This window comes from Allobosea sp. NPDC055332, from assembly GCF_053645455.1.
Window position 1 is genome coordinate 1,158,423 of record NZ_JBSHMO010000001.1, and the last position, 55,741, is coordinate 1,214,163.

Annotated in this window: 55 protein-coding genes (1 of these 55 running past the window's edge); 21 read left to right on the forward strand and 34 right to left on the reverse strand. The window is 67.8% G+C overall.

Features of this window, described 5'->3' with window-relative positions:
* A protein-coding gene (locus tag ACWIGM_RS05990; protein WP_454024987.1) for a lysine--tRNA ligase crosses the window boundary here: on the forward strand, positions 1-503 show its end. Its footprint begins 1,213 nt before the window's first position; 503 of the gene's 1,716 nt are visible here — the last part of the coding sequence; its start codon lies beyond the left edge, outside the window; the stop codon is at positions 501-503.
* Entirely contained in the window at positions 500-1,183 is a 684-nt protein-coding gene (locus tag ACWIGM_RS05995) for a nitroreductase (RefSeq protein ID WP_454024988.1), read from the forward strand. Before ACWIGM_RS05990 ends, ACWIGM_RS05995 begins: the two co-directional genes overlap by 4 nt.
* 10 nt (positions 1,184-1,193) lie before the next feature.
* Here the strand turns inward: ACWIGM_RS05995 and ACWIGM_RS06000 are convergent, their stop codons facing one another.
* Entirely contained in the window at positions 1,194-1,715 is a 522-nt protein-coding gene (locus ACWIGM_RS06000) for a cysteine dioxygenase (protein ID WP_454024989.1), read from the reverse strand.
* 184 nt (positions 1,716-1,899) lie between these two features.
* Here ACWIGM_RS06000 and ACWIGM_RS06005 point away from each other — a divergent pair, with 184 nt between their 5' ends.
* On the forward strand, positions 1,900-2,376 hold the full coding sequence (locus tag ACWIGM_RS06005) for an Lrp/AsnC family transcriptional regulator (RefSeq protein ID WP_454024990.1): 477 nt from the start codon (positions 1,900-1,902) through the stop codon (positions 2,374-2,376).
* On the opposite strand, the gene ACWIGM_RS06010 is transcribed toward ACWIGM_RS06005, so the two are convergent.
* Both ACWIGM_RS06010 and ACWIGM_RS06015 read right to left on the reverse strand, forming a co-directional pair.
* Entirely contained in the window at positions 2,377-3,561 is a 1,185-nt protein-coding gene (locus ACWIGM_RS06010) for an acetyl-CoA C-acyltransferase (protein ID WP_454024991.1), read from the reverse strand.
* A 74-nt stretch (positions 3,562-3,635) separates the two neighbouring features.
* Entirely contained in the window at positions 3,636-5,714 is a 2,079-nt protein-coding gene (locus ACWIGM_RS06015) for a 3-hydroxyacyl-CoA dehydrogenase NAD-binding domain-containing protein (RefSeq protein WP_454024992.1), read from the reverse strand.
* A 163-nt stretch (positions 5,715-5,877) separates the two neighbouring features.
* Between ACWIGM_RS06015 and ACWIGM_RS06020 the strand changes: the two genes are divergently transcribed.
* On the forward strand, positions 5,878-6,630 hold the full coding sequence (locus ACWIGM_RS06020; protein ID WP_454024993.1) for an enoyl-CoA hydratase-related protein: 753 nt from the start codon (positions 5,878-5,880) through the stop codon (positions 6,628-6,630).
* 118 nt (positions 6,631-6,748) lie between these two features.
* Positions 6,749-7,555, forward strand: coding sequence for a transglutaminase-like domain-containing protein (locus ACWIGM_RS06025; protein ID WP_454024994.1), 807 nt, complete (start codon positions 6,749-6,751; stop codon positions 7,553-7,555).
* A 33-nt stretch (positions 7,556-7,588) separates the two neighbouring features.
* Here the strand turns inward: ACWIGM_RS06025 and ACWIGM_RS06030 are convergent, their stop codons facing one another.
* The 5 genes from ACWIGM_RS06030 to ACWIGM_RS06050 form a co-directional block, all read right to left on the reverse strand.
* On the reverse strand, positions 7,589-7,840 hold the full coding sequence (locus ACWIGM_RS06030) for a hypothetical protein (RefSeq protein WP_454024995.1): 252 nt from the start codon (positions 7,838-7,840) through the stop codon (positions 7,589-7,591).
* A gap of 116 nt (positions 7,841-7,956) precedes the next feature.
* Entirely contained in the window at positions 7,957-8,805 is an 849-nt protein-coding gene (locus ACWIGM_RS06035) for a metal ABC transporter permease (RefSeq protein WP_454024996.1), read from the reverse strand.
* Positions 8,802-9,653, reverse strand: a complete 852-nt coding sequence (locus ACWIGM_RS06040; protein ID WP_454025456.1) for a metal ABC transporter permease — start codon at positions 9,651-9,653, stop codon at positions 8,802-8,804. Before ACWIGM_RS06040 ends, ACWIGM_RS06035 begins: the two co-directional genes overlap by 4 nt.
* Positions 9,653-10,561 (reverse strand): manganese/iron ABC transporter ATP-binding protein, encoded by a 909-nt coding sequence (locus ACWIGM_RS06045; protein WP_454024997.1) that lies wholly within the window; start codon positions 10,559-10,561, stop codon positions 9,653-9,655. The genes ACWIGM_RS06040 and ACWIGM_RS06045 overlap by 1 nt, the downstream gene beginning before the upstream one ends.
* Entirely contained in the window at positions 10,558-11,478 is a 921-nt protein-coding gene (locus tag ACWIGM_RS06050) for a metal ABC transporter substrate-binding protein (RefSeq protein ID WP_454024998.1), read from the reverse strand. Before ACWIGM_RS06050 ends, ACWIGM_RS06045 begins: the two co-directional genes overlap by 4 nt.
* A 130-nt stretch (positions 11,479-11,608) precedes the next feature.
* Here ACWIGM_RS06050 and ACWIGM_RS06055 point away from each other — a divergent pair, with 130 nt between their 5' ends.
* Both ACWIGM_RS06055 and ACWIGM_RS06060 read left to right on the forward strand, forming a co-directional pair.
* Positions 11,609-12,064 (forward strand): Fur family transcriptional regulator, encoded by a 456-nt coding sequence (locus ACWIGM_RS06055; RefSeq protein WP_454024999.1) that lies wholly within the window; start codon positions 11,609-11,611, stop codon positions 12,062-12,064.
* Between the two features lie 97 nt (positions 12,065-12,161).
* Positions 12,162-13,961 (forward strand): GGDEF domain-containing protein, encoded by a 1,800-nt coding sequence (locus ACWIGM_RS06060; RefSeq protein WP_454025000.1) that lies wholly within the window; start codon positions 12,162-12,164, stop codon positions 13,959-13,961.
* 12 nt (positions 13,962-13,973) lie between these two features.
* On the opposite strand, the gene acs is transcribed toward ACWIGM_RS06060, so the two are convergent.
* The 8 genes from acs to tsaD all read right to left on the reverse strand — a co-directional run bounded on the left by acs (position 13,974) and on the right by tsaD (position 21,255).
* Positions 13,974-15,926, reverse strand: coding sequence for an acetate--CoA ligase (gene acs / locus ACWIGM_RS06065; RefSeq protein WP_454025001.1), 1,953 nt, complete (start codon positions 15,924-15,926; stop codon positions 13,974-13,976).
* A 202-nt stretch (positions 15,927-16,128) separates the two neighbouring features.
* Positions 16,129-17,313 carry a DUF418 domain-containing protein gene (locus tag ACWIGM_RS06070; RefSeq protein ID WP_454025002.1) on the reverse strand — a complete coding sequence of 395 codons (1,185 nt, stop codon included), beginning with the start codon at positions 17,311-17,313 and terminating at the stop codon, positions 16,129-16,131.
* On the reverse strand, positions 17,313-17,837 hold the full coding sequence (locus ACWIGM_RS06075; protein ID WP_454025003.1) for a TetR/AcrR family transcriptional regulator: 525 nt from the start codon (positions 17,835-17,837) through the stop codon (positions 17,313-17,315). Before ACWIGM_RS06075 ends, ACWIGM_RS06070 begins: the two co-directional genes overlap by 1 nt.
* Positions 17,838-17,915: 78 nt before the next feature.
* Positions 17,916-18,326, reverse strand: a complete 411-nt coding sequence (locus ACWIGM_RS06080; RefSeq protein ID WP_454025004.1) for an EVE domain-containing protein — start codon at positions 18,324-18,326, stop codon at positions 17,916-17,918.
* On the reverse strand, positions 18,326-18,655 hold the full coding sequence (locus tag ACWIGM_RS06085) for a hypothetical protein (protein ID WP_454025005.1): 330 nt from the start codon (positions 18,653-18,655) through the stop codon (positions 18,326-18,328). Before ACWIGM_RS06085 ends, ACWIGM_RS06080 begins: the two co-directional genes overlap by 1 nt.
* A 22-nt stretch (positions 18,656-18,677) precedes the next feature.
* Positions 18,678-19,208 (reverse strand): L,D-transpeptidase family protein, encoded by a 531-nt coding sequence (locus ACWIGM_RS06090; RefSeq protein ID WP_454025457.1) that lies wholly within the window; start codon positions 19,206-19,208, stop codon positions 18,678-18,680.
* Positions 19,209-19,216: 8 nt separating this feature from the next.
* A complete protein-coding gene (locus ACWIGM_RS06095) occupies positions 19,217-20,215 on the reverse strand; it encodes an NAD(P)H-dependent glycerol-3-phosphate dehydrogenase (protein WP_454025006.1) in 999 nt (332 codons plus the stop codon).
* Positions 20,212-21,255: a tRNA (adenosine(37)-N6)-threonylcarbamoyltransferase complex transferase subunit TsaD gene (gene tsaD, locus ACWIGM_RS06100; RefSeq protein ID WP_454025007.1), complete on the reverse strand. Its 1,044-nt coding sequence runs from the start codon at positions 21,253-21,255 to the stop codon at positions 20,212-20,214. Before tsaD ends, ACWIGM_RS06095 begins: the two co-directional genes overlap by 4 nt.
* A 165-nt stretch (positions 21,256-21,420) precedes the next feature.
* Between tsaD and hemC the strand changes: the two genes are divergently transcribed.
* The 5 genes from hemC (at position 21,421) to rpoH (ending at position 28,276) form a co-directional block, all read left to right on the forward strand.
* Positions 21,421-22,371: a hydroxymethylbilane synthase gene (gene hemC, locus ACWIGM_RS06105; RefSeq protein ID WP_454025458.1), complete on the forward strand. Its 951-nt coding sequence runs from the start codon at positions 21,421-21,423 to the stop codon at positions 22,369-22,371.
* A gap of 31 nt (positions 22,372-22,402) precedes the next feature.
* Complete coding sequence (locus tag ACWIGM_RS06110; protein ID WP_454025008.1) at positions 22,403-24,355, forward strand: uroporphyrinogen-III synthase; 1,953 nt, start codon at positions 22,403-22,405, stop codon at positions 24,353-24,355.
* 14 nt (positions 24,356-24,369) lie between these two features.
* Entirely contained in the window at positions 24,370-26,037 is a 1,668-nt protein-coding gene (locus tag ACWIGM_RS06115) for a heme biosynthesis HemY N-terminal domain-containing protein (protein ID WP_454025009.1), read from the forward strand.
* Between the two features lie 101 nt (positions 26,038-26,138).
* On the forward strand, positions 26,139-27,173 hold the full coding sequence (locus ACWIGM_RS06120; protein WP_454025010.1) for an RluA family pseudouridine synthase: 1,035 nt from the start codon (positions 26,139-26,141) through the stop codon (positions 27,171-27,173).
* A gap of 206 nt (positions 27,174-27,379) precedes the next feature.
* Positions 27,380-28,276, forward strand: a complete 897-nt coding sequence (gene rpoH, locus ACWIGM_RS06125; RefSeq protein WP_454025011.1) for an RNA polymerase sigma factor RpoH — start codon at positions 27,380-27,382, stop codon at positions 28,274-28,276.
* Here rpoH and ACWIGM_RS06130 read toward each other — a convergent pair whose 3' ends face one another.
* Positions 28,277-29,332, reverse strand: a complete 1,056-nt coding sequence (locus tag ACWIGM_RS06130) for a DUF2125 domain-containing protein (RefSeq protein WP_454025012.1) — start codon at positions 29,330-29,332, stop codon at positions 28,277-28,279.
* A gap of 139 nt (positions 29,333-29,471) precedes the next feature.
* Here ACWIGM_RS06130 and ACWIGM_RS06135 point away from each other — a divergent pair, with 139 nt between their 5' ends.
* Positions 29,472-30,029, forward strand: coding sequence for a gamma-glutamylcyclotransferase (locus ACWIGM_RS06135; RefSeq protein WP_454025013.1), 558 nt, complete (start codon positions 29,472-29,474; stop codon positions 30,027-30,029).
* A 4-nt stretch (positions 30,030-30,033) separates the two neighbouring features.
* On the opposite strand, the gene ACWIGM_RS06140 is transcribed toward ACWIGM_RS06135, so the two are convergent.
* The 5 genes from ACWIGM_RS06140 to ftsE all read right to left on the reverse strand — a co-directional run bounded on the left by ACWIGM_RS06140 (position 30,034) and on the right by ftsE (position 33,908).
* Positions 30,034-30,519, reverse strand: a complete 486-nt coding sequence (locus tag ACWIGM_RS06140; RefSeq protein ID WP_454025014.1) for a hypothetical protein — start codon at positions 30,517-30,519, stop codon at positions 30,034-30,036.
* A 59-nt stretch (positions 30,520-30,578) separates the two neighbouring features.
* Positions 30,579-31,361, reverse strand: a complete 783-nt coding sequence (locus tag ACWIGM_RS06145) for a lysophospholipid acyltransferase family protein (protein ID WP_454025015.1) — start codon at positions 31,359-31,361, stop codon at positions 30,579-30,581.
* A gap of 51 nt (positions 31,362-31,412) precedes the next feature.
* A complete protein-coding gene (locus tag ACWIGM_RS06150; protein ID WP_454025016.1) occupies positions 31,413-32,117 on the reverse strand; it encodes a YdcF family protein in 705 nt (234 codons plus the stop codon).
* A gap of 167 nt (positions 32,118-32,284) precedes the next feature.
* Positions 32,285-33,262 carry a cell division protein FtsX gene (locus ACWIGM_RS06155; protein ID WP_454025017.1) on the reverse strand — a complete coding sequence of 326 codons (978 nt, stop codon included), beginning with the start codon at positions 33,260-33,262 and terminating at the stop codon, positions 32,285-32,287.
* A complete protein-coding gene (gene ftsE / locus ACWIGM_RS06160) occupies positions 33,249-33,908 on the reverse strand; it encodes a cell division ATP-binding protein FtsE (RefSeq protein WP_454025018.1) in 660 nt (219 codons plus the stop codon). The genes ACWIGM_RS06155 and ftsE overlap by 14 nt, the downstream gene beginning before the upstream one ends.
* A 271-nt stretch (positions 33,909-34,179) precedes the next feature.
* On the opposite strand from ftsE, the gene ACWIGM_RS06165 reads away from it, so the two are divergent.
* The 3 genes from ACWIGM_RS06165 (at position 34,180) to ACWIGM_RS06175 (ending at position 36,075) form a co-directional block, all read left to right on the forward strand.
* Positions 34,180-35,007 (forward strand): zinc-ribbon domain-containing protein, encoded by an 828-nt coding sequence (locus tag ACWIGM_RS06165; protein WP_454025019.1) that lies wholly within the window; start codon positions 34,180-34,182, stop codon positions 35,005-35,007.
* A 130-nt stretch (positions 35,008-35,137) separates the two neighbouring features.
* A complete protein-coding gene (gene hpt, locus ACWIGM_RS06170; RefSeq protein ID WP_454025020.1) occupies positions 35,138-35,698 on the forward strand; it encodes a hypoxanthine phosphoribosyltransferase in 561 nt (186 codons plus the stop codon).
* 2 nt (positions 35,699-35,700) lie between these two features.
* On the forward strand, positions 35,701-36,075 hold the full coding sequence (locus ACWIGM_RS06175) for a response regulator (protein WP_454025021.1): 375 nt from the start codon (positions 35,701-35,703) through the stop codon (positions 36,073-36,075).
* Between the two features lie 12 nt (positions 36,076-36,087).
* Here ACWIGM_RS06175 and ACWIGM_RS06180 read toward each other — a convergent pair whose 3' ends face one another.
* A complete protein-coding gene (locus ACWIGM_RS06180; protein WP_454025022.1) occupies positions 36,088-36,597 on the reverse strand; it encodes a TspO/MBR family protein in 510 nt (169 codons plus the stop codon).
* 104 nt (positions 36,598-36,701) lie between these two features.
* On the opposite strand from ACWIGM_RS06180, the gene ACWIGM_RS06185 reads away from it, so the two are divergent.
* A complete protein-coding gene (locus ACWIGM_RS06185; RefSeq protein WP_454025023.1) occupies positions 36,702-37,856 on the forward strand; it encodes a trans-sulfuration enzyme family protein in 1,155 nt (384 codons plus the stop codon).
* Between the two features lie 3 nt (positions 37,857-37,859).
* On the opposite strand, the gene ACWIGM_RS06190 is transcribed toward ACWIGM_RS06185, so the two are convergent.
* Positions 37,860-38,462 carry a glycoside hydrolase family 19 protein gene (locus ACWIGM_RS06190; RefSeq protein WP_454025024.1) on the reverse strand — a complete coding sequence of 201 codons (603 nt, stop codon included), beginning with the start codon at positions 38,460-38,462 and terminating at the stop codon, positions 37,860-37,862.
* 133 nt (positions 38,463-38,595) lie between these two features.
* On the opposite strand from ACWIGM_RS06190, the gene ACWIGM_RS06195 reads away from it, so the two are divergent.
* Positions 38,596-39,897 (forward strand): aminotransferase class V-fold PLP-dependent enzyme, encoded by a 1,302-nt coding sequence (locus tag ACWIGM_RS06195; protein WP_454025025.1) that lies wholly within the window; start codon positions 38,596-38,598, stop codon positions 39,895-39,897.
* Between the two features lie 37 nt (positions 39,898-39,934).
* Here the strand turns inward: ACWIGM_RS06195 and ACWIGM_RS06200 are convergent, their stop codons facing one another.
* From ACWIGM_RS06200 to argH, 4 genes are all read right to left on the reverse strand, one after another.
* Positions 39,935-42,643, reverse strand: coding sequence for a TIGR02302 family protein (locus ACWIGM_RS06200; RefSeq protein ID WP_454025026.1), 2,709 nt, complete (start codon positions 42,641-42,643; stop codon positions 39,935-39,937).
* Between the two features lie 134 nt (positions 42,644-42,777).
* Positions 42,778-44,067 (reverse strand): diaminopimelate decarboxylase, encoded by a 1,290-nt coding sequence (gene lysA, locus ACWIGM_RS06205; RefSeq protein ID WP_454025027.1) that lies wholly within the window; start codon positions 44,065-44,067, stop codon positions 42,778-42,780.
* 6 nt (positions 44,068-44,073) lie between these two features.
* Positions 44,074-44,334, reverse strand: a complete 261-nt coding sequence (gene lptM / locus ACWIGM_RS06210; protein WP_454025028.1) for an LPS translocon maturation chaperone LptM — start codon at positions 44,332-44,334, stop codon at positions 44,074-44,076.
* Positions 44,335-44,410: 76 nt separating this feature from the next.
* Entirely contained in the window at positions 44,411-45,811 is a 1,401-nt protein-coding gene (argH, locus tag ACWIGM_RS06215) for an argininosuccinate lyase (RefSeq protein ID WP_454025029.1), read from the reverse strand.
* 31 nt (positions 45,812-45,842) lie between these two features.
* Here argH and tlpA point away from each other — a divergent pair, with 31 nt between their 5' ends.
* From tlpA to ACWIGM_RS06230, 3 genes are all read left to right on the forward strand, one after another.
* Positions 45,843-46,472 (forward strand): thiol:disulfide interchange protein TlpA, encoded by a 630-nt coding sequence (tlpA, locus tag ACWIGM_RS06220; protein WP_454025030.1) that lies wholly within the window; start codon positions 45,843-45,845, stop codon positions 46,470-46,472.
* A gap of 170 nt (positions 46,473-46,642) precedes the next feature.
* A complete protein-coding gene (locus ACWIGM_RS06225; protein ID WP_454025031.1) occupies positions 46,643-47,635 on the forward strand; it encodes a hypothetical protein in 993 nt (330 codons plus the stop codon).
* 78 nt (positions 47,636-47,713) lie between these two features.
* The gene (locus ACWIGM_RS06230; RefSeq protein WP_454025459.1) at positions 47,714-49,444 is read left to right on the forward strand and encodes a carbamoyltransferase family protein; all 1,731 of its coding nucleotides are present in this window, start codon (positions 47,714-47,716) and stop codon (positions 49,442-49,444) included.
* Between the two features lie 84 nt (positions 49,445-49,528).
* Here the strand turns inward: ACWIGM_RS06230 and grxD are convergent, their stop codons facing one another.
* The 6 genes from grxD to ACWIGM_RS06260 form a co-directional block, all read right to left on the reverse strand.
* The gene (gene grxD / locus ACWIGM_RS06235; RefSeq protein ID WP_091836387.1) at positions 49,529-49,864 is read right to left on the reverse strand and encodes a Grx4 family monothiol glutaredoxin; all 336 of its coding nucleotides are present in this window, start codon (positions 49,862-49,864) and stop codon (positions 49,529-49,531) included.
* A 47-nt stretch (positions 49,865-49,911) separates the two neighbouring features.
* Complete coding sequence (locus tag ACWIGM_RS06240) at positions 49,912-50,148, reverse strand: BolA family protein (protein WP_092156864.1); 237 nt, start codon at positions 50,146-50,148, stop codon at positions 49,912-49,914.
* 11 nt (positions 50,149-50,159) lie between these two features.
* Positions 50,160-52,370, reverse strand: coding sequence for a phosphoribosylformylglycinamidine synthase subunit PurL (purL, locus tag ACWIGM_RS06245; RefSeq protein WP_454025032.1), 2,211 nt, complete (start codon positions 52,368-52,370; stop codon positions 50,160-50,162).
* Between the two features lie 95 nt (positions 52,371-52,465).
* Complete coding sequence (locus tag ACWIGM_RS06250; RefSeq protein WP_454025033.1) at positions 52,466-52,906, reverse strand: acyl-CoA thioesterase; 441 nt, start codon at positions 52,904-52,906, stop codon at positions 52,466-52,468.
* On the reverse strand, positions 52,903-53,787 hold the full coding sequence (locus ACWIGM_RS06255) for a methyltransferase domain-containing protein (RefSeq protein WP_454025034.1): 885 nt from the start codon (positions 53,785-53,787) through the stop codon (positions 52,903-52,905). The genes ACWIGM_RS06250 and ACWIGM_RS06255 overlap by 4 nt, the downstream gene beginning before the upstream one ends.
* A 13-nt stretch (positions 53,788-53,800) precedes the next feature.
* Positions 53,801-55,642, reverse strand: a complete 1,842-nt coding sequence (locus ACWIGM_RS06260; protein ID WP_454025035.1) for a M3 family oligoendopeptidase — start codon at positions 55,640-55,642, stop codon at positions 53,801-53,803.
* Positions 55,643-55,741 lie beyond the last annotated feature (99 nt).

Below are 55,741 nucleotides of genomic sequence, written 5' to 3' on the forward strand. Positions count from 1 at the left end.
CCGAGGACAAGGCCGTGCTCTGGGGCTTCCTGCAGCGCTATGCGCCCGGCATCTCGCCGCAGACGCATCCGCGCCTCGATGCGCTCGTCGGCTACGCGCTCGCCTATTTCCGCGACTTCGTGAAGCCGGCCAAGAACTATCGTCCGGCCGACGAGACCGAGCGCGCCGCCTTCACCGCACTCGACGCCGCGCTCGCCGCGCTGCCGGCGGGTGCGAGCGCCGAAGAGATTCAGGATGCAGCGCTCGACGTCGCCCGCGCCATCCCGCGCTACCAGAACCTCACCGCCAAGAATGCGACGCCGGAGCGACCGGGCGTCTCCGGCGACTGGTGGAAGGCGATCTACCAGGTGATGTTCGGCGAGGAGCAGGGTCCGCGCTTCGGCTCCTTCGCCGCGATCTACGGGCTCGACAACACCTGCAAGCTGATCGCCAAGGCGCTCGACGGCGGCCTGATCCGCGAGCACGAGGCTTTCCTCGCGGCGCGCCAGCCGCTCAGCGCATGAGTGCTGCGGCGGCTGAGGCGGTCGAGAAGGCCATCGCCAGCCGCCGCGCCGTGCGCGCCTTCCTGCCTGACCCGGTCGATCCGGCGCTGGTGCGCCGCCTGATCGAACTGGCGGCGCAGGCGCCCAGCGGCACCAATATGCAGCCATGGCGGCTGCGCGTGCTCGGCCCGCAGACCCGCGCCAGGCTGGAGACCGCGCTGGTCGCCGCGCTCGACGATCCCTCCCCGCGCGAGGAGGAGTATCGCTACTATCCCGTGACCTTCCGCGAGCCCTATCTCTCGCGCCGCCGCAAGGTCGGCTGGGATCTCTACGGCCTGCTCGGCGTCGCCAAGGGCGACCATGTCGGCATGCGCCGCCAGACCGAGGCCAATCTGCGCTTCTTCGGCGCGCCGGTCGCGCTGATGCTGACGGTCGATCGCGATCTCGAGATCGGCTCCTGGCTCGATCTCGGCGCCTTCGTCCAGACCCTCCTGATCGCGGCGCAGGGCCACGGGCTCGACTCCTGCCCGCAAGCGATCTTCGCGCGCTTCCACGCGGTCGTCCGGCGCGAGCTCGCCATCCCCGAGAGCGAGGTCGTGGTCTGCGGCATCGCACTCGGCAAGGCCGACCCGGATGCGCCGGCGAACCGGCTCGTGCCGGAGCGCGAGCCGGTCGAGGGCTTCACCAGCTGGCTGGATTAGCTAGCCGGTTTCAGCCCGCCACGGCGGTGTACTCGGTCTCGACCGAGGAATCGTGGAGATGGTGGTCGTAGCCGTAGATGTGGATCGAGATCGCGTCACCCACGCCACGGTTCTGCATGCGATGGATATTCGGCCCGGTCGGCACCATGCAGGCGACGTAAGCAGCCTGGCGCTCCTGCTCCTCGGTCGCCACAGCGCGATTGGCGTCGATGGCGCGATACCAGGTTTCCGTGACCGTGCCCGAAACGACGCCGAAGCAGCACGAGCAATGGTGATCGTGGATGCAGGTCGTGGCGCCCTCACCCCAGACGATCGCCCAGACGCTGACAGCCTCGTTGCCGGCGAGCAGGTTGCGGGTATAGCCGCCAGGCTTGCGCAGCAGAGGCAGGGGCTGGATCAGATCGGGGATCGCAACGAGCTCGGTGAGAACGGCGCGGGCCGCGGCGAGATAATCGCGCGAGCAGGTCCCTTCGTGGGTGCGCAGGGCGTTCAGTACCGCACCGCGCCGTTCCTCGCCGAGAAAGCCCTGCATGTCCTCATCCCCGTCGCATCCGATGACAGGGGAATGATAGGCCGGACGCGATGGCAATGGTTTGCGATCCGTCGCCTAAAACGGAGTAGTCTTAGAAACAGATACCAATTTTAACTGCAGTATGAGAAAGAAATTTCCGCACTCGCATAGCGAGTGATATTCTGTTCCGAGGAGATCCCTAATCGTGGTCAAGCTCGACGCCTTCGACCTGCGTATCCTGGCGCTGCTGCAGGAGGATGCGAGCAAGCCGCTGGCCGAGATCGCCGATGCGGTCGGGCTATCGCCGACGCCGTGCTGGCGGCGCATCCAGAAGCTCGAGGCGGAAGGCCATATCCGGCGGCGGGTCGCGCTGCTCGACCGCGACAAGCTCAAGGCCGGCGTCACCGTCTTCATCGCGGTGAAGACGGCGCGCCATTCGATGGAGTGGCTCGAGCGCTTCCACGCCGCCGTGCACGACCTGCCCGAGATCGTCGACTTCTACCGGATGAGCGGCGACATCGACTATCTGCTCAAGGCCTATGTCTGCGACATCGCCGCCTATGACGCGCTCTACAAGAAGCTGATCGCCCGCATCGAGCTCAGCGACGTCACCTCCATGTTCGCCATGGAGGAGCTGAAGTCGACCACCGCGATCCCGCTCGGCTTCGCCGCCGAGGGCTGATCAGCGGTTGATCTCGAACAGGCCGGCGCAGCCCATGCCGCCGGCGACGCACATGGTGACGACGGCATAGCGCGCCTTGCGCCGGCGACCTTCCAGCAGCGCATGGCCGACGAGCCGCGCCCCGCTCATGCCGAAGGGGTGGCCGATCGCGATCGCCCCGCCATTAACGTTGACCTTGTCGGGATCGATGCCCAGCGTGTCGCGGCAATAGAGCGACTGCGAGGCAAAGGCCTCGTTCAGCTCCCAGAGGTCGATGTCGGAGACCTTGAGGCCGTTGCGCTCGAGCAGGCGCGGCACGGCGAAGACCGGGCCGATGCCCATCTCGTCAGGCTCGCAGCCGGCCGCGGCGAAGCCGCGGAAGATGCCGAGCGGCTCGAGGCCGCGGCGCTTGGCCTCATCAGCCGACATCACCACGCTGGCCGAGGCGCCATCCGAGAGCTGGCTAGCATTGCCGGCGGTGATGAACTTGTCCTCGCCGCGCACCGGCTTGAGCTTGAGCAGCCCCTCCAGCGTCGTCTCGGGGCGATTGCCCTCGTCCTTGGAGAGCGTGACCTGCTCCTGCCGGACCTCGCCGGTCGCCTTGTCGGTGACGGCCATCACCGCGCTCATCGGCACGATCTCGTCGTCGAACAACTGGCGCTGCTGGGCGGCCGCGGTGCGACGCTGGCTCTCGACCGAGAACTCGTCCTGCGCCTGACGCGAGATACCATAGCGCTCGGCGACGATGTCGGCGGTCTCGATCATCGTCGTGTAGATTGTCGGCTTGTTCGCCGTGAGCCAGTCGTTCATGGCGAGATCGCGCCGCGTCACCGGCTGCACCAGCGAGATCGATTCGACGCCGCCGCCCACCGCCACCGGCACCCCGTCCATCACCACGCGCCGTGCCGCATGCGCAATCGCCTCAAGTCCCGAGGCGCAGAAGCGACTGACGGTGACGCCCGCCGACTGCACCGGGATACCGGCGACGAGAGCCGCATGGCGGGCGACATTGAGGCCGGTCGCGGCTTCCGGATAGCCGCAGCCCAGCACCACCTCCTCGACTGCCTCGGGTTCGAGCCTGGCGCGCGACAAGGCGTGCTTGATCGCATGCGCGGCCATGTCAGCGCCGCGGACCTGGTTGAAGGCGCCGCGATGGGCCTTGCCGATCGGCGTGCGGGCAGTCGAGACGATGACGGCTTCGGTCATGGCGTTTCACATCCTGTCAGGCATTGCGGCCGCAGCCGCCATTCGAACTTGGGTAGTTGGTGGGAGTGGTCGCTCTAGGCAGCGGTCTTCACGGCGGAGAAACCCTTGCCCTCGGCAGCGAGCCGGCGGAGCAGTGGGGCGGGTTCGAGCGAGGCATCGCCGCTCTCCGCGGCCTGCTGTTCCAGCCGCTTGACGATGACATCGAGCCCGACGCTCTCGGCCCAATGCATCGGCCCACCGCGCCAGGCCGGCCAGTTGTAGCCGTTGAGCCAGACGGTATCGATGTCGCCGGCGCGCGTCGCGATGGCCTCGTCGAGGATGCGCGCCCCCTCGTTGACCATGGGGTCGAGCAGCCGCGCGAGGATCTCCTCAGCTGTGAAGCTGCGCCGCGTCACGCCCTTGCTGGCCGAGACCTCGGCGATCAGCGCCTCGACCTCGGGATCGCGCTCGCCGGCACGGGCGCCTTCCGGATAGCGGTAATAGCCGCGGCCGGTCTTCTGGCCGAACCAGCCGCGCTCGCAGATCGCATCCGCCACCGCCGCGCTCTTGCCGCGGGCCTTGCGGCTGCGCCAGCTGATGTCGTTGCCGGCGAGGTCCGACATGGCGAACGGCCCCATCTTGAAGCCGAAGCCGGTCAGCGCCGCATCGACCTCGTGCGGCAGGGCGCCGGCGACGAGCAGGCGCTCGGCGGCGCGGGTGCGCGCCTCCAGCATGCGGTTGCCGACGAAGCCGAAGCAATTGCCGACCACGACCGGCACCTTGCCGAGCTTGCGCCCGAGGCCGATCGCGGTCGCGACCACATCGGCCGCGACGCCGGTGGGCCGGACGATCTCGAGCAGCTTCATCACATTGGCGGGGCTGAAGAAATGCATGCCGAGCACATCGCCCGGCCGGGTCGTGATCGCGGCGATCTCGGCGAGATCGAGATAGGAGGTGTTGCTGGCGAGGATCGCGCCCGGCTTGGCGATTTTGTCGAGCGCGCCAAAGATCTCGCGCTTGACGCCCATCTCCTCGAAAGCGGCCTCGATCACGATGTCGGCCTCGGCAGCGGCAGCGAGTCCGACCGCCGGCGTGATCAGCGCCATGCGCTGCTCGCGCACCGCCTCGGTCATCGACCCGCGCTTGACCGAGAAGCCGTAGGTGTCGCGCACCCGGGCATGGCCCTTGTCGATCTGCTCCTGCGTGGTCTCGATCAATGTCACCGGGATGCCGGCATTGGCGAAGCACATCGCGATGCCGCCGCCCATCGTGCCGGCGCCGATCACGGCGGCGCGCGCGATCGGGCGCGGCTTGACGCTCTCGTCGATGCCGGGAACCTTCGCCGCCTCGCGCTCGGCGAAGAAGACATAGCGCAGCGCCTTGGAGCGCTCGTCGGCGAGGAGTTTCACGAACAGTGCGCGCTCATTCGCATGGGCCTCCGCCGGCGCCAGGCTGAAAGCGCCGCGCACCGCCTCGACCAATGCCGCAACGTTCGGCATCTCGCCGGCTTTCGCCAGCGCATCCTTGGCCAGCGCGTCGAAAGCGTCGCGATCAGCTGCAGTCAGCTTGTCCGCGCGCTCGCCAGTCTTCACTGGCGCCCCCCAGCCAGCCAGTTCCTGCGCCAGCGCAACCGCCGCGCCCACGGCATCGCTCTCGACGAGCTGGTCGACCAGTCCGAGCGCCAGCGCCTTCTGCGCCGCGATCGGCTCGCCCGAGAGCATCATCGGGAAGGCAGCGGCTGCGCCGATCAGGCGCGGCAGGCGCTGCGTCCCGCCAGCGCCCGGGATCAAACCAAGTTTGATCTCCGGCAGGCCGAGCCTGGCGGCTGGGCTTGCCACGCGGCCATGGCAGGCGAGCGCGACCTCGAGCCCGCCGCCGAGAGCGACGCCTTCGATCGCCGCGACGACCGGCTTCGGCGCGTTCTCGATCGCCGCCAGCAGATCGGGCAGGATCGGCGGCGCCGGCGGTTTGCCGAACTCGCTGATGTCGGCGCCGGCGATGAAAGCCTTGCCCTGCGCGGCGATGACCAGCGCGGCCACTTCGCTGTCGGCCATCGCCTGCGTCAGCGCCTGCAGCAGGTCGGCCCGCAGCGCGGCGCTCAGCGCGTTGACCGGCGGATTGTGCAGCGTCGCGATCGCCACCTTGCCTTGGCGGGTGAGGGTGACGGTCTGCATGCCTGCCTCCATTCTGCGCTGCGAGCGCAAGGAGCCGAGCAGGAGGGCTGCTGTCAAGCAAGGAGCGTTCGCCCGGCGCGCTGCGGCATTCCTTGACCGGCCTCATCACCTCCCCCATCGTCTGCCGCCCGCTCTCGGCGGGAGAGATGATGAGAAGGCTTGCATGACCGAAACCGTTCTGAGCGAGACCCCGGCCGAGGGCGTCAGGCAGATCACCATGAACCGCCCCGACCGGCGCAACGCACTCGACCGCGCCACCTATCAGGGCCTGATCGACGCGCTCGCCGCAGCCGATGCGGACGCCTCGGTGCGCGCCGTCGTGCTCACCGGCGCCGGCGGCTGCTTCACCAGCGGCAACGACATCAAGGATTTCGCCGCGGCGGCTGCAACCGGCGTCGGCGCCGAGATCGCCATCGACTTCCTGACCGCGATCTCGACGGCGAAGAAGCCGATCGTCGCCGCCGCGGAAGGCTTCGCCGTCGGCATCGGCACCACCATGCTGCTGCATTGCGACCTCGCCTTCGCCGGGCGCGGCGCCAGCTTCCGCATGCCCTTCGTCAGCCTCGGCCTCTGCCCTGAAGGCGGATCGAGCTATCTCCTGCCGCTGATCGCCGGCAGCAAGCGCGCCGCCGAATTGCTGATGCTGGGCGAGCCCTTCGGACCCGAGGTCGCGCAGGAAGCCGGCCTGATCAACGGCGTCACCCACGAGGGCGGCGCGCTCGCGGCGGCGCTGGAGAAGGCCAAGGCGCTGGCGGCCCTGCCGCCGCAATCGGTCGCGCTGACCAAAGCGCTGCTCAAGCGCGGCAGCGCCGTCGCGGTGGCCGAGACGATTGCGACCGAGGCACGGCATTTCGGCGAGCGGCTGAAATCGGCAGAGGCGCAGGCCGCCTTCATGGCCTTCCTGACCAAGCGCTGACGCCAGGCGCGCAGCCGCTGTACCTGCCGTCGCTTCGCTGTCGCGGAAATCGCGGAACATCCTGCTCCCGGTCACGTTGACGCCCGCGCCTCCCGGTGCGGTCGTGCAGGAGCAGGATGTGAAGCTGAAGGTCGTCGCCACCCTCGTCTACCGCTTCGACCATGAAACGCCGGTGATCGTCGCGATCGAGCCGGCGCGGTCCCCGGACCAGACCATCCTCTCCGACCGCCTGCTGGTCGATCAGGGAGCCGAGCTGATCCGCGACCTCGACGCGGAGACCGGCATGCGCCGCTTCCGCGCGGTGCTGTCGGGCCAGGTCTCGATCCAGTATCAGGGCATGATCGACAACGGCGCGCGCCGCCTGCTGCATGCCAATGCACGCCAGCATGCCTGGGCCGAATTGCCGGCCGAGGTGCTGCAGTACCTGCTACCCAGCCGCTTCTGCCCCTCCGACAATCTGATGCGCTTCGCCCAGCGCGAATTCAGCGACATCGAAGCCGGCGGCGCCAAGGTGCTCGCGGTGGTCGACTGGCTGCAGGAGCATGTCGACTACGTCCGCGGCGTCAGCAATGCCCAGACCACGGCCGAGCAGACCTTCATCGACCGTGCCGGCGTCTGCCGCGATTTCAGCCATCTCGGCATCGCACTCTGCCGCGCGCTGAATCTGCCCGCCCGTGCGGTCAGCGTCTATGCCGCCGAGCTCGACCCGCCGGATTTCCACGCCGTGTTCGAGGTCTTCCTCGACGGGCGCTGGTGGCTGGTCGATCCGACCCGGCTGGCGCCGGTCGAAGGCATGGTCCGCATCGCCGCCGGGCGCGACGCTGCCGACATCGCCTTCCTGACCAGCGGCAGCCTGTGCCAATGCCTCAATCAGTGGGTCGAGGTCAGCCGCATCGAGGACAGCGAGCCGGCGCGGGCCGCCTGATCCGGCAATGAGGGGGCCGCTCAGCCCCGGCGATCAATCGTCGTCGTCATCATAGTCGCGCCGGCGCCGCCGCCGGCGATAATAGTCGTCATCGCGCCAGCGCCGCCGGTAGCCATCATCGTAATAGCGGCGGCGATACCAGCGGCGGCGCCGGCGATCGTCATCGTCGTCATCATCGTCGGCTCGTACGGTCGTCGCGGTCAGCGCTGAGCCGGCGATCGCCATGGGCAACGCAAAAAGCGCCAGCCGCAGCAGCTTCCGCCGTCCTTCGTCGGTCTCGCTCATCATCGTCTCCTCCATACCGACCATGCCCCATGGCAGCGGGACAACTTGGCGGATTTGGGAAGACCGAGTGGCGACCAGCCTTATTCCCGAGGAGGCCTGATTTTTCGCAGTACGGTTCAGGCCGGCCGCATCGCGGCCAACCTCCGCATCCTGAGGAGGCTGCGTATCAGCGCCGCCAGGAAAAGCGCCGCCTGCACCACGACGATGCAGGGTCCGGTCGCGACGTCGAGATGGAAGCTCAGGATCGTGCCGAGGCCGCTCGACGTCACCGCGGCCGCTACCGCAACCAGCAGCATCAGGTCGAAGCGGCGCGTCGTCAGGAAGCCGATCGCCCCCGGCGCGATCAGCATGGCGACGACAAGGATGATGCCGACCGCCTTCAGCGCCGCAACGATGGTCAGCGCCAGCATGGCGAGCAGGCCGAAATGCAGCGCCCTCACCGGCAGGCCGATGGCGCGGGCATGCGCCGGGTCGAAGGCGTGCAGCAGGAAATCGCGTCGTTTGACCAGCATGAAGCCGGCGACCGGCAAGGCGATCAGCGCCGTTTCGGCGATGTCGCCCCAGGTCACGCCGAGCATATTGCCGAACAGGATGTGCAGCAGGTGCTGGTCGCTGTCGACCTTGACGAAGAGCACGAGGCCGAGCGCGAACATGCCGGAGAAGACGATGCCCATCACCGTGTCCTCCTTCACCCGGCTGTTCTCCTTGAGGTAGCCGATGCCGAAGGCACAGGTCAGGCCGGCAGCGAAAGCCCCGATGGCGAGCGGCAGGCTCGCGATATGGGCCAGCACGATGCCCGGCAGCACGGCATGCGAGACCGCATCGCCCATCAGCGACCAGCCCTTGAGCACCAGGAAGCAGGACAGCACGGCGCAGACGAGACCGACCATCACCGCGACGGCAAGGCCGCGCAGCATGAACTCATGGGCGAAGGGGGCTAGCAGCCAGGTCTGGATGAGGCTCATGCCCGGCCTCCGACGCTGGCGGCGCGGCGCGCGCCGAGGCGGCCATGCTTGGGTGCGAACAGGAAGGCGGCGAGGAAGAGCAGCGTCTGGAACACGACGATCAGCCCGCCGGTCGAGCCGTCGAGGAAATAGCTGGCATAGGCGCCGACGGCTGAGGTCGTTACACCCATGGTCACCGCGATCGCGATCAGCCGGCCGAAACGGTCGGTCAGCAGGTAGGCGGTCGCGCCGGGAGTCACCACCATGGCGATGACGAGGCAGGCGCCGACCGTCTGCAGCGCCGCGACCGTGCAGGCGCTGAGCAGCACGAAGAACAGGATCTTGAGCCGCGTCGGCGAGAGCCCGACGGCGCGCGCCTGGTTCTCGTCGAAGAAGACCAGCATCAGATCCTTCCAGCGCAGCAGCAGGATGGCTAGCGAGACAAAGGCGATGATCGCGACCTGGACCACGTCCTCGTCGGAGATGCCGAGGATGTTGCCGAGCACGATCGACTGGACGTTGACCGAGGTCGGGTTGATCGAGACGATCATCAGGCCGACGGCGAAGAAGCTGGTGAAGACGATGCCGATCACGGCATCCTCGCGCAGTTGCGTACGCACCCGAACCAGCGCCATGGCGAGCGCCGCGAGCAGGCCGGAGAAGAAGGCGCCGGCGGCATAGGGCACCTTCAGGAGATAGGCGAGCGCGACGCCGGGCACGATCGCATGCGCCAGCGCGTCGCCCATCAGCGACCAGCCCTTCAGCATCAGGTAGCAGGACAGGAAGGCGCAGACGCCGCCGACCAGGGCCGAGACCCAGATCGCCTTGACCATGTACTGGTAGCCGAAGGGTTCGAGCAGGAGCTCCATCACGGCTGCCCGTCCTTCCTGCCGGCGGCGGGCTTCTCATGGTCGCGATCGCCATAGAAGACGAGCGGGCGCTCGTCGTCGGTGATCACGGTGACGCGGCGGTCGTCGGCATCGGCGTGCAGGCTCGCCCCTTCGAGGCGGAAATGCCGGAGCGCGCCACCGAAGGCCCGTTGCAGATTGTCCTGGGTGAAGGTCGTCTCGGTCGGCCCGGCCGCAAGCACGGTCTTGTTGACGATCACGACCTGGTCGCAGAAATCCGGGATCGAGCCGAGGTTGTGGGTCGAGACCAGCATCAGCCGGCCTTCTGCCCTGAGTTCACGCATCAGCTGGACGATCTGGTCCTCGGTCTTGACGTCGACGCCGGTGAAGGGCTCGTCGAGCAGGATGACCTGCCCGCCTTGCGCCAGCGCGCGCGCCAGGAAGACGCGCTTGCGCTGGCCGCCGGAAAGCTCGCCGATCTGGCGGCGACGAAATTCCAGCATGTTGACGCGTTCGAGCGCCTGCTCGGCCGCCTCGCGGTCGGCTTTTCGCGGCAGGCGCATGAAGCCCATATGGCCGTAACGCCCCATCATCACGACATCGTCGACCAGTACCGGGAAGGTCCAGTCGACCTCCTCCGCCTGCGGCACATAGGCGACGAGGCCGCGCTTCAGCGCCTGGCGCACCTCCATGCCGGCGATGCTGACCAGCCCCTGCGCCGGCTTGAGGAAGCCCATCAGCGTCTTGAAGATCGTCGACTTGCCGGAGCCGTTGACACCGACCAGCGCGCAGATCGTACCCGGGCCGAGCGCGAAGGAGGCATCGTTCACCGCGGTGACGCCATTGGCGTAGCGGACGGTGACGCCGCTGACCACGATCGAGGGCGTCGGCCCCTGCCCCGGGCGGATCTCGGCGGTCTGCAGATTCACTGGCCGAACCCCTTCGCGATCGTGTCGACGGTGACCTCGAGCAGCTTGAGATAGGTCGGCACCGCGCCGCGCGCATCCGACAGCGAGTCGACATAGAGCACGCCGCCATATTTGGCCCCGGTCTCACGCGCGACCTGCTTGGCGGCGCGGTCCGAGATGGTGCTCTCGCTGAACACGGCCGGGAGCTTGTTCTTGCGGACGAGGTCGATCAGGCGGCGTACTTGCTGCGGCGTACCCTGCTCGTCGGCGTTGATCGGCCAGAGATAGGCTTCACGCCAGCCATAGTCGCGGGTCAGATAGCTGAATGCGCCCTCGCTGGAGACGAGCCAGCGCTTCTCGGCCGGCACCTTGTCGAGACGGGCGCGCAGAGGCACGTCCATCGCCTTGATCTCGGCCGAATAGGCAGCGGCGTTCTTCGCATAGGTCGCAGCATTGGCCGGGTCGGCCTCGGCGAGCGCCTTGCGGATGTTCTCGACATAGATCAGCGCGCTCTTGATCGACATCCAGGCATGCGGGTTGGGCTTGCCCTCATAGGGCCCCTCCTTGATACCCATCGGCTCGATGCCGTCGGTCACCACCGCGCTCCTGACGTTCTTCACATTGTCGAAGAACTTCTCGAACCAGCGCTCCAGATTCATGCCGTTCCAGAGCACGAGATCGGCCGACTGCGCCTTCACCACGTCGAGCGGCGTCGGCTGGTAGTCATGGATCTCGGCGCCGGGCTTGGTGATGGATTCGACGATCGCCGCCGTGCCGGCGACGTTCTGGGCGATGTCCTGGATCACCGTGAAGGTGGTGACGACGCGCAGCGGCTTGCCCGGCGCGGCCTGTGCCAGGGCGCTCCCGACAGAACTCACGATGCCAAGAGCCAGCGTCGTGGCGGCGGCAAGGCCAAGGAAACAGCGGCGCGAAGGCATGGTCTCTCCGATAGCGAAACAGGGGATAATGTAACGCTATTGCAACCCACTTGCATTTGTCAACGCAGTTGCGAATGAATTGCGACAAGGCATTTTTGCAAATGCCTCTCAGGGTTGCTACCTCTCGCGCATGAAAGGAATCGACCAGCGCGTGACGGAGTTCGAGCTTCAGCTCCGCAAGGCCGGCCTGCGCATGACCCAGCAGCGCCGACTGATCCTGCGGGTCCTGGCCGAAGCCGACGATCACCCCGATGCGAAGGGCATCTTCACCCGTGCCTTCGTGCACGATCCGACGCTCTCGCTCTCGACCGTCTACCGCACGATGAAGCTGCTGGAGACGCAAGGCGCGATCGAACGCCACGCTTTCGAGGACGGCGTCTCGCGCTACGAGCACGCCGACCAGGCCCATCACGACCATCTGATCGACATCGAAAGCGGCGCGGTGATCGAATTCTCCTCCCCGGAGATCGAGGAGCTGCAGGCCAAGATCGCCGCCAAGCTCGGCTATGAGATCGTCCGGCACAGGCTGGAGCTTTACGGCAGGAAGCTCGGCAAGCCGGCCAGGCGCAAGCGGACCGGGAGCTGAAAACCCGGCCTTGGCGGCAATCGGTTTACCGAATCTCAATCGCCGGCTTCGATAGCTCACGCAACGGCAACTTGCCGTCGCAAGATGCGTGTCGGTTTTGAGCAATCGCTTCGAAAAGCCAGTCGCCGCCCCCCAGCGGCCCGGTGCCAGCCTCGATACCAAGCTCATCCTGGGCTGCATGACCCTGCTCGTGCTGGCGCTGGCGCTCGCGCTCGGCCTGATCGCCATTCTCGGCAGCGACTATGCCCGCGCCAGCCGGAACCTCGAGGCGCTGACACTCTACGAGAAGGTGCTGACGGCAGCGAACCGGCTCTCGGCCGAACGTGGCCCGATGAACAGCGTGCTCGGCGAGGAACCGGCGTCCGACACGCCGGCCCGGCGCAAGCTCGCCGAGTTCCGTGCGCTGAGCGACCGGGCGCTGGCCGAGATCGCAACGGATGCCGACAATGAGGTGATCCGGCATCTCGTCGCGCGCGACAGGCTAACGACCGTCCACCTCCGCCTCGCCGAAGCGCGCCGCGCCGCTGATGGGTTGAGCGCCCTCCCCTTGGCCGAGCGCAGCAGCGCCGAGATCCGGGGCGCGATCATCGGCATGTTCGATGTGGTCGATACGATGCGGCCGGTGGTGACCGCCGCGATGGCCGAGCTGACGGAGCACGACAGCTCACTGGCCGGCCACGCCCTGGCCGGGTTGATGCTCGGCGATCTGCGCGAATATGCTGGGCGAATGGGCTCCTTCCTCGCCCCTTCAATCGCCGCGCGCGAACCTCTCTCCGCGACCGCTTACGACGAGCTCGTGCTCACCTACGGCCGTATCCTGCAGATCTGGCAGTCGCTGGAGCGCCAGCTCGCCCTTCACGCCGATGCGCCGGATCTTATCGCCGCCGTAGGCGAGGCCAACCGCCTCTATTTCGGCGAGGGCCTAAACCTGATCGCGCGCTTGACCGCCGAGGGAAAATCCGGGCGTTACTCGGTCACCACCGAAGCGATGACCCAGCAATACGTGCCCTCGATGGCGCCGCTCGAGCGGCTGCGCCAAAGCTTCCTCGACGACACGCTGGCGCACGCGCAGACCGCCCGGGCGACCAGCGCCTGGTGGCTCCAGGCCGTCGCGGCCTTCACCGTTCTGATCGTCCTGACCAATCTAATCCTGCTGCTGGCGGTGCGCCGCCGGATCTTCAGGCCGCTGCTGCGGGCGCGCGACCACATCGTCGCGCTCGCCGAGGAGCGCGATCTCGACCGGGCTGCGCGGGCCGGCAGTCACGACGGAGAGATTCGCGAGCTGTTCGCAGCGCTCGAGACCCTGCGCCTCAAGCTGCGCGAGCGCCTGCGCCTGACCGAGCGCCTGAGGGTGCAGGCCGAGACCGACGCACTGACGGGCCTGCTGAACCGCCGCACTTTCGACCGCCTCGGCCAAGGCGATCCCGATTTCGACTATCTGCCCATCGAGACCGGCCTGATCCTGATGGACATCGACCGGTTCAAGCTGATCAACGACACCTACGGCCATGTCGCCGGCGATCAGGTCCTGCGGAGCATTGCCGGATTGATGGCGGAGACGGTGCGCAAGAACGATCTCGTCATGCGCTATGGCGGTGAGGAGATCGCCATCGTCCTGCCCAACACCGGCATCCGCACACTCGCGCGGATCGCCGAGACGCTGCGCGCGGCGATCGTCGAGCAGGCGATCATGCTGAGCGACGGCACGGAATTGCGGGTCACCGCGAGCTTCGGCGTGGCTATCGGCCGCCGCGACGGCCCTGGCTGGGAGATCCTGCTCGAGGCCGCGGACCAGGCGCTCTACGCAGCCAAGGCCGAAGGCCGGAACCGGGTCGGCATCGCCGGCGAGCAAATGCTCGCCGATCCCATCGCGATCAAGTCGGTCAGGATAGCCTGACGCCGCGGGCGCTCAGCCCGCCTTGCGCTTGTTCTGCCGGTTGGCGATCAGGTCGTCGACGACAGCCGGATCGGCCAATGTCGAGGTGTCGCCGAGCGCACCGAACTCGTCCTCGGCGATCTTGCGCAGGATGCGGCGCATGATCTTGCCGGAGCGGGTCTTGGGCAGGCCCGGCGCGAACTGGATCAGGTCGGGCGAGGCGATCGGACCGATCTCCTTGCGCACATGCGCCACCAGCTCCTTGCGCAGGTCCTCGTTCGACTTCTCGCCCGCCATCAGCGTGACATAGGCGTAGATGCCCTGCCCCTTGATGTCGTGCGGATAGCCAACCACCGCCGCCTCGGAGACCTTGGGATGGGCGACCAGCGCCGATTCGACCTCGGCCGTGCCCATGCGGTGGCCGGAGACGTTGATCACGTCGTCGACGCGGCCGGTGATCCAGTAATAGCCGTCGGCATCGCGCCGGCAGCCGTCGCCGGTGAAGTACTTGTTCGGGTAGGTCGCGAAATAGGTCTCCTCGAAGCGCTTATGGTCGCCATAGACCGTGCGCATCTGGCCCGGCCAGCTCTCGGCGATGACGAGGTTGCCCTCGGCCGCGCCCTGCAGCACCTTGCCCTCGGCATCGACCAGCTCGGGCTTGACCCCGAAGAAGGGCCGCGTCGCCGAGCCCGGCTTGAGCTTGGTCGCGCCCGGCAGCGGCGTGATCAGGATGCCGCCGGTCTCGGTCTGCCACCAGGTGTCGACGATCGGGCAGCGATCGTCGCCGACGACACGGTGATACCACTCCCAGGCCTCGGGATTGATCGGCTCGCCGACCGAGCCGAGCAGGCGCAGCGACTTGCGCTTGGTCTTCTTCACCGGCTCCTCGCCGGCGCCCATCAGCGAGCGGATCGCGGTCGGGGCGGTGTAGAATGTGTTGACCTTGTGCTTGTCGACCACATCCCAGAAGCGCGAGATCGTCGGATAGGTCGGGATGCCCTCGAACATCAGCGTCGTCGCGCCATTGGCGAGCGGCCCGTAGAGGATGTAGCTGTGGCCGGTGACCCAGCCGACATCGGCGGTGCACCAGTAGATCTCGCCGTCATGGTAGTCGAAGACGTATTGATGCGTCATCGAGGCGTAGACGAGATAGCCGGCCGTCGTATGCAGCACGCCCTTGGGCTTGCCGGTCGAGCCTGAGGTGTAGAGCACGAAGAGCGGGTCCTCGGCCTTCATCTCGGCCGGTGGGCAATGGCCGGACGCCTTCGCCGCCTCGTCATGATACCAGACGTCGCGGCCCTCCTTCATGGTGACATGGCCGCCGGTGCGCTTGACGACGATCACCGTGCCGATGCCGCCCTTCACCTTGTCGTCGGCCGCGTCGACATTCTTCTTCAGCGGCACCGGGCGCCCGCCGCGCAGGCCCTCGTCCGCCGTGATCACGATCTTCGAATCGGCGTCCTCGATGCGGTTGGCGAGCGAATCCGGCGAGAAGCCGCCGAACACCACCGAGTGCACCGCGCCGATCCGGGCGCAGGCCAGCATGGCGTAAGCCGCTTCGGGAATCATCGGCAGGTAGATCGTGACCCGATCGCCCTTCTTGACCCCGTTCGCCTTCAGGACGTTGGCGAATTTGCAGACTTCGGTGTGGAGCTGGCCGTAGGTGATCTTCTTCGATTCGCTGGGGTCATCGCCTTCCCAGATGATCGCCGTCTGCTTGGCGCGGGTGGCAAGGTGCCGATCGACGCAATTGTAGGCGACGTTGGTGGTGCCGTCCTCATACCATTTGATCGAGACCTTGCCCGGCTTGTAGCTGGCATTACGCACCTTGCTGTAGGGCTTGAACCAGTCGATGCGCTTGCCGTGCTCGGCCCAGAACTTGTCCGGATCCTTGATCGAGGCCGCGTACATCTTCTTGTACTTGGCGTCGTTCAGCCATGCCTTCTTGGCCCAGGCGGCCGGCACGTCATAGATCTTCTCGGACATCTCAAGCGTCTCCCCAGACTTGGGCGGTCATCAGGGCCGGTTTTGTCGGCTCGCAGCGACGCGCCACGACGATCCGACCGGCCTTATTCGAGTTCGTCGCATCATAGGCAGCGAACCCGCGCCGACAAGCGCCGCGGGCTCGCACTTTGGTGTCACAGACTTTTGGCGAGGTTGTGCGATGCAAAATGGGCCGAAAACCGGCCTATCTCACCGCTTCCGGAGCCATGTCCGGCGGCCGGCGCGGCCCCGCCATGCGCTCGACGAACCACTCGAATGGCCCCTTGGCGAAGACCTTGCCCCACAGCGACGCGACAATCAGCAGGCCGAAATAGACCAGCACCGCCAGCCCGATACCGGCCGCCGGTCCCAGCCGGCCGTAAAGGCCGAGGCCGTAGCCGAGGAAGATCAGCGCGCAGGTGATCGACTCGCAAATGTAGAGCGACAGTGACAGCCGGCCATCTGCCTGGAAGATGCGCCCGATCCTGGCGCCGAAGCGGCTGTTGAAGAAGCTCAGGCCGGCGCCGATCAGAACGAGGCTGAGCAGTGGCGGAAACACGCCGCGCAGGATCAATTCGGCCGCAGCGAAGGCGGGCTTCATCGCGCCGGGCGGCGCCACCGCCATGGCCGCATAGGCGATATTGCCGATCAGGGCCGGCAGCCAGAGCAGGCGGGCGATCGCGCCGCCTTGGGCGGCAAGACTGCTCAGCGGCGCGGGGCCGAGATGCCGATAGGCCGCCATGCCCAGGAAGAACATCATCGCGACATGCGGCAGCGTGATGAAGGGCGAAAGCCCGTAGAACACTGCCCATTCGACCAGTCGATAGCGCACGATCCCGAGAAAGTCGCCGGAGCGATGCAGCGCGACGGCGGCATCGTCGCCGCCCTTCCAGCTCTCCGGCTCGATGATGCCGACGATCCCGAGAAGAGTATGCGTGAGGATCGCGAGCAGCCACATCAGCGCTGCCGCCTTGACGAGGCGCAGAGCCGACCAGCGCGCCGCCAGCGGCAGGATCAGGCCCAGCAGCGCATAGGCCAGGAGGATGTCGCCGGCGAAGAGCAGCAGCGCATGGGCGACGCCGAGCAGGCCGAGCGCCAGCAGCCGTCGCCGATAGCGCCCCGGGCCGTTGGTTTCGATCTGGCGCGCCGCGCCATAGCCGAAGAGGAAGGAGAAGATCAGGATGAACTTCGCCTCGAACAGCGCCTGGATCAGGAAAACCGCGAACCAGTCGAGGGGGCCGGGAAAGGCCGAGCGCCACCAGTCGCCCCCAAAGCCGAAGGGCATGGCGAAGAACGGCAGGTTGACGACGAGGATGCCGAGCAGCGCGACGCCGCGGATCATGTCGATGGCCGGATCGCGCCCGGCAGCTGGGCTAGGAGCGGACGTCATCACAGCTGCTCCGTCAGCTTGAGCAGGGTTTCGCGCGTCGCAGAGGCATCGCCCTCGTCCAGCCTGGTGAAGAAGGCGCCATCAACGGCGAGCCGGATCGCGATCGCAAGACCGCGCGGCAGCCCGTCCTCACAGGCCGCCTCGAGCCAGCGCCGGTCGGCGGCGAGGAGCGGCGCGAGCGCGGACGACTCCGGCGGCAAGGCCGCGATCAGCACGCCGAGCAGCCGGTCGATCTCGTCGCCGTTGGTGAAGGCGATCCGGATATAGGCCCGCAGCCAGCGGCCGGGCCGGGCCGGCTCAGGTTCGCTTTGCACCGCCTCGGCGATGGCGAGCTCGGTCAGCGCGACGATGCCCTCGACCAGCGCGATGAGCAGCCGTTCCTTGTCGGGGAAATGATAGAGGATGCCGCCCTTGCTGACGCCGGTCTCGGCCGCGAGCCGGTCGAAGGTCAGCGCCTCGACGCCGCTGCGGACGATGATCGCGCCCGCAGCTTCGAGCAGTTCGGATTTCTTGCTTCGGCGCACGGCCGCACCTCCATAACTAAACCGTCCAGACGGTACAGTTATGGAGTTTGTCGTCGACCTGCAAGAGGCTGCTGGACCTTACAGGCCGCCCATCTTGCAGACGAGAGCCCATTCCTCGTCGGCCACCGGCTGCACCGAGAGGCGGAAGGAGGTGACGAGCGACATCTTGGCGAGCTTCGGCTCGGCCTTGACCGCGACGAGCGAAACCGGCGTTGGCAGCGGCTTCAGCGCCTTGAAGTCGACCAGCACCCAGGGTGGACCGGCCTCGACCCAGGGATAGTGCTCCTTGATGACCTCGGCGATGCCGACAACCTCGAGCCCCTCATTGGAGTGGTAGAAGAAGACCTGGTCGCCGGTCTTCATCGCCATCAGGTTGAGCTTGGCGGTGTGGTTCTTCACCCCGTCCCAATGCGTGCCCTTGGCCCCGGCCTTGATCAGGTCGTCCCAGGAGTAGACCGACGGTTCCGATTTGATCAGCCAGTGCGCCATCAGCCTTCGTCCTCTTCCTTCAAGGGCACCGGCAGCCGCGACGCCGCCTCGCCCTGTTCGTTCCAGAATCGCACCATCTCGCGGGTCAGTGCGGCATAATCCTGCGGGCTGAGTTCGATCCTGGTCTCGCCTTCGCCGAAAGGCAGGATCAGCACGAAGCGATGCGTGTCCTCGCGGCGCCGGCGGCGCAGTTCGATCACACGCCCGGCGATGCGCCCGGCCAGCGGCACCGGCTGGCTCTCGGCGATCAGCTCGGCGCCGGTCGTCTTGCGCACCTCGGCGATGCCGCGTGCCACGCGCTTCGTCAGATCGGACCAGTCATTCGCCATTGCCGTCTCCGCTACCCCCGTCTCATGGCCGGATCTCGACCGCGGTCCCCTCGGGAACACGCGACCAGATCTCGCGAATCTCGGCATTGGTGACGGCAATGCAACCATCCGTCCAGTCGCGTTCGCGATGCAGCCTGCCCAGCCAGCCGAGACCATTGCGGATGCCGTGGATCATGATGTCACTGCCGGGCGAGACTCCGGCCTGCCTGGCCGCATCGTTCGCGCGCGCATCCGGATAGGAGATGCGCAAGGCCAGATGATAGCGGCTGCGCGGATGCTTGAAGTCGACGGCGTAGACGCCCTCCGGCGTGCGTCCATCGCCTTCCCGCGCCTTTTGCCCGACAGGGCTCGAACCGAGCGCAACCGCATAGTCTGCGAGCACCTTGCCGTTGCGCTCGAGCGTCAACCGGCGGGCAGCCTTTTCGATCACGACCCGTGTCGCCTGCGCATCGGTCGACGCGAGGGCCGGCAGTGTTCGAAACGCTTGCGTAAACTCCAGCCCGAGCGCCAAGACCGCTCCGGCCATGGCGAGAATGGCGATGCGCTTCAGCATCGGCAGCATCAATTCTCCGCCCGTACCGGGCGCGCCAGCAAGTCCGCGACCGCCTCGCGCACGCCGACGGTGCCGGCGATGATGCTTGCGACCGCTTCCGCGATCGGCATGTCGATCTCCCGCGCCCGCGCCATCTCGACCAGTACGGACGCAGTGAAAGCGCCTTCGGCGAGCTTGCCGCCGGCAGCTTCGGCCGGCGTTTTGCCCTGCCCCAGAGCCTGGCCATAGGCAAAGTTGCGCGACTGCGCCGTGGCGCAGGAGAGCATGACGTCGCCCAGCCCCGAAAGCCCCATCAATGTCTCGGCCTGGGCATTATGCGCCTCGCCGAAACGGCGCAGCTCGGCAAAGCCGCGCGCCACGAGGGCGGCACGAGCGCTCTCGCCGAGGCCGAGGCCGATCGCGATGCCTGCGGCGATGGCGAGCACGTTCTTGGCCGCACCGCCGATCTCGACGCCGCGCGGATCATTGCTGTGATAGATTCGCAGCGTCGACGAATTCAACGCCTCGGCCAGCGCCCGTGCCAATGCGGCATCGGCGCAGGCGAGCGTCAGCGCCGTCGGCAGGCCGCGGGCGATGTCGGCGGCGAAGCTCGGCCCTGACAGCACCGCTGGAATCGCCTGCGGCAGGGCCTCGGCGATGATCTGCGTGGTGAAGCGCCCGCTGCCCTGCTCGATGCCCTTGGCGGCAGAGATCACCGGCAACCCACGTGGCAACGCCGGAGCCAGCAACGTCGAAGCCGCGCGCAGCGCCTGCGTCGGCACCGCCAGGATCAGCGCATCGACCGAGCCCAACGCCGTGATGTCGGACACCGGTTCAATCGCCTCCGGCAGCTTCGCGCCTGGCAGCCGCGGCGCCTCCCGCTTCTCGCGCAGGCCCGCCACGGTCTCGGCGTCGCGGGCCCAGAGCAGCACGTGCCGCCCAGCCCGCGCGGCGGCGAGCGCCAGCGCCGTGCCGAAGGCGCCGGCGCCGGCGACGCCGATCGTCCTGTAGCGGTTATTTGCGCTCACGCCTGCGCCCTGAGTTCGTCGAGCGGCCAACGCGGGCGCGCCACCGCGCCCATATCGTCGACGAGCCCGAGGCGCAGGCGCTCCAGCCCGGCCCAAGCGATCATCGCGCCATTGTCGCCGCAGAGCGCGACCGGCGGCGCGACCATCGGCAAGCCGGCCTCGGTGGCGAGGCGCATCAGCCCGTTGCGGATCTGCTGGTTGGCGGCGACGCCGCCGGCAACGACGAGCGAGCTCGGCTTGATCCCGGCCTCGCGGCAGGCCCGCAGGCCGGCCCGCGTGCGGTCGACCAGCACGTCGACGACCGCGGCCTGGAAGGAGGCGCAGAGATCGGCGACGTCGCGATCCGACAAGGGCGCAATCCGCTCGGCAACCAGCCGCACCGCCGTCTTCAGGCCCGACAGCGAGAAATCCGGATTGGGCCGCCCGCTCATCGGCCGCGGGAACTCGAAGCGCTCGGGATCACCGGCCTTCGCCTCGCGCTCGACCGAGGGACCGCCCGGATAGGGCAGGCCCAGCATCTTGGCGATCTTGTCGAAGGCTTCGCCGACCGCATCGTCGATCGTGGTGCCGAGACGTAGATAGTCGCCGACGCCGCGCACTGCGAGCAATTGCGTATGCCCACCTGAGACCAGCAGCAGCAGATAGGGGAAAGCGAGATCGTCGGTCAGCCGCGCTGTCAGCGCGTGGCCTTCGAGGTGGTTGATCGCGATGAAGGGCCGCCCGGTCACCAAAGCGATCGCCTTGGCGGTGGTGAGGCCGACCATGACGCCACCGACCAGCCCGGGCCCCGCCGCCGCCGCGACGCCGTCGATCTCGGAGGGCTTCATGCCTGCGGTCTCAAAGGCGCGAGCCACGATCCGGTCGATCGCCTCGACATGGGCGCGCGCCGCGATCTCGGGCACGACGCCGCCATAGGCGGCATGCGCCGCGATCTGGCTGAGAACCTCGTTCGAGAGGATCTTCGCTTCGCCGGAACGTCCGACGCAGACGATCGCGGCGGCCGTCTCGTCGCAGGTCGTCTCTATGCCCAGAACTCGCATGCTCGTCATGGTGTTGGGCGGGCATCGGCGCTGGTCGCCGGGCTGCCGCCAGGGTGCGCGGTTTCGCGCGGGGATTTCCTCCGTATAGTGCTGCATGAAGGAGAAGGCCAATGGCCAGCGCCGGCTGATGGCGCGAAAGCGGAGACCTCATAGAGAATGACCGACATGCCGACCCCGCCACGCGAAAGCCGGCTCCCGGGCCGCTTCATCCTCGGCACGCGTGGCAGCCCGCTTGCTCTGGCGCAGGCGCATGAACTTGCGCGCCGGCTCGGCGCCGCCCATGGCTGGGAGAGCGGAGAACTGCCGCTCGACGTGATCCGCACCACCGGTGACGCGATCCAGAACCGGGCGCTCTCGGAAGCCGGCGGCAAGGGGCTCTTCACCAAGGAGATCGACGCCGCGCAGCTCGCGGGCACCATCGATTTCGCCGTCCATTCGGCCAAGGACCTGCCGACCGCCCTCCCCGACGGCCTCGTCATCGGTGGCTACCTGCCGCGCGAGGATGTCCGCGACGCGCTGATCGCGCGCGGCATCTCCAACCTCGCCGACCTGCCGCAGGGCGCCATCGTCGGCTCGGCCTCGCTGCGCCGCCAGGCCATCCTCAAGCGGGCCCGCCCCGATATCGAGGTCACCTTGCTGCGCGGCAATGTCGGCCGGCGGCTTGAGAAAGTCGCGAATGGCGAGCTCGACGCCACCCTGCTCGCCCTCGCAGGCCTGCGCCGTCTCGGCCTCGCCGACAAGGCGAGTGGCATCCTCTCGCTCGATGAGTGCCTGCCGGCTGTCGGCCAGGGCGCCATCGCCATCGTGATTCGCACCGGAGACGCCGCCGCCGCCGCGGCGATAGCGCGGATCATCTGCGGTGACACCGGCCACGCGCTTGCCGCCGAGCGCGCCTTCCTGACCGAGCTCGACGGTTCCTGCCGCACGCCGATCGCCGGGCACGCCACCATCGATGGCGAGCGCCTGCATCTGCGCGGCCTGCTGCTCTCACCCGACGGCACGGCGAGCGCCGAGGGCGAACGCCATGGTTCCGTCACGGAGGCCGCGCAACTGGGAGCCGATCTCGGGCGCGAATTGCGTGCCCGCGCTCCTGCCGGCATCTACGATCCGGCCTGAGCCCGCACGAGGAGGCGATATGCGCGTTTTGGTGTTCAGACCGCTTGAGGATGCCGAGCGCAGCGCGCAGACCTTGCGCGAGCGCGGCAAGGACCCGGTGGTCGCGCCGCTGTTTTCGATCCTGCCGAGCGGCGAGAAGCCGCCCAAGGGGCCGTTCGACGCGCTGGTTTTGACCAGCGGCAATGCCGTACCGGCGCTGGAGAATTTGCCGAAGGCCTGGCGCAACGCGCTTCCCGCCTTCTGCGTCGGGACGCGCACGGCGGAGACCGTCGGCAAGCTCGGTTTCGCCGCGCACAGCGCCCGGGGCGGGCGCGCCGAGCTGCTGGCGCTGGTTCTCGAGCGCCTGCCGCAAGGCCAGAAGCTGCTCTTCGTCGCCGGGCGAGACCGCCACGAGGACCTGCCGCAGCAACTGCGCGACGCCGGCCATGAGGTGACGGTCTGGACGGCCTATGAGGCCAAGGCGGTCGACGCACTGCCCGCTCCTGCCGCCGACGCCTTGCGCGACGGCTCGGCCGACGCCGCCCTGCATTATTCGCCGCGCAGCGCCCTGGTCTTTTTCGACCTCGCCGGCAAGGTAGGGCTGGCCGAGCAGGCACAGGCCCTGCCGCAGCTCGCACTCTCGGCCGAGATCGCCGCGCCGCTGATCTCGGCTGGCTCCGACACGGTGCTCGTCGCCGAGCATCCCGAGGAGGCCGCGCTCTTTGCCGCCCTCGACCAGCTTCCCGCTCGCACTCTGCTGACCGCCGATGCTAAGGAGCCGGCAGCGGCGGAAGACAAGGCGGACAAGGACGGCATGACGGCAGAGCCAAGCAGCGAACAGGGTCAAGCCGGAAAGCGCCGCAGCCGCTCGGGCCGGACGCCGCCGACAATCGAGCTCGCCGCGACTGAAACCGTCGAGACGCCGCCTCCGGAGGCCGCCAGCTCGGCCGCGAACGCCGCCGAGGCCGAACGCGCCGAGACGCAGGCCGAGGCCGTGCTCCCGACCGAGGCGCTCGCCCAGGAATTCACGCCGCCGCCGGTGCCCGAGCAGCAGCGGCGCTACAGCCTGCCGACCGTCGCACTCGCCGGCCTCGCCGGCGGCGTGATCGGCGCCGGCCTGGTCCTTCTGGGCCTGCGCCTGTCCGCTCCCGATGACGGTGCACGCCTCGCCGAGATTGCCAAGCGCGTCGAGACCCTGCACGCGCAGAGCGCCGCTTTGCCTAATCGCGCCGCGCTCGACGCCGTGGACCGCAAGGCCGCCGCCGCGGCCGAGAGCGCCGCCAGGGCGAGCAGCGAGGCTCAGGCCAACGCCACCCGGCTCGCCGAGCTGGCCAAGACCTCACCCGCAGCCGGCGCCGGCATCCCTGCCGGGCTGACCGAAAAGCTCGACCGTGCCGACAGCATGGCCGCCGCCGCCCGCGACGCGGCGGCGACCCTGGGCCAGCGCCTTGCCGGCGTCGAGGCCGCGGCCAAGAGTGCCGCCCAGCCGAGCAAGCAGGCGCTCGCCGCGGCACGCGTCGTCCTCGCCGAGCGCATCCGCAGCGCGATCGGCTCCGGCCGCCCCTTCCAGACCGACCTCACTGCGCTCGGCGACATTCCGGCTGAACAGAAGACCGCGCTTGCTGAAGTTGCCGGCGCCGGGGCCGCCACGCGCGACCAGCTACTGGCGCAGTTCAAGAGCCACCATGCCCTGTTCGTGCGCGAAACCACCCCGGCCGCGAACAGCTGGGAAGACAAGCTGCTCGGACTGGCGAGCCGCATCGTCACCATCCGCCCCGTCGGCGAGTCCGGCTCCAGCGATCCCGCGACCCTGCCGATCAGGCTGGAGGGCGCCCTCGTTCAGAACGACATGGTGAAGGCGGCCGAGCTCTGGACGCAATTGCCCGAGCCGGCGCGGCGCGGCAGCGAAGCGTTCGGCTTGGCGTTGAGGCTGCGCGCAATCGCGGAATCGACGATCAACCGCATCGCACAGGATGCGGTCGCGGCGCTGGGTACGGCAGGCTGAGAGGATAGATCCCGATGGTTCGCGTACTGGTCTATCTCTTCGTCATCGCCCTGCTCGCAGTCGGGGCCGTCTGGCTCGCCGACCGGCCGGGCGAGGTCTCGATCCTCTGGCAGGGCTACCGCATCGAGACCAGCGTCGCGATCGCGGCGATCGGCGTCGTCGTGCTGGCTTTCCTCGCCCTCGTCGCCTGGGCGGTGATGCGCTTCGTCTTCGGCCTGCCCTCGGCCTTCGGCTTCGCCTCGCGGGCCAGGCGCCGGGCGCGCGGCTTCGAGGCGATCTCGCGCGGCATGGTCGCGATCGGCGCCGGAGATCCCGTCGCCGCCGGGCGCTACGCGGTCGATGCCCGCAAATTCGTCGCCAACGAGCCGCTGACGCTGCTGCTCGAAGCGCAATCGGCCCAGCTCTCCGGCGATCGCGGCCAGGCCGAGGCCGCCTTCAAGGCGATGCTCGACAAGCCCGAGACCCGCGTGCTCGGCCTGCGTGGGCTCTTCGTCGAGGCCCGCCGGCGTGGTGACATGGCCGCTGCCCGCGCCTTTGCCGACGATGCAGTGCGCCGCTCGCCTTCCCTCGCCTGGGCCAACGACGCCCTGCTCGACTTCCACACCGCCGCCGGCGACTGGCAGGCGGCCCGTACCGCGGTCGAGCGCCGTGCCGCGCTGCGCCTCGCCGACAAGGGCGAGGCCAAGCGCCAGCGCGCCGTCCTGCTCGCGGCCGAGGCGCTCGAGGCCAAGGATCGCGAGCCGGAAAAGGCGCTCGCCGCCGCGCTCGAAGCGATCAAGCTCGCGCCAGGCCTCACTCCCGCCGCGGCGCTGGCCGGCCGGATGCTGTCGGAACGCGGCGACATCAAGAAGGCGGCGCGATTGCTGGAAGCGGCCTGGAAGCAGGTCTCGCATCCCGATATCGCCGGCGCCTATCTCGATGTCCGCCCCGGCGACAGCGCCCGCGACCGCCTCGCCCGGGCGGAAACGCTGACCAAGCTCAGGCCCGCCGATCCAGAGGGCGTGCTGGCCCTGGCCGGCGCCGCCATCCATGCTCAGGACTTCGCCCGCGCCCGCACCACGCTGAAGCCGCTCCTCGCCGGCGGCGCCTCGGTCCGCGCCTGCCTGCTGATGGCCGAGCTGGAAGAGGCCGAGCACGGCGCAACCGGCCGCGTCCGCGAATGGCTGGCCCGCGCCACCCGCGCCCCGCGTGACGCCGCCTGGGTTGCCGACGGCCTCGTCTCGGACCAGTGGCTGCCGGTCTCGCCGATCTCGGGCCGGCTCGACGCCTTCGTCTGGACGGTGCCGCCGGCGACGCTCGGCAGCCAGGGCGGCCATCTCGACGACGACGTGCTCGCCGATCTCGACGAGCCCTCGGCGCCGCTGCTCGAAGGCAAGGCCGAGATCGCAGAGGCTGTGACGGTTCCGCCGGCGGCCGGGCTTGCTCCGCCGCCTGCCCCCGAATCACCCAAGCCCGAGCCGAAGCCGGAACCCAAGGTCGAGATGAGGCCGGAACCGTCCGTCGCGGCAGCCTCTCCTCCGGCAGAGCCGGTCGTCGAGATCACTCCGGTGACAACCAAGCCGGCGCCGCAGCAGGGCAAGCCGGCCCCGGTGGTCTTCCCGGTCGCGCACGCGCCCGACGATCCCGGTCCGGAGCAACAGGCGCCGGGCGAGGCCAAGGGTCGTTTCCGGATCTTCAGCTGAGGCCGTAGCGCGTGTCATTCCCGGCCGCAGCCCGAGAGTGACACGTGCGATCCCTTGCATCGACAGGTGCAGTTTAAGCGCCGCGCGCCTATAGACGGCGCATGACCACGCCCGAAAACGCCACCCAGCAACCCGCCACCGAGCTTGTCATCGCGCCAGAACAGGCCGGCCTGCGCCTCGACAAGGCTCTCGCTCTGCTCGGCGGCGAGGTCTCGCGCGCCCGCCTGCAGCAAGTGATCAAGGAGGGCGGCGTCAGCATCGACGGGACGGTGGTCGCCGATGCCAGCCGCAAGGTCGCCGCCGGCCAGCGGCTCAGTCTCGTCATGCCCGAGGCCAAGCCGGCCGCGCCGATCGGCCAGGACATCCCGCTCACCGTCGTCTTCGAAGACGAGCACCTGATCGTGATCGACAAGCCGGCCGGGCTCGTCGTCCACCCCGCCGGCGGCCATGAGGACGGCACGCTGGTCAATGCCCTGATCGCCCATTGCGGCGAGAGCCTTTCGGGCATCGGCGGCGTGCGCCGGCCCGGCATCGTCCACCGGCTCGACAAGGACACCAGCGGCCTGCTCGTCGTCGCCAAGAACGACAGGGCCCATCGCGGCCTCGCCAAGCAGTTCGCCGACCACGGTCGCACCGGGCCACTGGAGCGGGCTTATCTCGCTTTGGTCTGGGGTTCCCCGCGCCGGCAGACCGGCACGATCGATGCCCCGATCGAGCGCTCAAACCGCAATCGCGAGAAGATGATGGTGGTCGGCGAGGGCCGCGGCCGCGAGGCGATCACCCATATCGAGCTGATCGAGCGCTACCCGCCTTTGCTGCGCGGCCATGAGGAGCTAGAGGCGCTGGCGAGCCTGGTCGAATGCCAGCTCGAGACCGGCCGCACCCACCAGATCCGCGTCCATATGAGCCATATCGGCCACCCGCTGCTCGGCGACCAGCTCTACGGCTCCGGCTTCATGACCAAAGCCAGCCGCCTGCCCGAAAACGCCCGGGCCGCACTCGCCGATCTCGGGCGCCAGGCATTGCATGCGCGCCTGCTCGGTTTCGAGCATCCGGTCACCGGCGAGGAATTGCGCTTCGAGTCGGAACCACCCGCCGACTTTGCACGTTTGCAAGCAGAGCTCTCGATCCTGTGACGGATTTTTGCTGCGCCGCCCACTTTCCGCCACCCTCGCATCGTCTATACTGCGTTGCGAAAGCGGATGGCTAAAGGGGCGCCGCTGGGCGCGCAGCAGGTGACTGGACGGAAGTCGTCACCGAGGCAGCGCGCCGGACGATCCTGCCCGATGGAACATCGGGTGGTTGGCTCGCCGCAGAGCGGGAGCCGGAAAGGAGTACGAGCATGGCGACTGCGTCGTTGCCCGTCATGTCCGCGGAGGGCGGACTTTCACGTTATCTGGACGAGATCCGTCGGTTTCCGATGCTGGAACCGAACGAGGAATTCATGCTGGCCAAGAGCTGGCGCGAGCATGGCGACCGCGATGCGGCTCACCGGCTCGTGACCTCGCATCTGCGCCTCGTCGCCAAGATCGCCATGGGCTATCGCGGCTACGGCCTACCGATGGGCGAAGTCGTGTCGGAGGGCAATGTCGGCCTGATGCAGGCGGTCAAGCGCTTCGAGCCCGACAAGGGCTTCCGGCTCGCGACCTATGCGATGTGGTGGATCAAGGCCTCGATCCAGGAGTACATCCTGCGCTCCTGGTCGCTGGTGAAGATGGGCACCACCGCCAACCAGAAGAAGCTGTTCTTCAACCTGCGCAAGGCCAAGAGCAAGATTTCGGCGCTCGGCGAGGGTGACCTCAAGCCTGATCAGGTAAAGAGCATCGCGACCAAGCTCGGCGTCAACGAGCAGGACGTGATCGACATGAACCGCCGCCTCGGCGGCGACGCCTCGCTGAACACGCCGCTGCGCGAGGACGGCGAAGGCGAGTGGCAGGACTGGCTGGTCGACGACAGCGAGAGCCAGGAGCGCCGCCTCGCCGATTCCGAAGAGAGCGACAACCGCCATCTGGCGCTGCGCGAGGCGCTCGGCGTTCTCAACGATCGCGAGCGTCGCATCTTCGAGGCGCGCCGCCTCGCCGAGGATCCGATCACCCTGGAGGAACTCTCCGAGGAGTTTGGCGTCTCGCGCGAGCGCGTCCGCCAGATCGAGGTCCGCGCCTTCGAGAAAGTGCAGGACGCGGTCAAGAAGGCGCTGGTGAAGATCGAGGCGCCGCGGGCAGCCCTGCCCGCCGCCTGATCAGTAGAGCGGTTGCAGCGGCTGCAAAGGCAGCCTGAGCGGCCCGAGGAAAACCCTGCCTTCGCGCAGGACCAGCGGCGGCAGCGGCGAAAGCCCTGCCGCCGTATTGCTTTGCCCACCATCACTGCGCCCGCCGAGCAGGGCGCCGAGGCCCGCGGTCAGGCCGCCGACCTTGATGCCGGCGATACGGTCGACACCGGCGACCGCCGCCGCGATCTTGCCGGCTGGCCGGTGCGCCTCGTCGAGAGCCACCAGGCCGGTCGCCTCGAGCCGCGTCGGCCCCTTGGTCAGGACGAGCTTGGTCACCTCCAGCCCGCCGCCTGCGGTTCGCCAGGCTTCGAGCGCATCGGGATTGAAGCCGCGTCGGAAAGACGGCGCCTGGGACAGGCTGGCCTGCAGATCGAGATCGGCGAGCTGGCCATTGCCGAGCAGCGCCTCCAGCGCCGGCAGCATCCCGCCCTTGGCGTTGACGGCGAGATCGACCGTCCCCTCGCTGGCAAAGCGCTGCGGGTTGGGCCGCAGATGCGCTTCTGCGGCATTCGCCCGCCAGGTCTCAGCGGCTTCCTGCCCGGGCTCGGTGACGGTCAGCACCGGCTCGCCCAGCACCAGCGAGAAGCGCTCGAAGGCGAGCCCGCTGAGATGCAGGCTCGCGGCCAACCCCTTCCAGTCGAGCACCGCCTTGCGCCCCTGCGGCAGGTTCGCCAGCATCGGTCCGGTCATCTGCAGGATGATATGGCCGGGGGTCCAGACCTGCGCGACCGCGACCGCCGGGCCGGCATCGACCTTGACCTCATCACCCCAGCGCGTGGACGTCAGCGTCAGGCTGGCGCAGCGCACCTCGATGCGGAAGGGGTAGCCGCCGACGCTGCGCTCGCGGCAGGTCCAGTTGCGCCCGGCCCGCGCCTCGCGGGCGATGCCGGCATCGAGCTCCTGGTCGACTTTGCTGCGCGCGAAGCCCCAGATGCCCGACCAGCCGGCCGCGAGCAGGGCCAGCAGCGCGAAGGGCGCATAGAGCCAGAAGCGGCCATGCCGGCGCACGGGCGTGGTATCGGACATGCGCGGGCGCTCCATTGCGAAAACCTCGGCAGGTTGATAGCGACCGGGGCCGCAGCGCGCCAGCGCTGGCGGAGATTATCCGCCAACGGATCGCGCTTGCCTCTCTGGCGAGGCAAGCGGGCTAAATTGTGAGGATCGGATGACGGCGCCGCTTCCACCGGAAGATCTCTGGGTGTTCGGCTACGGCTCGCTGATCTGGCGTCCCGGCTTTGCCTTCGTCGAGCGCGCCGGCGCGCGCCTGCACGGCTACCACCGCGCGCTCTGCATCTATTCGCACGTCCATCGTGGCACGCCCGAGGTGCCCGGCCTCGTGCTCGGCCTCGATCGCGGTGGCATCTGCCGCGGCGTCGCCTTCCGCGTCGCCGCCGACCAGGCCGAAGAGACGATCGACTACCTGCGCGCCCGCGAGCAGGCGACCGCGGTCTATCTCGAACGACGGCTGGCACTGCGGCTCGACGACGGCAGGCGCCTCAATGCGCTCACCTATATCGCCGACCGCGACCACTATCAGTATGCCGGCCGCCTGCCGGAAGAGGCGGTGCTCGCCTTCGTCCGGCAGGGCAAGGGCGTCTCGGGGGAGAACCCGGACTATGTCCGGCGCACCCATGAGCACCTGCACGAGATGGGCATCCACGATCCGCTGCTTGCGCATCTCGTCGCCGAGCTCGACAGGACAAGCCCGCCGGCGTCGCCCTGAGAGCTCACGCCTCGGGCATCAGGTCGCAGAGCACCGCGCGGCGGCCGGCGCCATCTTCGGCCAGGAGATGAATGTGGATCTCGCTGGCGCCGGCCATGGCGACGGCGTCGCGCCAGCGCGTCAGCGCCGCGTCGATGCCGAACGGCCCGCTGTCTCGCGCCGCCACGATCTTGCGGTCTGGCGACACTGCCAGCAGCACCGCATCGCTGAAGCCGAGCGCGTGCCCGTCCTGAACGGCGAAGACAGAGGCGACATAGCGCCGGCCAGAACGGCCGCGCCAGGCGGTGAAGCGGCGCTCGGCGAGCTGGGCGGTAGCGCGCAGCGGCATCTCGCGCACCTGCCCCGGCACGACGACAGCGTCATCGAACAGCGGAACAGCGCGCTCCGCCTGGGCGGGCTGGAGCGCCTCCAGCAGATTGAGCTGGCGCGGCATCTTCTCGATCGACCGGTTGCGGTCGAATGGGAAACGGGCTCGGGCCAAAGCAGCCATGTCGTTCCTCCTTTGTTCTAGAACAAAATCGGAACACTCGAGCCCCTTGTCAAGGCCGATCAGGCGCTGGGCTGCGCCTCCTGACGTATGCTGACAGGAGGCGGCACGCCGAGCCGGTCGAGCTCGGCGAGACCGTCGGCCAGCAGCCGGTTGCTCGCGGTCTCGATCTGCTCCTGCAGCAGGGCGTGGAACGCCACCTTGTCCATCCCCGGCGGGATCGGCGGCAGGATCTCGACGCGGATCGTGCCCGGCCGCTTGATCAGGCTGCGGCGCGGCCAATACAGCCCGGCATTGAGCGCGACGGGCACGCAGGGCACGCCGAGCTCGGCATAGAGATGGGTGACGCCGTATTTGTAGGCGGGCTCGGCGCCAGCCGGCCGGCGAGTGCCTTCCGGGAAGATCATCAATTGGCGGCCGTTCTGGCCGAGCTCGACCTTGGCCCGCCGGGTCACCTCCTGCAGCGCCCGGCTGCGGGCGCCGCGATCGACCGGGATCATTCTGAGCTTGATCAGGCACCAGCCGAAGAAGGGCAGCCAGGTCAGTTCGCGCTTGAGGATGTAGACGGGATTGCGGAACACCGTCACCAGAGCGAAGGTCTCCCAGGTCGATTGATGCTTGGCCGCCATCATCAGGCCGCCGGGCGGGATGTTCTCCACGCCGGTGATCTCGTAGCGCGTCCCGACGATCACCCGCATCCACCAGAGCGAAGTCTCGGCCCAGCACAGCGCGATCTTCAGCAGGAAGCGCGGCGGCAGCACCATCGTCACCATGGCCGCGAGCAGCCAGAATGCGAGGTTCAGATAGAAGGCGACGTTGAATAGGAGCGAGCGGATCAGCAGCATGGTCCGCAAGAACCCCGACGGCCCGGGCGCGTCAAGAGCCAGCCGCGCGGATCAGGCCCCGCGCAGCGGCGCTGCCGCCCGCGAACGCTTGTCATGCTCCGGACCGATCTGGTCGCCCGGCTTGGGCGAGACAGGCTTACGCCCGCCGATGATCACCGAAAGCCGCGAAGTCTCGGGGTCGGTCTCGAGTTTGCTGCGCACCGCTGCGACGAGATATTTGAGGTATTCGGGCACGAGCAGACGAATCGTGTGCCAGTCGCGCCACCAGCCGGCGACGTCGACCTGATCGGTCACCACAGGGTGCGGCACGATCCGCACTCCCGGCATCGCATGGCCGAACTCGAGCAGCGTACGCGGCATGTGGTAGTTCGACGTCACCAGCAGCAGCGAGCGGAAATCGTGACGCCGGACCCAGCGTCGTGCCTCGATGGCGTTGCCGATGGTGTTGCGGGCGCGATAGTCGAGATCGACGCAGCAGGCGAGCGCCTCGCGCGCGCTCGGATTGAGCTTGGCCAGTTCCTCGCGGCTCGTCCGCTCGTTGACGCCGCTGATCAGCAGGCGGCGCCCGCGATCGGCATTGAGCAGGCTGACGGCGTCACCGATCCGCTGCGCCCCACCGGTGACGACGACGATCGCATCGGTCCGCGGCGGCGAGACGGCTTCGGCCATCGAAAGGCCGGTGGCGAACCGGACATAGCCCGCGGTCACGGCGAAGCAGCCGAGCAGGCACGACCAGAGCAGGAATCGGCGGAACAAGCGGCGCCGCGGGGAGGCGAGCGTCGTCATCGGTCGCAGGGCAGCCAGGCTGTCCTCAACACTGGGAAGATGACCTTGCCGGGTTCCAAGCAGCACCATGAGATCGGGTAACTAACCGCCCAATCGGGCACAATGACGGCACCCTCACAACCCCGCCGCGCAGCGATTCAGCCCATTGCCCGCAGATAATGCCGCACCGTCAGCCGCGAGACGAGTCCCGCGATCGCCGCGACCACTGCAGCGACCAGGATGACGACGGCATAGCCGGACCAGCCGATCTCGAACGCGCCGAACAGCGCCTGCAACTGATCGGCCTCGGGCGTCGCGCTCCAGGCCGAGGACAGGAAGCCGAGCAGCGCGATCGCGATGATCGCCGCGAGCCCGCCGGCGGCACCGCCGCGCAGGCCGAGCGCGACGAAACGCGTCTGGAACTCGCGCGCGATGAACTCGTCGGTCGCACCGACGAAATGCAGCACTTCGACCGAATCGCGACTGCCGGCCATGGCACCGCGCGTGGCGAAGGCGACGGCGAGCCCCGCCGCCACCAGCACGAGCAGCACCACCGCGACGCCGGCCAGGATGATCGTGCTCGCCATGGTCGAGAGGCGGCGCACCCAGAGCCGGTGGTCGTCGAGCGTCGCGCTCGGCACCTCGCGCCGCAATGTCTGGCTGAAAGCGACGAGGTCATTGGCGGAGGTCGAGGACAGCCGCAGCACGATCAATCGCGGCACTGGCAATTCGACGAGGTCGAGCCCCGCGCCGAGCCATGGCTCGAGCAGCTTGTCCGATTCGGCCCGCGGCATCGGCCGCGCTTCGGCCACGCTCGGCACGGCCCGCGCGAGCGCGATTGCGCGGGCGATGTCCTGCTCGATATTGCGGCGTGGATCGGGCCTGACCTGGATCGTCATCTCGTTGGCGACCGCACCGCGCCATTGTTCGGAAGCGCGGGCAGCGAGCAGCGCCGCTCCCGCGCTCAACGCGGCCAGGAAGGTCAGGATGGCGATGACGACGACGAGCGCGCGTCCGGCGACCGAATCGACAGGAACCAGGGGCTGATCGCGCCGCAGGCTCGCTGGCAGGCGCTGCCCGCTCCGCGGACGCTCGTCCTCGGCTTCGTCCATGTCGAGATGGTCAGGCATCGACATGCAGATGCCCATCCGCCAGCACCAGGCGCGGCGCGTCGTAGAGTTCCATCAGGGCGATGTCGTGCGTCGCGATCACCACCGCCGTTCCCAGCGACTGCAATTCCATGAAGAGGCGGAGCAGGCGCCGCCCGAGGCCGGGATCGACATTGCCGGTCGGCTCGTCGGCGAGCAGCAATTGCGGCCGGCTGATCAGGGCTCGCGCGATCGCGGCGCGCTGCTTCTCGCCGCCGGAGAGGACGGCCGGCACAGCATGCATGCGCTCGCCGAGCCCGACCCAGCGCAGGAGCTCGACGACCTCGGCGCGATAGCTCGCCTCCTCCTTGCCGGTCACCCGCAGCGGCAGCGCGACGTTCTCGTAGACCGTCAGATGGTCGAGCAGCCGGAAATCCTGGAAGACCACGCCCATGCGGCGGCGGAAATCGGTGAGCGTCGCGGCTTCGAGGCGGGAGACGTCCTGGCCGAACAGATTGACGAGACCGCGCGTCGGCTTGAGCGCCATCAGGACGAGCCGGATCAGCGTGGTCTTGCCCGCTCCCGACGGCCCGGTCAGGTACTGGAAGGAACGCGGCGCGATGCTGAAGTTGATGTCCTTCAGCACCTCCGGTCCCATCCCGTACCGCAAGCCGACATTCTCGAACCGAACCAACGCAGTTCCTCTCGCTCACTCGCATCCGAATCGCGCCGGACGAACGCCGAGCCGACACGACCTTACACCGAGACCATGTCCCGGCGGGAAGCGCCGGCAGGTTTTCCTCAGCCCTGCACGGCGCAGGGTTTACGCGACATTAACCATAAATCGACCCTATGAGAGGCGGAGCCGCTGGCCGCACCCGCTTGCGCTTGCGCGCAGCGACGGGAGGATCAGGCTCCGGACCGATACCTCTGGGATGCAGCGCGGAGCGAGCGTTTTTAAGGCCATGCTGATCGTCTGCCCCAACTGCGCCAGCCGGTACGAGATCGCCGAGGCCAAGATCGGGACCGGCGGCCGCAAGGTGCGTTGCGCCAGCTGCCAGACGACCTGGCAGATCGAGGCGCCGCCGGCCGTCGCAGCACAGCCGACCGATGAGGTCCTGCAATCCGACCTCGATGCAGCGATCCCAGAGCTTCCCAGCCCCCCCACCCCGGAGCAGACCGCCGCGGAGCTGGAAGAGGAACTGCGCCGTGCCGCCGAGATCGACGCCGACATCTCGGCGATCGCGGCCGAGCGGGCCGAGCCTGCGCAGCCGGATGCCGCACAGCCCGCACCTGCCAGGAGCAAGCGGAGCTGGGCAAGCGCCCGCAATCCGGCACTACGCCTGCCGCCGGCGGCAGCCGGTATCTTCGTGGTCGCCGGCCTCGCTGCGCTCGGTCTCGGCCTCTGGCAACGCGAGCGCGTGGTGCGGGCGGTCCCGCAATTCGCCGATCTCTATGCGAAGATCGGCCTGCCGGTGAACGTCCGCGGCCTTGCCTTCAGCGCCGTCGAGAGCGAACTGGTTCAGGATCCGCAAGGACGCTTCCTCGTCGTCTCCGGCGATGTCACCAACGTCGCCAAGGGCACGACGAAGGTGCCGCCGATCACGGTGATGGTGCGGGGCGACGATGGCAAGCTGCTCTACAGCTGGACGACGGAGCCGCCGCGCCCGTCGCTCGAGCCGGCGGAGCTGATGCATTTCCGCGCACGCCTCGCCTCGCCACCACAGGATGGCCACTCGGTCCAGTTGCGCTTCGGTGCGGGTAGCCCCGACGGCATCGCCAGCCTCTACTGATTTCCCGTACAGCCCGGGTCCAGCCGCTTCAATTGTCAGCACATGGACGCTATGACTGAGGCCTGAAGAGTTTAGCCCGCGATCACGGGGCTGCGCGGGTATAGGCCCGCGCCGAAAGGAACGGTCGTCGATGTCTCAGCCCCAGCGTATCCGTGTTCTCTATGACGAAGCGGCGATCGCCGCCCGCAACGCCGAAATGGCCGCGGAGATTTCTGCCGATGCTGGCGAGAATCTGCTCGTCGTCGCGGTGCTGAAGGGCAGCTTCATGTTCGTCGCGGACCTGATCCGCGCCATGCATCGCGCCGGCATGACCCCACAGGTCGAATTCGTCCATCTGTCGAGCTATCGCGCCGCAACGGTCTCCTCCGGCCAGGTCGAGATTCTGCGCGACGTCCAGAGCGATGTTCGCGGTCGCCACGTTCTGCTTGTCGACGATATCCTCGAATCCGGCCGCACGCTCGCCTTCGCCAAGGACCTGCTCACCGCGCGCGGCGCCGCACGTGTCTCCACCGCCATCCTGCTCGAGAAGCCGGGCAAGCGCGCCGTCAACATTACGGCCGACTATGTCGGCTTCGAATGCCCCGATTATTTCGTCGTCGGGTACGGTATGGACGTCGCCCATTCCTATCGCCAACTGCCCTATGTCGGGGTGATCGAGACCGCCGACCAGGCCGGCCTGCCAGGGATCTAGCGATGTCGCGCATTCTCGTGGTCGATGACGAGGAGAGCCTGCGCGCCCTGGTCGCGCGTGGTCTCGCCATGGACGGACATGACTGCCTGACCGCAGGTGACGGCGCCGAGGCGCTCGACATCCTGATGGCGGAGCAGGGCCGTTTCGATCTGCTGCTCACCGATATCCGCATGCCGCTGATGGACGGCATCGCGCTGGCGCTCGCCGCCAAGCAGCAATTCCCCGATCTCACCATCATGCTGATGACCGGCTATGCCGAGCAGCGCGAGCGGGCCAAGAGCCTGGAGACGATCGTCTCGGAGGTGATGACCAAGCCCTTCACCATCGCCGAATTGCGCGAGACGGTGCTGCGCGTGATCGAGCGCTCGATCGGCTGAGCAATCGCGAGGCTAGCGGTTCAGCCACCAGATCGAGGCGTTGAGCAGGCTCGCGAACGAGACCCAGGCGAGATAGGGCACGAATAGGGCGACCGACAATCTGTCGCCGAGCCCAGCGAAACACCGCATCGTCCAGATCATCGCCGCCAGCAGCAACGCGATGACGAACAGGCCGCCTGCCGGGCTGTTGAGCCCGAAGAACGCGCAGGACCAGAGCATGTTGAGCGCGAGCTGGACGTGATAGGCGAGCAGCGTTTGCGCCCTGCCCGGCCGATCGCTCGGCAGCCGCCAGATGCGGAAGGCCGCCAGTGCCATCAGCGCGAACAGCGTCGTCCAGACCGGCGCGAACAGCCAGTTCGGCGGATTGAAGGGTGGCTTGGCGAGGCCGGCATACCAGCCCGGAATCTGCGGCACCGTCACCGCACTGCCGATCAGCGATGCCGCGATGACCGGCAAGATCGCGAGAACTGCGGCAAACCACAGGTTTGGCTGACGCTCAGTGTTGTCTGTCACTATGCTCATGCGGCGAGCATGGGGTGTCTCTGCGTTCCGGGCAAGGCGCGCCTCTTGCGCTGCAACAATACCGATGGGATGAATTTTCTCACATAGTAGAATTTGGATCAGCCATGACCAAGCGCCCGCTGCACCCCCGTTCACTCGCCGCGCAGGCGCTGGGCAAGATCGACGCGGTTACGAAGGCGGTCGTGCCGCCGATCCATGTCTCGACGACCTATATCCGCGACGAGGACAACGCCTATTCCTCCGGCTTCATCTATGGCCGGCCCGACAACGAGACGGTGCATGAGGCGCAGGCCGTGCTCGCCATGCTCGAGGAGGCGAAGGCCGGCGCCCTGCTGTTCGGCTCCGGCATGGCCGCGGCGACCGCGGTGTTCCAGGCGCTCTCGCCCGGCGACCACGTCGTCGCCTCCAAGGTGATGTACTGGGCCCTGCGCGCCTGGCTTTTGACCGAGGCGACGCGCTGGGGCCTGACGATCGACTTCGTCGAGACCGACGATCTCGCCAGGTTGAAGGAAGCGGTGAAGCCCGGCGTCACCAAGCTCATCTGGGCCGAGACGCCGTCCAACCCGCTCTGGACCATCACCGACATCGCCGCGGTCGCCGAGATCGCCCACGCCGCCGGCGCGAAGCTCGCGGTCGATTCGACCTGCGCCTCGCCGGTGCACACCCGGCCGCTGACGCTCGGCGCCGATATCGTCATGCATGCTGCGACCAAGGTGCTGAACGGCCATTCCGACGTCGTCGCCGGCGCGCTCTGCGCCCGCGAGGACGATGAGTTCTGGGCCCGGATCAAGACCGTGCGCAAGGGCCAGGGCGGCATCCTCGGGCCGTTCGAGGCCTATTTGCTGATGCGCGGCATGCGCACGCTCCATCTCCGGCAGGAGCGCCAGTCGGCCTCGGCCATGGCGCTGGCCACGAGGCTGTCGGCCCATCCGCTGGTCTCGCGCGTGCTCTATCCCGGCCTGCCGCAGCATCCCGGCCACGACATCGCCGCCCGCCAGATGGAAGGCGGCTTCGGCTTCATGCTCTCGGTCCAGGTCATTGGCGGCGAGGCGGCGGCGGTTGCGACAGCAGCTCATGTCGAGCTCTACAAGCGCGCCACCTCGCTCGGCGGCGTCGAGAGTCTGATCGAGCACCGCGCCTCGATCGAGGGCGCCGGCTCGCCCTGCCCGCCCGACCTGCTGCGCCTCTCGACCGGCATCGAGGACGTCGACGACCTCTATGCCGATCTCGACCAGGCCCTCAAGGCCGGCCACCGCTGACGCCTAGAACCAGATCCCCTTCGCCATCGTCAGCAACCGCCGGCGGTCGGCGAGGCCATTGGCGCCGCCATTGATCAACTGGGTGACGCGGGCCGCATCGTCGCGATCGGCGGCGGCGTTGATCTTGCGGTCGCGCCAATAGGCGAAGGCGATCTGGACCGAGATGCGCGGGTCGAGCGCCAGCTCCGGGCGCCCTTCGAGATCGATATTCACCATTCGGCCGATGCGCTTGTAGTTGGCGCGGCCGGTGAGTTGGAAGATGCCGCGCCCATGATAGCGCGCGCCGTCGCCGGGCTCCGTGTTGCCGAGATCGGCGCGGCCCTCGTATTTGGCGAACTGCTTCTTGCCGCCCTTTTCCTCGAGCGTCCGGAACCGGTCGGTCTCGTGCGCGGCCTGAGCCAGGAAATGGCAGACGCGCAGCGGCGTCGTCAGGTCCGCCTCGGCCGCGAACCGGTCGAAGTGCAAGGCGATGTTGTTCATGATCTCGGCCTTGCCGATCGGCGCGAGGCGCGCGAGCCGTGCGATCGTGACGGCAAGGTCCGGCCGCCGCGGAACCTGCGGTTCCTCGATCGGCGCCTCCTCGACTGCTGATCCCTGCATCGACATCACGACCTCCCGGTTGCGCCTTGGGCCATTATGCATCGGTTTCGCGGTGCGGGGATAAGTTCGCCAGCAAGACCGTCATGGCTCTGAAACAGCCCGGGTCTAGCGAGGCCCCCCGCCCCGAGGAAAACCCGCCATGACCGACCATACCGCTCTTAATCGCCGTACATTGCTCGCCGGCCTTGGCACTGCCGCGCTCGCCGCTGCAGCCGCTCCCGCCCTCGCCCGCTCGCTTCCTGCCCTGCCGAACAGCAACCTCGGCACCGACACCGGCTATTGGGATGCGGTCCGCCGCCTCTACAGCGTCACGCCCGACATGGTGAACCTCGAGAACGGCTATTGGGGCATCATGGCCGAGCCGGTGAAGGCCGAGTACAAGCGCCTGACCGATTTCGTGAACTTCGAGAACACCGTCTACGCCCGCACCAAGATCGGCCAGGACCTCGACAATGTCCGCACCCCGCTGGCCGATTTCCTTGGCGTTGCCCGCGAGGAGATCGCACTGACCCGCGGCGCCACCGAGGCGCTGCAGACCCTGATCGCCGGTTACAACAAGCTCAAAGCCGGCGACGGCGTGCTCTATGCCGATCTCGACTATGATTCGATGCAATACGCGATGAACTGGCTGAAGGGCCGGCGCGGCGTCGAGGTCGCGAAGTTCGACATCCCCGAACCGGCAACCAAGGCGAATGTGCTGGCGGCCTATGAGGCCGCGCTCAAGGCCAACCCGAAGACCAAGCTCTTGCTGCTGACCCATATCAGCCACCGCACCGGGCTGATGATGCCGGTCAGGGAGCTCGCCGCCATGGCCAAGGCGCGCGGCATCGACGTCATCCTCGACGCCGCCCATAGCTGGGGCCAGGTCGACTTCAAGGCCAAGGATCTCGGCGTCGACTTCATCGGCTTCAACCTGCACAAATGGATCGGCGCGCCGCTCGGAGTCGGCGTCATGTACATCGCCCGTGAGCGCCTGGCCGATATCGACACCCATTACGGCGACGAGGACTTCAAGCCGGACGATGTCCGCTCGCGCATCCATACTGGCACGCCGAACTTCGCCGCCCAGCTCGCCGTACCCACCGCGCTCGCCTTGCATCAGGAGGTCGGACCGCAGGCCAAGGAGGCGCGTTATCGCCATCTGCGCAACTACTGGGTAAGCAGGGCGCGCGAGCTCAGGGGCGTCGAGATCCAGACGCCGGACGATCCGGAGATGGTCGCCGGCATCACCTCGTTCGCGCTGACCGGCAAGCGCTCGGCCGCCGATTGCAACGCGGTCGTCGCAGCGCTGCGCGACCAGCACAAGGTGATGACGGTGCGCCGCGGCGGTGTCGCCAAGGGCAACACCATTCGCATCTCGCCCGCGCCCTATCTGACGGAGGCTGATCTCGACCGCTTCATCGCGGCCCTCGCGGTCGTCTCGGGCAATCGGGCGGGCTGAGCCCTAAGTGAAAGGCCGCGCCTGGCGCGGCCTTTCTTCAATTCCGCCGCAGCAGGCGCTCGAGATAGTCGAGCTCCTCGGTTGGCCGCAGGGGGTCACCGAGGCGCCGGCGCAGCTCTTCGAGGATGCGCCGAGCCCGCTGCGTCGCGCTCTCGTCGGCGCCCGGTACCCGCACGCGGCCATCGGCCCAGTCGCGCTGGCGCTGTGGCCGCCCGAGCGGGTCGTTGTTGTCGCGCTGCTGCGCCGAGGGCCGGCCGGCTGGCCGCCCATCCGGCTCGCCATAGGCGTTGTCGTTGCCCTCGCCCTCGCCGGGTTCGCCCTGCATCTGCTGGGCAAGGTTCTGGCCACCCTTGCGCAAGGCCTCGAGCGCGCGCCCCTGCGAATCGACCGCCTGCCCATCCTGGCCCTGGCCGAGCTGGCCTTCGGCCTCGCGCATCGCGTCCTCGGCCTCGCCGAGCTCACCGGGATCGGCACCCATGCCGCGCATGCGCCGCTGCAGGTCCTGCAGCCGCTCGCGCAGGGCCTGCTGGCGCTGCGACAGGCCCTGGCCCTGCCCGCCTTCGGCGTTCTGGCCGTCCTCGCCTTCACCCTCTTCGCCGTTCTCGCCGGGCTGTTGCCCTGGCTGCTGGCCGCGCTGCCCGCGTTGGCCCTGCTGCCCTTGCTGGCGCTGGCCCTGCTGGCCGGGCCGCGCCTGCTGCTGACCGGGGCGGCGGCCCTGCTGGGCGCGATTCTGGCGCTGCTGGTCCTGCTGATAGGTCTCGTCGCGCAATTGCTGCTGCTCGCGCGTCATCCGGTCGAGATCGCCGAGCGCCTGGTTCATCTCGCGCTGGCGCGGATCCTGCTGGCCGGGGCGCGCCGTCTTGAGATTGTTGAGGAGGTTGTTGAGCTCCTCCATCAGGCGCTGCGCCTCGGCCATGTCGCCGCGCTTGGTCAGCTCCTCGATGCGGTTGAGCATGTTCTGCAGGTCGCGCGGCGTCACCGTGCGGAAGTTCTCAGGCAGCTGCGCCTGGTTCCGCTCACCGTTCTGCTGCTGGCGCTGCCATTGCTGCGCGAGTTCGCGCATGTACTGGTCCATGGCGCGCCGCAGATCCTCGGTGAGCTTCTTCATCTCCTCTTCGGAGGCGCCGCGCTCCAGCGCCTGCGCCAAATTCTCCTGCGCGGCCCGCAGCGCCCTTTCGGCATCCGAGAGATCGCCGTCCTCGAGCTGCAGTGCGAAGGCCCACATCATCTCCGCGGCGTCGCGCAACTGGTCGTCGCTGGCGGCACGGCGCAGGCGCTCGCCGATCATGCGCATGCCCAGATAGACGCCGGTCTCCTTCATGAAGCGGTCGGGCTCGATCATCAGCGCATCGAGCGCGAGCTGAACCTTCCTGCGGTTGTCGATGTCCATGACGAGCTTGCGCCGCTGCTCGACCAGCGCCTTGGCCAGCGGCTTGGTGAAGGTCCGCTGCGGCAGCGTGACCTCGACGGTCTCGCTGCGCCCTTCCTGTCCGGTCTCGTCGCGCGCCAGGAGGCTCATATTGACCTTGGCGCCGGCCCAGGGATGAGCCGAGAAGTCGACCGTGCTCTTCATCTCCTCGTCGCCGGAGCCGGAGGACGGCACCGGCAGCACCTGCTTCGGCGCTTCGACCAGCGAGCGACCGCCAGTGAGCGGAGCGACGCGCGAGACCAGCACCTCGGCCGAGGCGATGCCGTAATCATCCTTGCCGCGATAGCTGATGCCGAGCCCACCCTGCACGCCGCTGACGGGCTTCGGCGGCTCGACGAAGGCGATCTCCGGCTTCTGGTCGATGATCGCATGCAGGCTCAGCGTCTGGGCGGGCGCGCCGGAGCCGGTGATGCGCAAGGTGCCATCGCCGGCAACCAGATAGCGCTTCTCGGTGACCGCGACCGTATTCGCCGGCGCAGCCTTGGCCTCGGCCGGCTTGGTCTCGCCGGCCTTGGTTTCGCCCGGCTTGCCCTCGACCGGAACGGCGTCGAGCCGGCCGGTGGTCGCGACATCCATGCCGCTGCGCCCGGCGATGCGCACCACTACGGTCGACTTCTCGGGCACGTTGAAATTCGGGCTGGCGAGCCTGGCGAAATCGATCAGGATCGGCGGCATCCGCGTATAGGAGGGCGGGTCGATCCAGGCGTCGATCCGGACCGCGGCAGCGGCAAGCGCAGGCCCGCGCCAGTCGAAGGCGGCAGTGAGCCGCGGCAGGGCCTCGTGCCCGGCGACGAAGAAGCCGGCTACGGCCGCGACCAGGGGCGCCGCGCGCAGAGCTCGCTTGTCGCGCCCGGCCATGTGCGGCTGCGGCGGTGCGACCTTCAACGCCGCGACATGGGCGCTTTGGCGCTGCAGGTGCAGCGTCCACAGCGCCTGCGAGACCGGATCCTTGCCGCCAACCGCGAGCGTATCCTCGAGCGAAGTCGCCGGACGATGCGCCCCATCCATCGAGTGGTCGAGCCGGGCCAAAGCCTCGCGGCGGCTGGGCCAGCGGCCGGTAACGGCCGGCCAGAAGCTTGCAAGCAAGAGGAGTGCGAAGATAGCGGAACCGCCCGCCCGTCCCCACCAGGGCAGATTGAGCCAGAGCCCGAACCAGGAGACGGCGAGGAAGAGCAGGACGACACAAAGCGGCGCCCACAGCTTCGGCCAGAGGCGCTCCCAGGCGAGAGACAGCCGCGAAGCCGTAGCAAGCCGCTCCAGCCTTCTGCGGATCGTCCCGATCGGGTCAAGCGCCGTCCGGCGCGGTGTTTCGCTCATCCGATGCTCCGAGCCGCCCCCCGCGGCGCCTCTCTTGGCTTCATCGATCGAGCAAGCAGGCTAGCACGTGATTGTGGCGTGACCAGCGCTGAGGCGCCCGAGCCCACAGGCGCTCTTGGAATCGTGAAGCGCCGTCAGGGCAGCCAGGGCGGTGCACGATCCGTGCCGATCAGCTCCTCATAGGTCTGGCGCGGCCGCGTCACGGCGAATTTGTCGCCCTTCACCAGCACTTCGGCGACAAGTGGGCGCTGGTTGTAGGTCGAGGACATGCTGGCGCCATAGGCGCCGGCGGTCATGAAGGCGATGAGGTCCCCGGGCTTCAATTCAGACAATTCGCGCCCGGTGGTGAAAGTGTCACCTGATTCGCAGATCGGCCCGACCACGTCATAGGCGATCGTCTTGCCGCCCTCCGCCGGCTCCGCCACCGGCCAGATCTCGTGATAGGCCTCGTACATTGCCGGCCGCATCAGGTCGTTCATCGCCGCATCGACGACGAGGAACTCCTTGGTCGGACGCGGATTGAGATGCAGCACCCTGGTCAAAAGGATGCCGGCATTGCCGACGATCAGCCGGCCCGGCTCGAAGCCGAGCTCGGCGTCGAGACCAGCCATCACCCTGGCAACCATCGCGGCATAGGCTTCGATCAGCCCCGGGCCATGGTCGAAATTCCTGGGAACTTCGTAGGGGATACCGAGCCCGCCGCCGAGGTCGAGGCGATCGACGCGATGGCCTTCGGCCCGCAGCGCCAGCACGAGATCGCGCATCTTGGCATAGGCCGCCTCGAACGCGTCGACCTCGCGGATCTGGCTGCCGATATGCACGGCAAGCCCCATGATCCTGACGCCCGCCATATTGGCGGCGCGGGCATAGAGCCGGTGCACCTCCTCGAAGGAAACACCAAACTTGTTGGCCGAGGAGCCCGTGGTGATCTTGGCGTGGCCGCCGGCGCCGATGTCGGGATTGACCCGAAACACCGCCTCCTGGCGTTTGCCCAGCCGCTGCGCCACCTTCGACAGCAGGTCGAGTTCACCCTCGGTCTCGATATTGACCTGGTAGATGCCGGCCTCGACCGCGAAGGCAAGCTCGCTTTCGCTCTTGCCGACGCCGGAGAAGACGATCTTGCTCGCCGGGAAGCCGGCGGCGAGCGCCTTGCGGATCTCGCCCTCGGAGACCGTGTCGGCGCCAGCGCCGAGTGCGGCCAACGTCTTCAGCACGCCGAGATTGCTGTTCGCCTTCATGGCATAGAAGACATGCGCCGACTTGCCCGGCGCGGTCGACTTCATCGCCTCCTCATAGAGACGGTAGTGCCGCTCGATCGTCGCGGAGGAATAGACATAGACCGGCGTCCCGACCTTGTCCGCGATCTCGCGCAGGTCGACGTCCTCGGCGAAAAGCGCGCCGTCGCGATAGGCGAAGTGATGCATGTCGGTTCAGAGCAACGGGTCGAGCACGAAGGGCTTCTCGGGAATCTCGATCGCCTTGTTGCGCTTCGGCGGCTTGCCGAGCGGCGAAGCGTCCGTCGCGTTGAAGCTGTTCTCGACCGCGCCGGTCTGCTGATCCGGCAGGTCGATCGCGTTCTTGGCATTCGGCGGCGGCTCCAGGGGTCCGCGGCGGCCGCAGGCCGCAAGCGCGAGGCCGAGCAGGCCGACCACCAGCACGGTGCGGCCGAGTTTCAGGCGGGATTGCGGCACGAACGATGATCCTTAGGCGAAGCTTCGGGACGAGTGTAGCGAATGGCGCGCAAGCTTGCGAGCCTTTGCGCCGGGATCATGACTGCGGCTTCGCGTCCTTGGCGAGCTGCTTCAACCAGCGCTTGGCCTGCCGCTTCACATTGGCAGGGGCGGTGCCGCCATAGCTGGTGCGGCTCTTCACCGAGCGCTCGACGCCGAGCACCGCGAAGATCTCGTCACTGATCTTCGGCTCGACCTCCTGCATCTCGGCGAGCGAGAGCTTCTCCAGCCCGACGCCTTTGGCCGAGGCGACGCCGACGAGCCGGCCGGTGACGTGGTGGGCGTCGCGGAACGGCATCTTCAGCACGCGCACCAGCCAGTCGGCGAGATCGGTGGCCGTGGCGTAGCCGAGGCCGGCGGCCTTCTTCATCGTCTTCAGATCCGGCTGCATGTCGCGGACCATGCCGGCGCTGGCGGCGAGGCAGAGCGACAGGGTCTGCACCGCGTCGAAAGTGCCTTCCTTGTCCTCCTGCATGTCCTTCGAATAGGTCAGCGGCAGGCCCTTCATCATCGTCAGCAGGCCCTGCAGCGCGCCGAAGACGCGCCCCGCCTTGCCGCGCACCAGCTCGGCCGCGTCGGGATTGCGCTTCTGCGGCATGATCGAGGAGCCGGTTGAGAACTTGTCGGAGAGCTTGACGAAGCCGAATTGCGGCGTCGCCCACAGCACGATCTCCTCGGCGAGACGCGACAGGTGCATGGCACAGATCGAGGCGGCCGAGAGCGTCTCCAGCACGAAATCACGATCCGAAACCGAATCGAGCGAGTTCGCGGTCGGCCTGGCAAAGCCGAGCGCCTTGGCGGTCATGTGCCGATCGATCGGGAAGGAAGTACCAGCGAGCGCGGCGGCGCCGAGCGGGCATTCGTTCATGCGCTCGCGCGCATCGCGCAGCCGGCTGCGGTCGCGCGCCAGCATCTCGACATAAGCGAGCAGGTGATGGCCGAAGGTGACCGGCTGCGCCGACTGCAGATGGGTGAAGCCCGGCATCACCGCCCCTGCATAGATCTCGGCCTTCTCGGCGAGTGCGAGTTGCAGGTCGGCGACCTGCTCATCGAGCTGGTCGAGCGCGTCGCGCACCCACAGCCGCATGTCGGTCGCGACCTGGTCGTTGCGCGAGCGGGCGGTGTGCAGGCGCCCGGCGGCGAGCCCGATCCGGTCCTTGAGATTGCTCTCGACATTCATGTGGATGTCTTCGAGCGCACGCGAGAACGTGAAGCGCCCGGCCTCGATCTCGGCCTCGATGCCCTTGAGTCCGGCCGAGATCGCGTCCACGTCCGCCTTGGTCAGGATACCGGTCTCGGCCAGCATGGCGGCGTGAGCCAGCGATCCGCGGATGTCCTGGCGCCACAGGCGCTGGTCGAAATCGATGGAGGCGTTGATCTCCTCCATGATGGCGTCGGGACCTGTGGCGAAACGCCCACCCCACATGCGGTTGCTCACGGCGGTCTTTCCTGCTCTTCAAGGACGCACGATGACGTCTCGGTCGAAAATTGCGGTGGCCTGTGGGGCCTTTGCGCTGCTCGTGCTCGGCGGCGCAGCGGCCTTCTACTCCGTGCGAGGCATGCCCGGCAATTCCGTCTGCAGTGCCGCTGCGACGAAGGTGGAGACGCTGCGCCCCCTGGCGAAAGGCGAGGTCGCCGCCGTCGAGGTCGCCAAGCAGCCGACGCCGCTGCCCGATCTTTCCTTCAACGGACCGGACGGCAAGCCGACGACGCTGTCAGCCTTCCGCGGCAAGACCGTGCTAGTCAATCTCTGGGCGACCTGGTGCCTGCCCTGCCTCACCGAGATGCCGGCGCTCGACGCGCTCCAGGGCGCCCTCGGCGGCTCCGATTTCGAGGTGGTGGCGATCAACATCGACACGCGCCACCCCGACAAGCCGAAGAAGTGGCTGGCCGACAAGAACATCACCCGCCTCGGCTACTATGCCGACCCGCAAGCCAAGGTCTTCCAGGACATCCGCGCCGTGAAGAAGGTCGAGGGCATGCCGATCAGCCTGCTGATCGACCCTGCCGGCTGCGAGCTCGCCTTGCTGCAAGGGCCGGCCGAGTGGGCGGGAGTCGATGCCAAGGCGATGATCACAGCTGCGATCGGCCGCCGCTGATCCGCACAGGCCGTCGATCACGGCGCTGACACGCACAAGAGCGACAAGCGGCTTAAGGCCTCATCCTTCGATCGTAGGATCGCGGGACGTGAACCCATATCCGCTCAGCCAGTTGCAGCATGGCCCGTCGCCGACGGCACGGGCTCCACCGATCGTACAGGAGCAACGCGATGATCCGATTCGACATGAGCATAGTGCGCCATGCCGCCCGAACGACCCTGCGCCTGGCCCTCGGTGGTCTGCTCGCCGCCGGATTGGCAGTCAGCGCGCAGGCGCAGGAGCGCACAGCGATCTCCGGCACCACGGTCTCGCTGACACCGCTCAAGGGCTTCGCCCCATCGGCCAAGTTCGCCGGTCTGGAGAATGTCGAGGCGAAGGCATCCGTGCTCGTCGTCGAGTTGCCGCCCGAAGCGCACCCGCAATTGTCGGCGCTATTCAGCAATCTGGAGATGGCGAAGACCAATTTCGCCAAGCAGAACATCACTATCGACGAGGCCGAGGACATTGAGACGGCCGCCGGCAAGGGCCGCATCCTGACCGGCCAGCAGACGGTCGGCGCCGCGACCTTCGACAAGTGGATCGTGCTGCTCAAGGGCGCCAAGACCGTGATGATCACGGTGCAGGCCCCGGATGATTCCGATCTCGACGGCGACGATGTCATCACCATGCTGAAGAGCGTGTCGCTCGGCACCGAACCGACCCTCGAGCAGAAGCTCGAAGCCCTGCCCTTCCGCGTCCGCGCAAGCGAACCTTTCCGCGTCGTCGACACCTTCGGCGGCCTCGGCGTGCTGATGACCTCGGGCCCGCTGAACGTCGATCCCAAGGGTTCGCAGCCCATGCTGATCGTCAGCTACCAGACCGGCGGCCAGGTTCCCGCCGGCCAGTTGGCCGCCGTGGGTGAGAAGCTGCTGTCGACGACGCGCGGCTTCGAGAAGGCGGAGATCACCAAGCGCGAGACCGTTACCTTCGCCGGCAGCGACAGCGGTGCGATGCTCTCGGGCACGACCTCGGATGGCGCGGCCCGCAAGCGCTTCGCCCAGTATATGGGCCTGGGTCCCGATGGCCGCTTCGTGCGCATGATCGTCAGCGCCGACGAAGCGACCTTCCCGAGCCTGGAACCGGCGATCAAGGCGATTGCTGACAGCATCGCTTTTGCCAAGTGACCAACTGACGCCGCCGCCCGGCGTCACCGATCTGCAACATTTGCCATGGCCGGCCGGCTGCTCCATACGCTGCCGGCCATGAGCTACACCATCGGCCTCGCCACCACCTTCCACGACCCGGCCATCGCCATCGTCGATCCCGGCGGAGAGGTCCTGTTCGCCGAGGCAGCCGAGCGCTATCTGCAATACAAGCGGGCGCCGAATTGCGAGCCGGACACCGCGGCGCGGATGGAAAGCCTCGTCAGGCGCTACATCCCCAAGGGTGCCGAAATCAGGCTCGCCACCAGCTGGGGCGAGGAGTTCACCGGCTTCCTCGACCAGATGAGCCGCGCCGGCTCCTTCAGCCTCGATGCGCTGCTGAAGCTTTCGCCCGCCTTCAACCGCTCGCTTGTGCCCGAGCGCAGCGAGCGCGCCTTGATCGCCAACCTGCATCACCAGCAGCAGCGCGCCGGCCTCGGCACCCTGCTTGGCCTCGACCGCGCCTTCGGCGAGGCCAAGATCACCGGGATGAAGCGCTATGGCCATCATCTCAGCCATGCCGCCTATGCCTCCTGGTCCTCGCCCTTCCGCGACGCCGCCTGCCTCGTCGTCGACGGCATGGGCGAGACCGGCGCTTCCGCCATCTTCGCGCTCAGGGATGGCCGTCTCACCGAACTGAAGCGCCATCGCGGTCGCGAATCGATCGGCTTCTATTTCGGCTTCGTCACCGACCTCGCCGGCTTCGACCAGGCCAAGGGCGAGGAATGGAAGATCATGGGCCTTGCGCCCTATGGCAAACGCGACCCCGAGCTGCTCGCTTTGCTGCGCAAGCTCTATCGCGTCGAGGGCACCAAGCTCAGCTTCGCCGACGCCGCGACCGTGCAAAAGGTCGCCGACGAGATCCTCGCCCGCCGCCCGGCCGACGCGCTTGACAAGGGCTGGGCCGATCTCTCGCGCTGCGGCCAGGATGTCTTCGCCGAGATGATGGAGGCGCTGCTCGCCGAGACTGCGGCGCTCTGCCCGTCGGAGAATCTCGTGCTCGCCGGCGGCTGCGCGCTCAACTCCTCCTTCAACGGCAAGATCGTCGGCCGCCACGGCTTCAAGCAGGTTTATGTCCCCTCCGCCCCGGCCGATGACGGCAACGCGATCGGCGCCGCCTGGCTCGCCCATGCCGAGGCTAATCCGGACTGGCAGGCGCCGAAGGGGCCGATGACGCCCTATCTCGGCTCGAGCCTCTCGACCGAGCCGTTCGAACGCATGGTGGCCTGGGAGCCGCGCCTGAAGAAGCTCTCGCCCGACCAGATCATCACCGCGACGGCCAAGCTCCTCGCCGAAGGCAAGCTGATCGGCTGGGCGCAGGGACGAGCCGAGTTCGGGCCGCGCGCGCTCGGCAACCGCTCGATCCTGGCCGATCCGCGCCCGGCGAACGCCAAGGACCTCCTCAACGCCAAGGTGAAGTATCGCGAGGCCTTCCGGCCGTTCGCGCCTTCGATCCTGGCGGAGCACGGCCCCGACTGGTTCGAGAACTACCAGGATGCGCCCTATATGGAGCGCACCCTGACCTGGAAGGAAGCAGTGCGCGATCGCGTCCCTGCCGTCGTCCACGAGGACGCGACCGGGCGCCTGCAGAGCGTCACCGCGCAGCGCAATCCGCGCTACCACGCGCTGATCTCGGCCTTCCACGAGATCACCGGCGTGCCGGTGATCCTCAACACCTCGTTCAACATCATGGGCAAGCCGATCCTGCACAGCAGCGAGGACGCGATCCTGATGTTCTATACGAGCGGGCTCGACGCGTTGGTGGTCGAGGACTGGCTGCTGGTGAAGTGATCGCCGGCTTCGGCAGCAGGCAAATCCGGACATGAAAAAGGCGGCGCTCACGCGCCGCCTTTTCGATTCTGGAGCTGAAAAGGCTCAGCTCGCCTGCTTGACGGCGATGCCCTTCTCTTCGAGCAGCGCCTGCAACTCGCCGGCCTGGAACATCTCGCGGGTGATGTCGCAGCCGCCGACGAACTCGCCCTTGACGTAGAGCTGCGGGATGGTCGGCCAGTTCGAATAGGCCTTGATGCCTTCGCGGATCTCCTGATCCTCGAGCACGTTGACGCCCTTGAAGGGCACGCCGACGTAAGAGAGAATCTGCACGACCTGACCGGAAAAGCCGCACATCGGGAATTGCGGCGTGCCCTTCATGAAGAGCACCACGTCGCTGGACTTCACTTCGGCATCGATACGGGCGTTCACATCGCTCATGGCTTTATCTCCAAATGCGGGTTCAAGGCCCGCCGGATGAACTCGTTCTAATCTTGGGGAACCGTCGTCGTCAGCGCAAGGGCATGCAGCACGCCGCCCATGTTTCCTTGCAAGGCGGCATAGACCATCTGGTGCTGCTGCACGCGCGACTTGCCCTTGAAGGCCGCCGAGACCACCGTCGCGGCATAATGGTCGCCATCGCCGGCGAGGTCCTTGATCTCGACGACGGCGTCCGGGAACGCCGCCTTGATCATACGCTCGATCTCGCTCGCTTCCATCGCCATGGCGGTTCTCCTCAAGCGGCCTTGCCGGCCATGTAGTCCGGCAGCCAGCTTTCATGGGTCTTGCGCAGGGCAGCGATCGAGACGGCGGCCTCGCCCGGCAGGGCAAGCTCGCTGCCGCCGGTCTTGCCGATGATCTGCGCTGGCACGCCAACGGCCTTCGCCTCTGCGACGATGGCTTCCGCAGTGCTCGCAGGCAGGGAGAGCAGGTAACGCCCCTGATCCTCACCGAACAGCACAGCATGGGCCGGACCGGCCGGCAGCGCTTCGATCTTGGCGCCAATGCCCTTCGCCATCGCCATCTCGGCGAGCGCGACGGCAAGACCGCCATCCGACAGGTCATGGCAGGCGCCGAGACGGCCCGCCGTGATCAGCGAGCGCACGAACTCGCCATTGCGGCGCTCGACCGCAAGATCGACCGGCGGCGGCGCGCCCTCCTCGCGGCCGCAGACCGTCGCGAGATAGGATGACTGGCCGAGCCAGCCCTTGGTTTCACCGATCAGCACGATCGCCTCGCCCTCGGCCTTGAAGCCGACGGTCGCGTGCTTGGTCACATCGGCAAGCACGCCGACGCCGCCGATGGTCGGGGTCGGCAGGATCGAGACGCCGTTGGTCTCATTGTAGAGCGAGACGTTGCCGGAAACGACCGGGAAGTCGAGCGCCCTGCAGGCTTCGCCGATGCCGCGGATGCAGCCGACGAGCTGGCCCATCACTTCCGGCCGTTCCGGGTTGCCGAAATTGAGATTGTCGGTGATGGCGAGCGGCAGGGCGCCGACCGCGGTCAGGTTGCGCCAGGCCTCGGCCACCGCCTGCTTGCCGCCCTCGAACGGGTCGGCCTCGCAATAGCGCGGCGTGACGTCGGCGGTCATGGCAAGGCCCTTCGGCCCGTCCTCGATGCGGACGATGCCGGCATCGCCGCCCGGCGTCACCGCCGAACTGCCGAGGATCAGCGTGTCGTACTGCTCGTAGATCCAGCGCTTCGAGGACAGATCGGGCGAGCCGACCAGCGCGAGCAGCGCCTCGGCGTTCGACATCGGCGGCGTCACGCTCGCCGCATCGATCACTGGACGCTTCGGCGTCTCGACCCAGGGCCGGTCGTATTCGGGAGCCTCGTCGCCAAGTTCCTTGATCGGCAGGTCGGCCATGGTCTCGCCGTCATGCTTGACGACGAAGCGCAGCGTGTCGGTGGTCTTGCCGACGACGGCGAAGTCTAGGCCCCATTTGCGGAAGATCGCCTCGGCCGGCTCCTCATGGCCCGGCTTGATCACCATGAGCATGCGCTCCTGGCTCTCCGAGAGCATCATCTCATAGGCGCTCATCTGCTCTTCGCGGCAGGGCACCGCGTTGAGATCGAGCTCGACGCCGAGGTCGCCCTTGGCGCCCATCTCGACCGCCGAGCAGGTCAGGCCGGCCGCGCCCATGTCCTGGATCGCGTCGACATGGCCGGCGGCCATGATCTCCAAGCAGGCCTCGAGCAGGAGCTTCTCGGCGAAGGGGTCGCCGACCTGCACGGTCGGCCGCTTCTCCTCGGCGCCCTCGTCGAAGGCGGCCGAGGCCATGGTCGCGCCGTGGATGCCGTCACGGCCGGTCTTGGAGCCGAGATAGACGATCGCCTTACCGACACCCGAAGCCTTGGCGTAGAAGATCTCGTCGGTTCGCGCGAGGCCGACCGCCATGGCGTTGACCAGGATGTTGCCGTCATAGCGGCGGTGGAAGCCGGTGGCGCCGCCGACATTCGGCACACCGAACGAGTTGCCATAGCCGCCGATACCAGCGACGACGCCCGAAACGAGATGGCGGGTCTTCGGATGGCTGGGATCACCGAAGCGCAGCGCGTCGAGCACCGCGATCGGGCGTGCGCCCATGGTGAAGACGTCGCGCAGGATGCCGCCGACGCCTGTCGTCGCGCCCTGATAGGGCTCGATGAAGGACGGGTGGTTGTGGCTCTCCATCTTGAAGACGATCGCCAACCCGTCGCCGATGTCGATGACGCCGGCATTCTCGCCCGGCCCCTGGATCACCCAGGGCGCCTTGGTCGGCAGGGTCTTCAGATGGATCTTCGACGACTTGTAGGAGCAGTGCTCGTTCCACATCGCCGAGACGATGCCGAGCTCGGTGATCGTCGGCTCGCGCCCGATCAGGTGCAGGAAGCGCTGGTACTCGTCCGGCTTGAGGCCGTGCTCGGCGACCAGCTGCGGGGTGATCTTGATGTCGTTGGGAATCACGCGGCCTGTTCCTGACGGAGGGGGCGAGCGCAGGGCTCGATCTCAAGCGGGGGCAATAGCCTGAAAACGGCCGCTGACACAATCGCAGGCGACGCCTACCCGACCCCGATCTCTGCCATGGCCGCACGCAGCTTGGCCGGGATCGGCACCGGCGTCTGCGGGCCGCGCTCGACATAGACATGGGTGAAGAGGCCCTGCGCCGCCGTGAGTTCGCCACCTTGCCGGAAAATGCCGATCCGGTAGGTCACCGAGGAACGGCCGAGCTTCTCGACCGCCAGCGCGCCCTCGACCACCTCCGGGAAGGCGACGCTCTCGAAATAGTCGCAGCGCGTGCCGACCACGAGGCCGACGATCTTGCTCTCCTTCGCGTCAAGAAAGCCCTGCTCGATCAGCCAGGCGTTCACCACCGTGTCGAACCAGTTGTAGTAGATCACGTTGTTGACGTGGCCGAAGACGTCGTTGTCGGCCCAGCGCGTCGGGATCGTGCGGAACAGGCGGAAATCAGCCCGCCCCAGCCTGACCGGCTTCTCGCTCATCGGTTCTCCCCGCCGGCCTTGTCGCCCGTGCCGATTTCCGGAACGCCGAGCGCATCCGCCAATCGCGCCTTGGCCGAGCCGGGCCGCAGCGGCTTCTGCTGGCTCTCATGCGGCGCCCAACCGGAGAGCCAGACGATCTCGAAGGTCGCGCGCAGACGCCCGTCCGGATCGGAGAAGCGCTCGGCATAGAGTTCGGCCGCTCGCAGGAGCACTGCACGCCGCAATGGCTTGCGGCTGCGCTCGCTCAGCGCATTGGCCCAGCCCATCGCGCGCAGGTCACGCAGCAGGCTGAACATGTCGCCATAGCGGACGGTGACGCTTTCGCTGTCGATGACGGGGAGCGCAAAACCCGCCCGCTGCAGCAGCCCGCCGAGATCGCGCAAATCGGCAAAGGGCGCGACGCGCGGGCTCGCCCCACCGGTCAGCTCAACCTCGGCCGCTAGCAGCGACTGGCGCAATTCGGTCAGGCTCTGGCCAGCGAGCAGGCAGGCAATGAAGAGCCCGTCAGGCCTGAGCGCCCGCTTGATCTGGATGAGGGCGCCGGGCAGGTCGTTGACCGTATGCAGCGCCAGTAGTGAGGCCGCGAGATCAAGCGATTCCGCGGCGAAGGGCAAGGCTTCAAGATCGCCAACGACAGTGGCGCCAGCTTCGGCGGCTTCTGCCATGCGCAGCAAGCCGCCAGCCCTCGCCTGCAGCACTGCCCCTGCCAGGGGCAACGGCGTGCCGAGATCGGCAGCCCGCTCGAAATGACGCAGCACAGCCGAGAGCCGCTCGTCGAGATCGTCGACACAACGCGCCAGCAGGAAATCCGGATAGCCGGCGGCGAGCGCAGCCGACAGGCGGCGGCGATAGAGCGCGCGGTCGAAGACGAGTGAGCTCACCGCGCGCCCCGCCTCACTCCATGCCCTCCAACTCGATGATCAGCCCCTCGATCATCTTGAGTCCGATCTGCCAGAAGGCCGGATCGCGCGCGTCGAGGCCGAACGGCTTGAGCAGCTCGGAATGGTGCTTGGTGCCGCCGGCCGAGAGCAGCGCGAAATAGCGCTCCTGAAAGCCCGAGGCCGAGTTCTGGTAGACGCCGTAGAGCGAGTTCACCAGGCAGTCGCCGAAGGCATAGGCGTAGACATAGAACGGCGAATGGATGAAGTGCGGGATATAGGCCCAGAAGGTCTCGTAGCCCGGGCCGAGCCGGATCGCCGGCCCCAGGCTCTCCGACTGCACGCTGAGCCAGAGATCGCAGAGGTTCTCGGCCGTCAGCTCGCCTTGCCGCCGTGCCTCGTGAACCTTGCGCTCGAAGGAGTAGAAGGCGATCTGGCGCACGACCGTGTTGATCATGTCCTCGACCTTGGCCGCCAGCATCGCCTTGCGCTGTTTCTGGTCGCGCGTCTCGTCGAGCAGCTTGCGGAAGGTCAGCATCTCGCCGAACACGCTCGCCGTCTCGGCCAGCGTCAGCGGCGTCGGCGCCATCAGCGCGCCATTCGGCCCAGCCAGGACCTGGTGCACGCCATGGCCGAGCTCGTGCGCCAGCGTCATCACGTCGCGCGGCTTGCCCTGGTAGTTGAGCAGCACATAGGGATGCGCCGACGGCACCGTCGGGTGTGCGAAGGCACCCGGCGCCTTGCCCGGGCGGGCCGGCGCATCGATCCAGCTTTCGTCGAAGAAGCGCCGCGCGATCCCCGCCATATCGGCTGAGAAGTCGCCATAGGCCGAGAGCACGGTGTCGCGCGCTTCGGTCCACGGAATCGTGCGCTGCTCGACCTTGGGCAGCGGCGCGTTGCGATCCCAGTAGTCGAGCGCATCTTGCCCGAACCAGCGGGCCTTCAGCTTGTAGTAGCGATGCGAGAGACGCGGATAGGCCTCGCGCACCGCCGCGACCAGCGCATCGACCACCTCGCGCTCGACCCGGTTCGCCAGATGCCGGGAATCGGCGACGTCAGCGAACTTGCGCCAGCGGTCGGAAATCTCCTTGTCCTTGGCCAGCGTATTGGTGATCAGGCCGAAGGTCCGCAGATGCTGGCGGAAGACGGTGCCGAGCACCTCCGCCGCCTCCTTGCGCACCGCGCCGTCGGCATCCTGGAGCCGGTTCAGCGTCAATTCGAGGGTGAGATCGTCGCCGCCGACCTTGAAGCGCAGCGAGGCGATGGTCTCGTCGAAGAGCCGGTTCCAGGCGCCATGGCCAGTGACCGACTTCTCATGGAAGAGCTCCTCGATCCGATCCTCGAGCTGATGCGGCTTGTCCTTGGCGAGGTCTTCCAGCCAGGGCTTCCAGTGGCTGAGCGGCGCTTGCGCGGCGGCCTTCGCCAGCAGCGCCTCGTCGATCCGGTTGAGTTCGAGCCCGAAGAACAAGAGCTCGGTCGAGATCGCGGTGACCTTGTCCTGCGTGTCGCCATAGAACTTGGCGCGCTGCGGGTCGGTGGTGTCGCCGGAATAGACCAGGCCGGCATAGGACATGATCTTGCCGACCAGATCCTCCAGCCCCTCATAGGCCTTGACCGCCTCGGTCAGCGCAGCGCTCGCATCCTCGCGCGCAGCGAGCGCCGCGAGCTTGCCACGATAGAGCTCGGCGAAACGCCGCGCCTCCACCGCCGCGCGCTCGACATCGGCGGCGAAGACCGGCGAATCCATTGCCGGATAAAGATGCGTCAGATCCCATTCCGGCAAGGCGCCGAGCGCCTCGGCCACGCCTCTGGCATGGGCAGCGCGTACGGTTGCGGGACGGTCGAAGGGGCGGGTCATGTCGTCTCTGCCTCGGCCTGTCGGGGATTGTTGCGGCCCTCTCATATGCGCGGCCGGCGGCTCACGATCAACGGCAGCGCTGCCACAGGCGCCGGATTT

Bases quoted from the DNA above. Each gene is read 5' to 3' on its own strand.
- ACWIGM_RS05995 (WP_454024988.1), top strand. From the start codon at position 500: ATGAGTGCTGCGGCGGCTGAGGCGGTCGAGAAGGCCATCGCCAGCCGC.
- ACWIGM_RS06000 (WP_454024989.1), bottom strand. From the start codon at position 1,715: ATGCAGGGCTTTCTCGGCGAGGAACGGCGCGGTGCGGTACTGAACGCC.
- ACWIGM_RS06010 (WP_454024991.1), bottom strand. From the start codon at position 3,561: ATGACCGAAGCCGTCATCGTCTCGACTGCCCGCACGCCGATCGGCAAG.
- ACWIGM_RS06015 (WP_454024992.1), bottom strand. From the start codon at position 5,714: ATGCAGACCGTCACCCTCACCCGCCAAGGCAAGGTGGCGATCGCGACG.
- ACWIGM_RS06020 (WP_454024993.1), top strand. From the start codon at position 5,878: ATGACCGAAACCGTTCTGAGCGAGACCCCGGCCGAGGGCGTCAGGCAG.
- ACWIGM_RS06030 (WP_454024995.1), bottom strand. From the start codon at position 7,840: ATGAGCGAGACCGACGAAGGACGGCGGAAGCTGCTGCGGCTGGCGCTT.
- ACWIGM_RS06035 (WP_454024996.1), bottom strand. From the start codon at position 8,805: ATGAGCCTCATCCAGACCTGGCTGCTAGCCCCCTTCGCCCATGAGTTC.
- ACWIGM_RS06040 (WP_454025456.1), bottom strand. From the start codon at position 9,653: ATGGAGCTCCTGCTCGAACCCTTCGGCTACCAGTACATGGTCAAGGCG.
- ACWIGM_RS06050 (WP_454024998.1), bottom strand. From the start codon at position 11,478: ATGCCTTCGCGCCGCTGTTTCCTTGGCCTTGCCGCCGCCACGACGCTG.
- ACWIGM_RS06055 (WP_454024999.1), top strand. From the start codon at position 11,609: ATGAAAGGAATCGACCAGCGCGTGACGGAGTTCGAGCTTCAGCTCCGC.
- acs (WP_454025001.1), bottom strand. From the start codon at position 15,926: ATGTCCGAGAAGATCTATGACGTGCCGGCCGCCTGGGCCAAGAAGGCA.
- ACWIGM_RS06070 (WP_454025002.1), bottom strand. From the start codon at position 17,313: ATGACGTCCGCTCCTAGCCCAGCTGCCGGGCGCGATCCGGCCATCGAC.
- ACWIGM_RS06080 (WP_454025004.1), bottom strand. From the start codon at position 18,326: ATGGCGCACTGGCTGATCAAATCGGAACCGTCGGTCTACTCCTGGGAC.
- ACWIGM_RS06085 (WP_454025005.1), bottom strand. From the start codon at position 18,655: ATGGCGAATGACTGGTCCGATCTGACGAAGCGCGTGGCACGCGGCATC.
- ACWIGM_RS06090 (WP_454025457.1), bottom strand. From the start codon at position 19,208: ATGCTGAAGCGCATCGCCATTCTCGCCATGGCCGGAGCGGTCTTGGCG.
- tsaD (WP_454025007.1), bottom strand. From the start codon at position 21,255: ATGCGAGTTCTGGGCATAGAGACGACCTGCGACGAGACGGCCGCCGCG.
- hemC (WP_454025458.1), top strand. From the start codon at position 21,421: ATGCCGACCCCGCCACGCGAAAGCCGGCTCCCGGGCCGCTTCATCCTC.
- ACWIGM_RS06115 (WP_454025009.1), top strand. From the start codon at position 24,370: ATGGTTCGCGTACTGGTCTATCTCTTCGTCATCGCCCTGCTCGCAGTC.
- ACWIGM_RS06120 (WP_454025010.1), top strand. From the start codon at position 26,139: ATGACCACGCCCGAAAACGCCACCCAGCAACCCGCCACCGAGCTTGTC.
- rpoH (WP_454025011.1), top strand. From the start codon at position 27,380: ATGGCGACTGCGTCGTTGCCCGTCATGTCCGCGGAGGGCGGACTTTCA.
- ACWIGM_RS06130 (WP_454025012.1), bottom strand. From the start codon at position 29,332: ATGTCCGATACCACGCCCGTGCGCCGGCATGGCCGCTTCTGGCTCTAT.
- ACWIGM_RS06135 (WP_454025013.1), top strand. From the start codon at position 29,472: ATGACGGCGCCGCTTCCACCGGAAGATCTCTGGGTGTTCGGCTACGGC.
- ACWIGM_RS06140 (WP_454025014.1), bottom strand. From the start codon at position 30,519: ATGGCTGCTTTGGCCCGAGCCCGTTTCCCATTCGACCGCAACCGGTCG.
- ACWIGM_RS06145 (WP_454025015.1), bottom strand. From the start codon at position 31,361: ATGCTGCTGATCCGCTCGCTCCTATTCAACGTCGCCTTCTATCTGAAC.
- ACWIGM_RS06155 (WP_454025017.1), bottom strand. From the start codon at position 33,262: ATGTCGATGCCTGACCATCTCGACATGGACGAAGCCGAGGACGAGCGT.
- ACWIGM_RS06165 (WP_454025019.1), top strand. From the start codon at position 34,180: ATGCTGATCGTCTGCCCCAACTGCGCCAGCCGGTACGAGATCGCCGAG.
- hpt (WP_454025020.1), top strand. From the start codon at position 35,138: ATGTCTCAGCCCCAGCGTATCCGTGTTCTCTATGACGAAGCGGCGATC.
- ACWIGM_RS06175 (WP_454025021.1), top strand. From the start codon at position 35,701: ATGTCGCGCATTCTCGTGGTCGATGACGAGGAGAGCCTGCGCGCCCTG.
- ACWIGM_RS06180 (WP_454025022.1), bottom strand. From the start codon at position 36,597: ATGAGCATAGTGACAGACAACACTGAGCGTCAGCCAAACCTGTGGTTT.
- ACWIGM_RS06185 (WP_454025023.1), top strand. From the start codon at position 36,702: ATGACCAAGCGCCCGCTGCACCCCCGTTCACTCGCCGCGCAGGCGCTG.
- ACWIGM_RS06190 (WP_454025024.1), bottom strand. From the start codon at position 38,462: ATGTCGATGCAGGGATCAGCAGTCGAGGAGGCGCCGATCGAGGAACCG.
- ACWIGM_RS06195 (WP_454025025.1), top strand. From the start codon at position 38,596: ATGACCGACCATACCGCTCTTAATCGCCGTACATTGCTCGCCGGCCTT.
- ACWIGM_RS06200 (WP_454025026.1), bottom strand. From the start codon at position 42,643: ATGAGCGAAACACCGCGCCGGACGGCGCTTGACCCGATCGGGACGATC.
- lysA (WP_454025027.1), bottom strand. From the start codon at position 44,067: ATGCATCACTTCGCCTATCGCGACGGCGCGCTTTTCGCCGAGGACGTC.
- tlpA (WP_454025030.1), top strand. From the start codon at position 45,843: ATGACGTCTCGGTCGAAAATTGCGGTGGCCTGTGGGGCCTTTGCGCTG.
- ACWIGM_RS06225 (WP_454025031.1), top strand. From the start codon at position 46,643: ATGATCCGATTCGACATGAGCATAGTGCGCCATGCCGCCCGAACGACC.
- ACWIGM_RS06230 (WP_454025459.1), top strand. From the start codon at position 47,714: ATGAGCTACACCATCGGCCTCGCCACCACCTTCCACGACCCGGCCATC.
- grxD (WP_091836387.1), bottom strand. From the start codon at position 49,864: ATGAGCGATGTGAACGCCCGTATCGATGCCGAAGTGAAGTCCAGCGAC.
- ACWIGM_RS06240 (WP_092156864.1), bottom strand. From the start codon at position 50,148: ATGGCGATGGAAGCGAGCGAGATCGAGCGTATGATCAAGGCGGCGTTC.
- ACWIGM_RS06250 (WP_454025033.1), bottom strand. From the start codon at position 52,906: ATGAGCGAGAAGCCGGTCAGGCTGGGGCGGGCTGATTTCCGCCTGTTC.
- ACWIGM_RS06260 (WP_454025035.1), bottom strand. From the start codon at position 55,642: ATGACCCGCCCCTTCGACCGTCCCGCAACCGTACGCGCTGCCCATGCC.